Below are 56979 nucleotides of genomic sequence, written 5' to 3'. Positions count from 1 at the left end.
TATCGCTGTCTTGTTAACCCGTAATACAGTCGCTGCATTATTTTGTTTCAGTAACACATTGACCATTAGGTTAGGGCGTAATTCTTTTGAAGGTGTCAGTACCTTGGCACGAACCTGTAAACGACCAGTTTGAGTATCTGCTTCTGAAGTTAGGCTTTGTACCTGCGCTTTGAAAATATTGTTCGTTTGCAACGATTTAAATTCAATTTCCTGATTAGGCTGAATATTAGTATTTGCACTTGGTAGCACAAATTCGACCCATAACTGATCTAGGCGATCAATAACAAATAATTGTTTTTCAGGACCAATTTGCTCACCAATGACAATATCTTTATTACTGATTACACCACTTAAAGGTGCAGTTAAAACATATCGGCCTTTACTTGAGCGATTCGCTCCCAAAGCAGATAAACGGCTATTTGCGGCCTGCACCTGAATCTGTGCCTGACGATATGCATTGTAAGCGCGCTGGTAATCTTGACGTGCTGAAACACCCTGTTCCCACAATTGTTTTTCACGTTGATAATCTTGCTGCGCTAATGTCAGTGCTTCTTGTGCCATGCTTAAGTTAGCTTGTTGATCAACCAAATCCGGCACAAATAAAGTCGCAAGTGCCTGACCCTTTTCAACTTGCTGTCCCAGTGCAACATTTACGCTGTCTACTCGTGCAGAAAACGTAGAAGAGACATGTGCTTGCTGGTCTGTATTTACAACAAGTTTGGCAGGATAAGAGAGGCTCTGTTCAACTTCTCCACGTCCTACTTGCTCTAACTTCACTCCATATTCAACCAGTTGCTTAGAAGTGAGGTTTAAACTTCCTTCCTCTTTTTCAGATTCCTCATGACCAGCTTCACCCTCTGCATGCTCTTCTTCACCTTCATCAGTATTAGGCTGCTTTTTTCCAGAGAAAAATAACCAAGCACTTAAAACAAGGCAGACGATCAGCAATAAAAGAGCAATAAGCCATTGGTTTTTCATTTTTTTAACTGACATTACTCTGCCCCTCCAACTGTCGGCAACTTATAGGTGTCTTGCCATAAATTTTGATTAATTTGATTTAATGCATCTCCAGACATCACCATATTTGGATCGATCCCGAGAGCTAAACTTTCTGCCTCAATTGCTTTTTGCCAAGCAGATTTAAGGAGTTGAACTTTTTTCAAGCGTTGTTCTTGTAATTGAAGGGTAGATTGCTGAACATCGGTAATTGCAAATTTACCGACTTTAAAGCCAAGCAACATTTTCTCTTGTACCGTCTCTGATAAAGGGATTTGCTGCTCATTCATTAAATTATATTGCTGCTTTAAACCCGCTAACTCGTACTGTAGAGTACGAATAGAATTCTCACTTTGCTTTTTATAAAAGCTTTGCTGCTGGTCAATTAAATCGAGTTTGCTTTGAGCAACTTTTAGTGCATATTGCTGGCGATTAAAAATGTTTAAAGGAACTGCTATACCTACTCGGATCTGATTTTCGGTACTGCTCGTTTCTGAGGTTTTACTACGAACCACGCCCATATTTACAGTAGGCGTAGGCCGATTTTTTGCCTTTAAATAATTAATTTCAGAATTTTGTTGTATTGCTTGAAGCCGCAGGGACTGTTCTAACAAATTCTGTTTTAGATATTGATCGATATCACCTTCATTTTTTAAAGGCCACACACTTTTTATATCTGGACGTAACGTGAAGTTATCTTCTGTCTCACCCCATAAGTTAGCCAATTTTCTTTTAGCACTACTCAGTGATAATTCAACTTCCTGATATAAACGCTGATTTTCAACATGCGTCATGAGAGTTCGATCTAAATCAACCTGAGCAATACTGCCTGCCTGAAAGCGTAAGCGGGTAGCATCAAGAAGATTTTTACTCGTTCTTAATTGGGCTTTAGCAACTTCATGTTCAAGCTCTAAAATAGATACTTGTGACCATAAATATTTTACCGCTAGCTTCAGTTGAGCCTCATATAAAACTTGATTTAACTCAACTTGATTTTGCTGAACACTTGCCAGTTTTTTTGCTGCAGAACGTACACCAAAAATATCTAGCTTTTGCGAGATCCCAAGTTCTAATTCCTGATCTTTTCCAGATTTAAAACCCGTTTGCTGTACAGAAACCGTCGGATTTTCCCATAGCTGGCTCTGTTTGATATTGCTCTCGGCGATATCTTGTTGAGTTTGCCAAATTCCTGTTTGAGTCTGAAACTGCTTAACCTGATCGAGCACCTGTTCAAACGTTAAAACATTCTGTACCTGCTGCGATTGAGTATTCTCAGCAAGATTCTGATTTGAACTAGCAGCAGTTGTTACAACGCTAGTTGAAAGCGCAACTGCAACAACTAATGATTTAAGTACACAAGACGTACTCAGACTAACGAAACTTTTTTCGTATAAAAAAATAGACATAAAATAACCCTATGAAATAAATAATATTTCTGGTGGGCTAATTTTCGGCTACCCCACCTATAGCAGGGTTAAAACAGGAGGCGGGTCTTGTTTAGAGATATGAGGGGACTTATAAGAATTGGACCAATAATATTGTTGTTTTGGCTCAGATGACTGTATTAACGGTGAAACAAGTTTTTCTTGTGCTTCTACAATCACAACATGAAAACATGAAGGTAAATGATCATGATGATCGGACAAGTTTAAGGGAGCTTTATGAGTCCCCGCGATATCTGTCTTTTCCGTATGGCTATGCTGTGAAGCTTCATAACTCAACGCTGCATGATGACCAAAATGATGTAATGCCTTTTCCTGATTTTCATGGGCGCAAAATGCCGCTGCCACATTCCATAAACTTTGGAATATAAGCAAACAGAATAAGACGGACATGAAAAGTGCAGAACGTGGCAACAGCACACCATTAAACTAAGAAGTTGAACAAAGCCACTATAGCAGGCAGTGGGCATGTAATAAAATTACATCTAATAAGTAGCAGTATAGAAGCGATTCTAATCTCGCTTGAGTAAAGATAAGAATAAATCATTAAGAATCTCTATCTTTACTCATAGGAAACTAATTATTAAGTAATTAGTTTCCTACAAAATAAAAATTATTTACGCTTACAAGTTAAATGAGGGTTCTTACTTTCTTCAGCTTTAGCTTTTGTTTCTTGCTGAGACTTAATATTCTTTTCGAGAAATATTAACCCTCCATCAGCATGAGCCAAACTTGTTGAAAGAAGTAAAAGCATCAAAACCGATTTTGTATTTAGTTTAATAGACATAATAATCACCAGATCTAAATATTCCGAATTTATTTAAGGACTTAACCCAGAAATAGAATTAATTTTTCGCATGCCTGAGTTAATCAATTTAGGACAAATCTTCTGAGTCACTAAGAAGCATGCGGATATACTTTCATTTCATTTTTAGAACCAACTAAACAATGAAGGGAGGACACCGTGTAGACGCAACTCATCAAAAAGTTGGACTAAGGCCGCAACCCAGATAAACCACACCACCTGCGTCAAAAAAATACGGAAATGCTTCGGCGAAACCTGATAGAACTCAGGCTCTTTAAAATTTTTGAAACTTGGTAAAAAGCGTGGAATTGTCTTTATATAATCTGAATATGCAGTTCCATATTTTTCACTTAGGAATGCTTCTTCTTGGCGTATAACAAAATGGTAGTAACAGAGAAAATAAAGCGTGAATACTATTGGAAAGATAAACGTCTCTGTAATCAACATGATCCCGACTCCACCCAGATAACTAAACAGATAGAGTGGATTTCTACATAAAGAATAGGGACCGTCTGTCACCAACTTGGCATTCTTAAATCCGGAAATGTAAAGACTGCACCATATTCTTCCCATTACTCCGCTGCCCACAAAAAACCATCCAAAGAACCATAAAATATGTTCTATAAATGCCGCTTGGAAATGCCATTTACTAAAACTTAAAGCAAGAATAATAGCTAAAATCAGCCCAATCACTCGGGAGCTCACAGTTCTAACACGGGGGGTAAATAAAATATTCATTTCCATAAACCTCCATCACTGTGAATCATCAGAGATGAGATAACCGATTCATTAAAATGATATTTTTGTTTTCCCGAAAGATTTGACAGAACCTTATATCCCGCCTTGTCATTAACATAAAGACGTGAATGTTTAAGCGAGTAATCTACATAGAAGATTGCTGCGCTTTGTTTGCACATATAATTAAGCATAAAATAACCCTTTGAAATAAATAAATTTCTGGTGGGTTATTTTTCGGCTACCCCACCTATAGCAGGGTTAAGACAGGAGGGGGATTTAAAGAGCCAAGATACGGAGACTGATAAGAATTAGACCAGTAATAGATTTGTGAAAGCTCATGTACACGCACAAAAGGTTCTTGAGCTTGTTGTGCATTTTCAGTCATCACTACATGAAAACATGAAGGTAAATGATCGTGATGATCTTGCCAGCTTAATGGAGCATTATCAGAATTTTCTACAATACCCACATGTTCAGTCTGCATATGGTCTGAAGATTGATATACATTTAAATCTGCATGATGACCGAAATGTTGTAATGCCTTTTCCTGATTTTTATGCACGCAAAATGCCGCTGCCACATTCCATAAGCTTTGGAATATAAGCAAACTAAACAAGACGGACATAAAAACTGTAGAACGTGGCAACGGTACACCATGACAGTAAATTGCACAAAGTCACTATAGCAAGCGATACCAATGTAATAAAATTACAAAATGATTTTTGGTTAATTTATCGCTGTTTTAAAAAAGTTTTTTCTTTAGAAAAATTAATTTCCTGTTTGAGTTCCTGTAATGTATAAACTATTTTCTACCCTACTCGTTGTCGTCTGTTTAAATTTGAGTGCTTGTGCCACGACATTACTTTCAGAAGCTTTACCTAACGAAACCACAAAAACCGAGAAAATCATTTTAGCAAAAGATCAAATCATTGCTTTAGGACAAGCTGTTCAAAACCAGCAAGAACAAGGGATCGTCTTTGTAGGCAAAGACTATAATTATTTAATGACCGAGGGAAGCGCTGAGCTATCAAAACTTCTTCATGCAATCCCAGCTGATCAGCGAAGTCTGACCAATCCATCCCCACTGGTACTGACCATGGATGACCCAAATCATTTTCATGGTGTTTTACAAATACGCTATAACACGCGTATGGTTGATTTAAATGACTCGCAAAAAGACTTATTAAAATCCCTCGGCTTTAGACAAAATTTCGATATTATTCAAAATCAGCAAAAGGCACCTTATCCCTATATCAATATTTTTTTTAAAGGCCAGCTCTATCAATCACAGGGAGCTAAAAAAGTCGAAAAAACCTTAGCGCAACCTTATCCAATTATCCTGCAACAGGAAAATAAAATTACCAAAAAACATCCTTTGAAAAAGGTGACCCGTATGGTGCTCTATCCATTTGCCATGACCTTCGACGTGATTACGGTCGTTCCGTCACTGATGTGGTCTGATTTACGTGGCGAATTTAATAATTAATATTTCCAAATGCTTAAATAAAAAAACCAGCCCTTAGGCTGGTTTTTTAAATTAACAGAGATTATCCGCTAATTTTTTTGTATTTAGTACGTTTTTGAACAGCGTCTTCACCTAAACGTGACTGACGGTATGCTTCATATTCTGCATAGTTACCTGTGTAGAATTCTGGCTGTTCATTTTCGAATGACAAGATGTGTGTCGCGATACGATCAAGGAACCAACGGTCATGCGATACCACCATTACCGTACCTGGGAATACAAGAATTGCATCCTCAAGCGCACGTAAAGTTTCAATATCCAAGTCGTTTGATGGCTCATCCAGTAAGATAACGTTTGCACCTTGCTGTAAAATTTTCGCAAGTTGTAAACGGTTACGCTCACCACCAGACAATTCGCCTACGCGTTTTTGCTGATCTTGACCTTTGAAGTTAAAGCGGCCGATATAAGCACGTGAAGCAATTTCATAATCGCCCACTTTCAAGATATCTAAACCACCAGACACTTCTTCCCAAACAGTTTTGTTATTGTCTAAAGTGTCGCGAATCTGACCCACGTAAGCCACTTTAACTGACTCACCTAAAGTCACAGTACCTGTATCAGGTTGTTGTTCGCCAGTCATCATACGGAATAAAGTCGTTTTACCCGCGCCGTTTGGACCAACGATACCCACAATTGCTGTTGGAGGTACAGTAAACGATAAGTTTTCGTACAATACGCGGCCGTCAAATGATTTGCTGATACCTTCCACTTCCACAACTTTATTACCCAAACGAGGGCCAGGTGGAATGTAGATTTCAGACGTTTCATTACGTTGCTGGAATTCTTTAGAGTTAAGCTCTTCAAAACGCTCCATACGCGCTTTGTTTTTCTTTTGCTGACCTTTCGCATTTGAACGAACCCATTCAAGTTCTTTTTTCAAAGCTTTAGCAAAAGATTCTTCTTGTTTCTGCTCTTGTTCTAAACGAGCATTTTTTTGCTCTAACCAAGAAGAATAGTTACCTTGGTAAGGAATACCATGTCCACGGTCAAGCTCCAAGATCCACTCGGCAACGTTATCTAAGAAATAACGGTCATGCGTAATCGCAACGATTGTGCCAGGGAAATCTTTCAAGAAGCGCTCTAACCAAGAAACAGATTCTGCATCCAAATGGTTCGTCGGTTCGTCAAGAAGCAACATGTCTGGCTTCGAAAGCAATAAACGACAAAGTGCTACACGACGGCGTTCACCACCTGAAAGCTTAGTTACGTCCGCATCCCAAGCTGGAAGGTTCAAGGCATCTGCCGCGATTTCAAGCTGGTTGTTTAGGTTGTGCGCATCCCAAGCATGGATAATTGATTCTAATTTTTCCTGCTCTTTTGCAAGTGCATCAAAATCAGCATCCGGGTCTGCATATTCTGCAAATACCTGATCAAGACGTTCTAAAGCATCTAAAGCTTCACGTACGCCATCTTCAACGTTACCACGAACGTCTTTAGTCGGATCAAGAGGTGGCTCTTGCTCTAAATAGCCGATTTTAATTCCAGGTTGTGCACGAGCTTCACCAGAGAAATCTTTATCTACGCCAGCCATAATACGAAGCAAGGTAGATTTACCTGCACCGTTCAAACCGAGTACACCAATTTTGGCACCCGGGAAAAATGATAAAGAGATGTCTTTCAAGATTTCGCGCTTTGGCGGAACCATCTTAGACACTCGGTTCATCGTATAAATATATTGGGCCACGCAGGACTCCTCAATTGAAAAACCAATACATCGCATAAGCGATAAATAATCGCGCGTATTATACGCTGAAAACCTCGATGACTTGAAGTTATGATTTCCATCGTACGGATTTATCAAACAATTTTCTTTTTCAATAAGTTGCAAAATGTTTATGGATAAGATTTGTACAGCGTTTCAGCGTATATTTTTCTATCTATATTCCTAAAATTAGAAAACAAACCAGAATTTGTGCAATTTTCTATTTAACTTTTAAGCTAGACTCGCTCAATATTTAACTCACGAAGATGAAGTAATCATGACTTATAAAGATGAAACCTTAGCAATTCACGCTGGCTATTCACCCGAAGCAACAACAAAAGCGGTTGCGGTCCCTATTTATCAAACCACTTCATATGCATTTGATAATACACAGCACGGTGCCGACCTTTTCGATTTAAAAGTTCAGGGCAATATTTATACTCGCATTATGAACCCGACCACTGCTGTGCTTGAGCAACGCCTTGCTGCACTCGAAGGCGGAATTGGTGCTTTAGCCTTGGCTTCTGGAATGGCAGCGATTACCTATGCTGTCCAAACGATTACAGAAGCGGGAGACAACATTGCCTCCGTCTCAACTTTATATGGCGGAACTTATAATTTATTTGCCCACACCTTACCAAAACAAGGCATTGAAGTTCGCTTTTTTGATTATCAGCAGCCTGAAAGCTTACGTAACTTAATTGATGATAAGACTAAACTTGTTTTTGTTGAATCAATTGGGAACCCACTCGGAAATATTATCGATTTAGAAGCAATTTCAAAAATTGCACATGAATATGGCGTACCTGTCATCGTTGATAATACCGTTGCTACCCCTGCCTTATTAAAACCATTTCAATATGGCGCCGATATCGTTATCCATTCGCTTACGAAATATATTGGTGGTCATGGCAATAGTATTGGTGGTGCAATTATCGATAGCGGTAAATTCCCTTGGGGTAAATATCCAGAGCGTTTTAAAGTTTTGAATACACCAGACCCAAGCTATCACGGCGTTAATTATGTTGAGGCATTAGGTGAGGCTGCCTATATAGCACGAGCTCGCGTTGTACCATTGCGTAATACAGGTGCTGCAATTAGCCCGCTCAGTGTCTTCTTGATTTTACAAGGCCTCGAAACTCTAAATCTCCGCATGGAGCGTCATACTGAAAATGCGCAAAAAATTGCAGAGTATTTACAGACCCATCCAAAAGTAAAATGGGTGAATTACGCAGGTTTAAAAGATCATCCGCAGCACCAGCTTGCTCAAAAATATGTAAAAGGTAAACCTTCTGCAATTTTATCTTTCGGTGTACAAGATGGGCGTGAAGGAGGTACTCGATTCATCGATTCACTTCAGCTATTTACTCGTCTTGTAAACATTGGTGATGCGAAAAGTTTGGCTTGCCACCCTGCAACTACGACTCACCGCCAGCTCAATGAACAAGAGCTTAAATCTGCTGGTGTAAGTGAAGATATGGTTCGTCTTTCCATTGGAATTGAGCATATTGATGACTTAATTGCCGATTTAGACCAAGCACTTTCAGCTGTATAAATTTTAAACCATTCAACAAGCCTCTGGAAATAGAGGCTTTTTTCATTTTTTTGTTCATTATATAACTAAAATAATTAATGGATTAAGATACTATTTTAGAGTTTTTACTCTAAATAAATTGTTAAATTTCATATATTTACAGACTAGACAATTTTTAAACATCTATTAAGATAAAGACAATATTTATGAGTTCATCTGGATGAACCTACGGTTGTAAAAAATAAAAATTACATACCGGAATAAATAGTCCCTGCCCCTACTTAGGTAAAATGCTGTGAATAAAAAATTAGAAGCTCTGTTCCAGGAAAAGGTACAAGATAAAGTCATTTTAGTGACAGGCGCCTCGAGTGGAATCGGATTAACGATTTCAAACAAACTTGCTGATGCTGGAGCCCATGTTTTACTGGTTGCCCGTACTCAAGAAACTTTGGAAGAAGTAAAAGCAGATATCGAAAAACGTGGCGGTAAGGCATCAATTTTCCCATGTGATCTCAACGATATGGAAATGATTGACCAAGTTTCTAAAGAAATTTTAGCGACTGTGGATCACATTGATATTTTAATTAATAACGCAGGTCGCTCTATTCGCCGTGCTGTACATGAGTCTTATGATCGTTTTCATGACTTTGAACGCACCATGCAATTAAATTATTTTGGCGCGGTTCGCCTAGTTCTCAATATATTGCCGCATATGATTCAGCGTAAAGATGGACAAATCATTAACATTAGCTCGATTGGTGTTTTAGCAAACGCTACTCGCTTCTCTGCATATGTCGCATCTAAAGCAGCGCTTGATGCATTTAGCCGCTGTCTATCTGCCGAAGTTCATGCACACAAAATCGCGATTACTTCAATTTATATGCCATTGGTTCGTACCCCAATGATTGCACCAACTAAAATTTATAAATATGTTCCAACCCTTTCACCTGAGCAGGCTGCTGACTTAATTGCTTATGCAATTGTAAAACGTCCAAAACGTATGGCAACCAACTTAGGTCGCTTAGCTTCAATGACTTATTCTGTAGCGCCAGGCATCAATAATATGTTTATGTCGATTGGTTTCCGTTTATTCCCAAGTTCAGATGCAGCGAAGGGACAAAAAACCGAGAAATTAAACTGGGCACAAAAAGCTTATGCACGTATTTTCCCGGGTGAACACTGGTAATTTTGAGTTAAACGCATAACGAATAAAAAGCGCCTTAAATAAGGCGCTTTTTTTAACTAAAGAACTGATCAATCAAGAAACTGAACGTGCCCTGTTTTTACATCGTAAATCGCACCCACAACTACGATCTCACCTCGATCAACCATATCTTTAAGTACACTGCTGTTATTAATAATGTACTGGATGTTGTAATGAACGTTCATTGCTGTGACTTGGCTAATAAAAGCATTACCTAATTCACGTGGCTGCATAATGTCATATACGCTATCAACCGAATGCATTAATGGTCCAAGCACATATTGAATGTGTGGCATTTCTTTCACATCAGACACTTGCTTTTGCTCTAAACGCAATTGACATGCACTCGTCACCGCACCGCAATCAGTATGTCCTAAAACCACAATCACTTTAGAGCCTTTAGCCTGACAAGCAAACTCAAGTGAACCCAATACTTTTTGCCCAGCAATATTACCTGCAATTCGTAAGCTAAACAGATCACCAATACCGACATCAAAAATCATTTCGGTAGGGGCACGTGAGTCCATACACCCAAGGACTGCTGCAATCGGATGTTGCCCTTCATCTGCAGTCACACGAATTTGTCGGTAAATATCTCGTTGTAGACGTTCATTTTTTACAAAACGTTCGTTCCCTTCTTTAAGTAGGTTAACGACCTGTTGTGGACTCAGCTTTTGTTGCAAATCATGCGTACTAATATCAATATCAAGTACCGCATCATCAACATCTTGATAGTGCTGTTTGAACCCGACCAATTTAAGGTTTACCTGACGTTTAATAGCCGTTTCACTTTGATAATCTTGAATAACTTGATAGATATCAGGATCAATCGAATCACACTGAGTTGCATCAATAATAAGTTGCTGATGTTTATGTACATGTTCCAATGCCGAAATAAGCGCAGAACGATTAAGAAAGGTAACTTGAGAAGGAAGCTCAATACGAGTCACTACGCCATGCAAACGCTTCTCTCTATAAACACGAATACCTTTATTAAAATTACCATAGAGAATAAAAGCACTACTGGTGAACAGACCAATTAAAATTCCCATTAAAAGATCGGTCAGTAAAATTGCAACTAAGGTAATAATAAAAGGTAAAAACTGTTTCCAACCTTTTTGATAAAGCTGTTTGAATAGTTTTGGATGGGTAAGTTTAAAGCCTGTCACGATGAGGATCGCAGCCAATGCAGACAAAGGAATCATGTTCATTAATGGCACGAAGAATAAAACCGCTAACAGCAACAATACCCCATGAATAATGGTAGAGCACTTACTACGCGCGCCTGTATTCGCATTCACCGAACTTCGCACAATCACTGAAGTCACGGGCATGCCACCTATTAAGCCCGAAACGATATTCCCTGTACCTTGTGCCCAAAGTTCACGATTCGGCGGAGAAGAGCGTTTTTGAGGATCGATTTTATCTGCAGCTTCTAAATTCAATAAGGTTTCTAAAGAGGCCACAACAGCCAGAGTAATTGCCCCTGTGTAAATCATAGGTTCCGCTAAATAGCTAAAATCAGGGAAAATTAATACTTCTTCGGGAGCTTTTAATATATTCGGCAATTGAATGAGGTTATCAATTTGCACTGCCCATGCAGAGCCGATACTCACTAAAACAAAATTTAAAACTGCTGCTAGCACAACTGCAATCAAAGCCGAAGGTAAAGCTAGTTTTTTAAGCGGACTGCTATCCCACGCTAAAATTAAGAATAGACTGAGCAAACCAATAAGCGCAGCGCCTCCATCAAAATGTTGAAGGAATGCATCTGGTGTTGAAGTCCAAACCTGTTTCCATGAAAAATCAGAAAGTCCAAACAGATAAGGCAATTGCGTGGCAATCAGGATCACGCCAATAGCGGCTAATAACCCTAAAATGACATTATTTGGGATAAAGTTCGCAAAGAACCCTAACTTAAATAATCCAAATAGAATTTGTAGAACACCGGCAAAAATAATACATAATAAAAAGGCGGCATAATTGCCGCCTAATTGTTCTAACTGTACAAGGATGACAGCAGTCAGCCCTGCCGCTGGGCCTGCAACGCTAATGTGAGAACCACTCAGTAAACCCACAATAATGCCGCCCACAATACCTGCAATAATACCAGAGATGATGGGAGCACCTGAGGCTAAAGCAATACCCAAACACAGCGGTAATGCCACGAGGAATACGACAACTCCGGACAAGAGGTCTTTTAAATGAAATCTATTTTTCAGGTTTAAAACCGACATAAAACAACCATTTATAATATAAAGAAATAAGCAAAGTTGTACTATTACAGCCTGAAAGTGAGTAAATGCTTCAAGGCTGGGTTGATGATGTCGAACAACTGAATATCATTAAAGTTTAGTTATGCTATAACGTTGTGTATTTAATTGTGTATTTAACAACGATTTGTTGATCTTAAGATTCACCTCATCTTTACGACTGTTTTTTTCTTATTTCGCTTTTATATAATTATTAAAAAAGTAATATTTTAACCCATAAAAAAAGCCTCCAATTGGAGGCCTTTTTATCAATTAAAGACTCTTATTTAGAACCTTTAATTCCTGCTTGTAATAACAATGCACCTAAACCACCAATCTTTTGTTCTTGTGGTTTCTCTTGCTTGCTACGCTGAGGGCGTTCAGCTTGATCTTTACGTGGTTGAGGACGTTTACCTTGAGGCTTACGTTCAAAACGCTGTTCTGTATTTTGTTCACGGCGTGGTGGACGCTGTGCTTTTACAGGTGCAGAACCTTCAGCACGCATACTTAAGTTCACGCGGTTACGTTCAACATCAACCTGCATAACACGCACTTGTACGATCTGGCCTGGTTTTACAACCTTATGCGGGTCAGAAACGAACTCGTTCGCTAATTCAGAAATATGAACTAAACCATCTTGATGTACACCAATATCAACGAAAGCACCAAAGTTTGTGACATTAGTGATCACACCCTCAAGTTGCATACCTTCAGTTAATTGGCCCACTTCAGTGATATCTTCGCGGAATTTAGCAGTACGGAACTCTGGGCGCGGGTCACGACCTGGTTTTTCAAGTTCAGCTAATACGTCTTGTACTGTTGGCAAACCAAATTTGTCATCAACAAATTCATCAGCTTTTACTTGGCGAATGATTTCGGTATTACCAATGATGTCTTTCACAGTTGTCGCTTTTGCTGCAACAATTTTCTCAACAAGACCATAACTCTCAGGGTGAACAGCAGAAGCATCTAAAGGTTCAGAACCATTTTGGATACGTAAGAAACCAGCCGCTTGTTCAAAAGTACGTTCGCCTAAACGTGGTACGCTTTTCAAAGCTTGACGGTTATCAAAACGACCATGCTCTTTGCGGTATTCAACAATTTGCTGAGCAATGGCTTTATTCAAACCTGCAATGTAAGCCAAGATTGCTGGTGAAGCGGTATTTACATCAACACCAACAGCGTTCACACAGTCTTCAACTACTGCGTCAAGAGTTTTTGCTAAACCAGTTTGATTTACGTCGTGTTGATATTGACCTACACCAATTGATTTCGGATCAATCTTAACAAGTTCAGCAAGTGGATCTTGTAAACGGCGAGCAATCGACACTGCTCCACGAATTGAAACATCAAGCTCTGGAAGTTCAGCCGCTGCAAGCTCACTTGCAGAGTAAACAGATGCACCCGCTTCACTTACAGTCACACGTGTTAATTTGAGGTCGGTGTTTGCAGCCATCATTTCAGCCACTACAGCTTCTGTTTCACGGCTAGCTGTACCATTACCAATAGCAATAAGCTCTACATTATATTCACGGCATAGACGTGCAAGCTCAGCAATAGAACCTTCTTTGTCTTCTTTAGGCGCGAATGGATAAATCGTGCTATGAGCAAGTACATCACCTGCATCACTTACTACTGCCAGTTTCACACCTGTACGAATACCAGGGTCAACACCTAAAGTAGTACGACCACCTGCTGGCGCTGATAATAATAAATGACGAAGATTTTCAGCAAATACCTGCATTGCTTCTGCTTCGGCAGTAAGTCGTTTCTCTGTTAGCAATGAATGCTCGATTTGAGGACGAACTTTACCCAACCAGAATAATTTTGCAGTTTGTTTCAAGAAGTCCTGACGTGCTTGAGGTTGAATTTGCTCAAGGTTGTATTCAGTTTCAATACGCGCTAATGGTGCATCATCTTCACCATCAACTTTTAAACCTAATACGTTTTCTTGACGACCACGCAACATCGCCAATAAACGGTGTGAAGGTAATTTGTTTAAACCTTCAGAAAATTCAAAGTAATCACGGAATTTTTTACCGACTTCTTTCTTTTCTTCAGAAGCAACTGTACTTTTTAAAACCGCAGTTTTTGCAAAAGTTGCTTTTAATTCTGTAGTAAGCGCAATATTTTGTGCCCAGTCATCAATCAGAATATGTTGGATCGCATCTAACTGACTTTCAACATCTGGATAGTCTTCATGACTAAAACCAGCCAATGCTTCTGTCGGGTCAACTTGTTCTGCAATAATTTTTTCAGCAATCGGTTCTAAACCTGCTTCTTTTGCTTTAAAAGACTTACTTGTACGCTTAGGACGATACGGTGCATAAATTTCTTCTAAAGCATTTTTTGTTTCGGCTGCATTCACCCGCGCCAACAAGTCATCATTCAATTTATTCTGTTCTTGCAATGACTGAATGACCTTTTCACGGCGCTCATATAAATCACGTAAATACGCTAAACGAGTATCTAATTGGCGTAACTGCGTATCATCTAAACCTTGTGTTACTTCTTTACGGTAACGGGCAATGAATGGAACACTGGCACCTTCGTCAATTAAGCGGATGGCAGCTTCTACTTGGTTTGGACGTACGGCAAGCTCACTTGCCAACTGCTGAACTAAGTCAGTCATCGTGTTTGATCCCACAAGGATAAAGTTTAAAAGCACTGATTATAAAGACCAAGCCCATAAAATCCACACTTGTTTGCGTATTCAAAACGTTTTTTTGTATTGACTCTGAATATTTATACTTTTTACGACTACTAGAGCACGCAAAAACAGTGATTTAAGTATGAAAAAGTTAAAACTGAACCCTACCTTTTAATCTTTAAAAAATATAAACGTACGACTTATGTCATGAACATGACAAAAAATTAATATAATTTATGAGAAAATGATCATATTGATACATAGCCCAGAAGATAAAATCATTGAGATTCAACAAGGTTTTATTCGTCTAACTTTTTATCGAACCCAGCTATTTGCTTATTTCAACAATTAAAAAATTAAAAGAAACAAGTCAGCTAATCTAAAATAACTGATTTGAAACAATTAGTTATCACTATAGAGTTATTATAAATTTATTGAAAATTTAACCATTTGTTGTTTTAGGTCGGTCTTTGCTAAATTATGGGCTTAAGATGTTGTTTTTTGGTTTCAAACCACCTTGAAAATTGTAATTTTGAGCAAATTGATACATAGTCTAAACAAGAACATCAGCATTATACTGAGGGCTTGTTGGCAATAAGCCTATCCGACCCAATAATATATAAATTATGACTTTAAAAGGGAGTACATCATGAGTTTAGTTGTACCTGCTGAACATCCTGAAACCGTACACAACGAAACGGATCGTGTCGAACGTATTTTAGTGGTCGATGACGATGTGCGTTTACGTACCCTCTTGCAACGTTTTTTGGAAGATAAAGGCTTTGTTGTAAAAACTGCCCACGATGCTTCGCAAATGGACCGTTTATTACAACGTGAGTTGTTTTCACTTATCGTACTCGACTTTATGTTACCGGTTGAAGATGGTTTAAGTATTTGCCGTCGTTTACGCCAATCAAATATTGATACGCCAATCATCATGTTAACAGCACGCGGTAGCGATTCAGACCGTATTGCCGGTCTTGAAGCTGGTGCAGATGACTACTTGCCAAAACCATTTAACCCAAATGAGCTTTTAGCACGTATCCGCGCAGTATTACGTCGCCAAGTTCGCGAAGTTCCGGGTGCACCAAGCCAACAAGTTGAAGTGGTTAGCTTTGGCCCATGGTCTTTAGACTTGTCTACCCGCACACTGACACGCGAAGGACAAATCGTTACCTTAACAACTGGCGAATTTGCTGTATTAAAAGCATTGGTACAACACCCACGTGAACCATTAACACGCGATAAATTGATGAACTTAGCGCGTGGCCGTGAATGGGGTGCAATGGAACGTTCAATTGACGTTCAAGTTTCTCGTTTACGTCGTTTAATTGAAGATAACCCTGCACGTGCACGTTACATCCAAACTGTATGGGGTGTCGGCTATGTGTTCGTTCCAGATGGTGCTGAATAAGCTTGAGATAAGATAGAGTGAGTTTAGAACCAATCGCCCCACAGAACTTTACCGATTACGTGACCTACTCAGAACGTAAACGGACTCGATGGGAACGTTTTCTCGACAAAATAAAGCCACGTTCTGCTGCCATGCGTACCACTATTCTGGTACTGCTGGTGGTGTTCTTTAGCTTATTTATGTCGTTATGGTTCTTTTGGCGCACTCTTTATTTACCTGAAATTCAACAGCACGCCCGTTATCTTGCGGTCGAGCTTGAGCTCGTCAATAATCCTGATATACGAATTTTTCATCGTGAAAATGAAGTAGATATTGATGCGTGGTTGCGTAATCGAGTCGGTATTGAATACGTTACCAACCCCAAAGAATATCCAAGTGTCCGAGAAAAGGTCATTGCCGAGTTTTTTACCAATCACGTCGAAAAAAAGCTGGCAAATGAAATTGGGACTAAAGACGTTACCGTTTACTTTCAGTTTAAACCGAGCCCACGCATTTGGATTCAAACTCCTGAAATGCATGGCAACTGGGTTCGCGAGCCTTTAAAAACCTATGCCAACTACAGTCCTGAGCTTTTAGTGGGTTGGGTCGTGGGTGTTCCATTACTGTCGGCTATCATTATTTTAATTTTGGTTCGACAGATGAACCGCCCCCTGCGTCGTTTGCAGAATGCAGCCAATGAATACAGTAAATCCGGAACAGCGCCGTATCTTGATACCAACCACGGTCCATTAGAAATTCGCCAAGTAAATCAAGCATTTAATCGCATGGTCTACACACTCGATCAGACTGAGCGTGAAAGACGCATTATGTTGGCGGGTATTTCACATGATTTACGCACTCCTCTTACACGCATACGCTTAACAGCAGAGATGCTGCCTGATGAGTTTTTACGTGAAGGCTTGGTTTATGACGTAGATGATATGGATGCAATTCTTAATCAGTTCATTTCGTACATGCGCGATGGCTCAGATGAGGAGTTGAAAGACACCAATATCAACATGCTTTTGCAAGAACTTGTTGTGCAATTTAAACCTCTCGATATTCAATTCGAGATGCAGGATGTACCCATTATTCCAGCACGTAGTCTTTCTTTAAAAAGATTGATTGCCAACTTAATTAATAATGCGAAACGCTATGGTGCTGAACCAATAGAGCTCAGTGCAAAAGTTGAAAATGAATCTATTTTAATTACCGTTGCTGATCATGGTGAAGGCATTCCGGCAGATCAAATTGAAGAGTTAATGCAACCTTTTGTCCGCGGAGACTCAGCAAGAACCATCCAAGGCAGTGGTCTTGGGCTGGCTATTGTTAAACGTATTGTCGATATTCATCATGGTGAGATTCAAATTCATAATCGTGAACAAGGTGGTCTAGAAGTTATTATTTCTTTACCAATCCCAAAACCGAGTACCGAAGAAAATACCACGACGAATCCTTTGGAAAAAATAAAACAAACATTAAGTGAGCGCTTTTAATTTGATCAATCAGCAATTAAAAGCCTTGTTTTAATGATAAATAAAAGCAATAAAAATCAATTAAATAAAAACCATAAATATAATTTATACCGCCATTTATTTACAAAATTAGACCTTAGCCTAACACCTATGCACTTTTCAATTTTTCATAGCTAAAATCCCGTATGTTTTGACAATATTGAGGATGTCCAATGTCTTTAAGTCGTATTCGCCTAGCTTCTCTTCATGACAAGGTCATCAGTGCTGAACAAGCTGCGCAATTCATCGAAAATGGAATGACCGTTGGTATGAGTGGTTTTACTCGTGCCGGTGAAGCTAAAGCTGTTCCACAAGCACTTGTAGAACATGCAAAGAAAAATCCGTTAAAAATCACGTTAATTACGGGTGCTAGCTTAGGTAATGACTTAGACAAACAACTCACGGAAGCAGGTGTTTTATCTCGTCGTATGCCATTTCAGGTAGACAACACTTTACGTCGTGCGATTAACAACGGCGAAGTTATGTTTATTGATCAACATTTATCAGAAACTGTTGAGCAAATGCGTAACCAGCAACTTAAACGTCCAGACGTTGCGGTGATTGAAGCAATTGCGATTACTGAAGATGGCGGTATTATTCCAACAACTTCTGTAGGTAACTCTGCAAGCTTTGCTATTTTTGCCGAAAAAGTTATTGTTGAAATCAACACATCTTTAAGCGAAAGCTTTGAAGGTTTGCATGACATCTATATTCCGACTTATCGCCCAACACGTACTCCAATTCCATTGACAAAAGTGGATGAGCGTATTGGTACAACGGCAATCCAAATCGATCCTGCAAAAATTGTAGGTATTGTATTTAACGATACACATGACTCACCATCAACAGTAACTCCTCCAGATGATGAGACTCAAGGCATTGCAAACCACTTAATTGCTTTCTTTAATAAAGAAGTTGCAGAAGGTCGTTTACCGAAAAACCTTGGTCCATTACAAGCAGGGATTGGTTCTATTGCCAATGCTGTATTAACAGGTTTAAAAGATTCTGATTTTGAAGACCTCATCATGTACTCAGAAGTACTACAAGACTGTACTTTTGAACTCATTGATGCAGGCAAAATGAAATTTGCTTCTGGTAGCTCAATTACCCTTTCTGCAAAATGTGGTGAAAAAGTTTTTGGCAATATCGAAGCTTACAAAGACAAATTAGTGCTTCGTCCACAAGAAATTTCTAACCATCCTGAATTGGTTCGTCGTTTAGGGATTATCGGCATTAACACTGCGCTTGAGTTTGATATTTACGGTAACGTGAACTCAACTCACGTGTGTGGTACTAAAATGATGAACGGTATTGGTGGTTCAGGTGACTTCGCTCGTAACGCTCACTTGGCGATCTTTGTAACCAAATCAATTGCTAAAGGCGGCGATATCTCTTCTATCGTGCCAATGGTAAGCCACGTTGATCACAGTGAACACGACGTTGATATTTTAGTGACAGAGCAAGGTTTAGCAGACTTACGCGGTTTAGCGCCTCGTGAACGCGCTCGCGCTATTATTGATAATTGTGTACACCCACTTTATCGTGACGCATTAAATGACTACTTTGACCGTGCATGTGCTAAAGGTGGACATACTCCTCACTTACTTCGTGAAGCATTGTCTTGGCATGCAAACTTCGAAGAAACAGGTCAAATGCTTCAAGCAGCACCAGTTGCAAAATCAGCTTAAATCACTGGTTTAATTCAAGCACTCCTTCGGGGGTGCTTTTTTATTTGTTTAAATTATTAATAAAAAACTGCTCAAGCCCGAATTTTTATTTTATCTTTTCAGCACATCAAAACAAAAAGTAGAAATCCATATGTTTATTATTCGTCAATTTACAAATGCAGATCTGGATGATGTCGTTATTTTATGGGAAAGCTGTGGTCTGACTCGTCCTTGGAATAATCCTGAAACCGATATTTTCAGAAAAGTCTCACAACAGGATGATTTGTTTTTGGTTGCTATTAAAGATGAGCAACTTATTGGCACGCTTATGGGCGGCTACGACGGCCATAGAGGCTGGATTAACTATCTGGCTGTTCACCCCCACCAACAACGCTTAGGAATCGCTACAGCGCTCGTTCAGCAGCTTGAGAAGCGTCTCATCGCTCGTGGCTGCCCAAAACTGCAATTATTAGTTCGTAAAGACAATTTGAATGTATTGAATTTTTACGAACAGCTTGGCTATGACGAGGTAGAAGCAGTGTGTTTAGGAAAACGACTTATTCGTGATAGTTCTCACGATTAGAGACAAGTTTTCAGTTGAGCCATTTTTAGAAAGTTAAGGCAATATTGGGGATAACCCTCTTTGCTTGTGGATAAAATGAGATTTATACACAGGTAAGGTCTTAATATTTTTATTAAATAAACAGGCATGAAAAAAGCCCCATACATTATGTATGGGGCTTTTTCGAATATGGTGGCGAGACCCAGGATCGAACTGGGGACACACGGATTTTCAATCCGTTGCTCTACCTACTGAGCTATCACGCCGATGGCCTGTATTAAGCCGTATCTCAGAACAATAGTCAACTATTATCCTGAGTTTCTGATTTAAATGAGTATTTTTTATACTTAAAAAAAATCCCTGATGGGATCAGGGATTGAAAACACACATAATGGTGGCGAGACCCAGGATCGAACTGGGGACACACGGATTTTCAATCCGTTGCTCTACCTACTGAGCTATCACGCCGAAGTGGGCGTATTAAACAATGTTTATAAGAAGACGTCAAGCAACTTCCGTGTTTTTTGTAACAAGTGATTATTTTTAAATCACAACCACAAAATAATAGAAGCTTTTAGTGATGTAGTTTACCAATGTGAGCCAAACAGCGATGAATCGCGCCACAGCCTGGTTCAAAAGTTTTAACGCCTTTTGACTCTTCTATACGGCAAGCTTCTTCAACTAAGCGCTCAGCTACCCCACGACCACGGTTAGCAGGGTGCACAACAATATATTCAAGAACCTTGCTTTCGCCTTGTCCTGAAGACCAAATTGCACCTATAATTTTGGTGTTAAATTCGGCAGTGTATAGCGTGGTATACTGTTGTAAATCTTGTTCAAGTTGTTCAATCGCATCGTGCCCGTCACCAAACTCCGGACTTGTATCATACAGTCGCTCAAGCTGATCGCGGATCTCTGAATTATCTAGAGAACTATAAGCATGTACGGTAATAGGCATTGATTAACCCTCCTGAGCAAACTATGATGCTGTCACGAATTCGTCACAGCGAAATTGTCGTTAACATCCAATCATTTTTGACGTTTTTTGAGGAACGTGTCCATGACGCAACGTATCAGTGAAGTGGTTAGAAATACCAATGAAACCAAAATTCGAGTTCGTTTAAATCTCGACGGTACTGGTCAAGGCACACTAAACACTGGAGTTCCATTTTTAGACCATATGATTGATCAAATCAAGCGACATGGCTTATTTGATATCGATATTCATTGTGACGGAGACCTCGAGATTGATGATCACCACACCGTAGAAGACTGTGGTATCACGCTTGGACAAGCTTTTGCACAAGCTTTAGGCGATAAAAAAGGTTTAAAACGCTATGGTCATTTTTATGCACCATTAGACGAAGCTTTATCTCGCGTTGTTGTCGATTTATCTGGTCGTCCGGGTTTATTCATGGATATTCCATTTACTCGTGCGCGCATCGGTACATTTGATGTCGATTTATTTTCTGAGTTTTTCCAAGGCTTCGTAAACCATGCGCTTATGACCTTACACATCGATAATTTGAAAGGTAAAAATAGCCACCATCAAATTGAAAGTGTGTTCAAAGCACTTGCTCGTGCTTTACGTATGGCATGTGAAGTTGATCCACGTGCAGAAAATACGATTGCATCGACAAAAGGTAGCCTCTAATGACACGTATCGCGTTACTTGATTATGGCATGGGCAATCTACACTCAGCGGCTAAAGCACTTGAGCATGTGGGCGCTACAGTGGATGTGACCAATGATCCAAAGTTAATTGCACAAGCCGACAAAATTGTTTTTCCAGGCGTTGGTGCAATGCGTGACTGCATGCAAGGCATGCGTGAAGCAGGTATTGATGAAGTTGTACGTAAAGCTGCTTTTAATAAACCTGTTCTTGCGATTTGTGTAGGTATGCAAGCATTGCTACAAAGTTCTGAAGAAAATGGCGGTGTAGACGCATTAGGTATTTTTGACGGCGTAGTAAAACATTTCCCTCAAATGGAAGGTTTGAAAGTACCACACATGGGCTGGAACCAAGTTCACCAAATGGACCCAAGCCATCCAATGTGGAACAACATCGAACAAGATGCTCGCTTCTACTTTGTACATAGTTACTATGTCGAACCAAAAGATGAAAGCGTTGTGGCTGCGACTTGCGAGTATGGTGTGAACTTCTGCACAGCCATTCACAAAGATAATTTGTTCGCGACTCAATTCCATCCAGAGAAAAGTCATACTGCTGGTTTGCAGTTACTTAAAAACTTTGTGGAATGGAATATTTAATCTGATTTAAAACTGAAAAAGATCAGGTCTAGATGGCCTGATCTTTTTTTTATTTACAATAATAACTAATCATTTATAGAATGATATTTTATTCAACAAAATATTGAATATTTATACTTTTAAATAAAACCAAATGATCAGGAAAACAAAATGAATTCACCTTTTGAAAATCAGCCACTTCAACAAGATTCACCCTTTAAAGCTAGTGGTCGTTTTGGGCGACTCTCTTATGCTGCTTGGACATTCTTATTTTCACTCGTCATCGGTATCGCTGTTGTCATCATCGCTTTTACTTTTGGGTTTACATCTAGTCAGGAACTAACTGGCCTTTCTACGGCAGGCATGATTGTTATCGCCATTCTTTATATTGTTTGCCTCTATGTAAGTTTTGTATTTACCATCCGCCGCTTGCATGACCGCAATAATACAGGATGGCTATCGTTACTCATGCTGATCCCTGCCGTAAACCTGATTTTTATGATCTATCTCTTTGCGGCAAAAGGTACAGAAGGCAATAATGATTACGGCCCACAGCGCCCTACTCCTGGTTGGGAACGTGTTTTAGGTTGGATTTATATTGTCCTAATTCCACTTGCTTTGGTTTTTGCTGTCGTTGCCACAATCATGTCTCCGACCTATGAAGGCTATGTCGAGAAAAGTGAAAGTGTGGTCATTGGTACACCTTCTCAGTCTCAGTAATTTTTAAAGACATTCATAAAGCCTAGTCCTCTAGGCTTTATTCATATATAAAGTGAATAGCCCAATTCATTTGTACGCTGTTAAATATGTCCGAAGCCGTTGCCCTCCTTGATAAAGCCTCTATTCAGCAGCTTCCTCCTTTTGAAAATCTTAACCACCATAATATTGTGGTGATTGAAAATATTGAGCAATGCAAAAGTATTGAAGAAGAATTAAAAAACGCTGCAATTTTGGGATTTGATTCTGAATCTAAACCTACATTTAAAGTGGGTGAAATCTCAACTGGTCCACACTTAATTCAACTTGCTACAACACAAAGAGCCTATTTATTTCATGTCAATTCATCGACTTTAAAATTCTTACAGCCCATTTTATCTAACCAGAAGCAAATTAAAGTCGGTTTTGGCCTTAAAAATGATAAGCATATTTTTCATAAAAAAGGCATAGAGCTAGAAAGTTGTGTCGACCTTGCCAAAGGGTTTAGTCACTTTGGTTTTAAACAGCAAATGGGCTTACAAAAAGCGGTGGCACTGTTGTTTGGACAATATCTGGCAAAGTCGAAAAAAGTCGGAACTTCAAACTGGGCACGAAAGCCACTTACATCTCAGCAAATAAATTATGCCGCTGCGGATGCTTATGCGGCATTACTCGTATTTGAAGAGCTCAGAAACCAAAAACTATTACCCGCTCACATTTCACAAACTATTCAAACCGCACTTCAAGCGTAAAGTAATAAAAGTCTTTTCTAAGGCTTAGCGATTGATCAATACTTTGCTAAGATGTGCACAATTTCATAAACATGATGAAGCAAGGAGCGAAAGCATGCTAATCATTCCAGCAATTGACCTGAAAGATGGTAAATGTGTGCGTTTAAAACAAGGGCGTATGGAAGACGATACCGTTTTCTCTGACGATCCGGTTGCAACTGCCCAGCATTGGGTAAATGAAGGTGCGCGCCGTTTGCATTTGGTTGATTTGAATGGCGCTTTCGCAGGTACTCCAATTCATAAACCTGTTGTTGAAGCGATTGCTAAAGCTCAGCCAGAATTACCAATTCAAATTGGTGGTGGTATTCGCTCATTAGAAACCATTGAACACTATTTAGAAGCTGGCGTGACTTTTGTCATTATCGGCACCAAAGCTGTTCAAGAACCTGAATTTGTAGAAGAAGCTTGTAAACGTTTTGCAGGCCACATCATTGTTGGTATTGATGCCATGAATGGTATGGTTGCAACTGACGGCTGGGCAAACGTTACTGATGTGAAAGCAACTGATTTAGCGAAACGCTTTGCAGATGCAGGCGTGTCTAGCATTGTTTATACGGACATTGCTCGTGATGGCATGATGCAAGGTGTAAACGTTGAGCAAACTGTAAACTTGGCTCAATACTCAGGCTTACCAGTAATTGCTTCTGGTGGTGTAACCAACCTTGATGACGTTCGTAACTTAAAAGGTCAACCGGGTATTTTAGGTGCGATTACAGGCCGCGCAATTTATGAAGGTACTTTAAACCTTCGTGAAGCTCAGCTTTTGTTAGATGAAAACCGTCTTTAATTTTTAAGATGTAAAAAAGAGCCTGATTAGGCTCTTTTTTATTTTTGATTATCTTTAGTTTAATAACTTTTCTAAATCGATAACTTCATCCGCAATTTCCATCGCATAGGGCGAATGTGTAATCATGATTACAGATGGAACAACCTGCTGAATATATTCAAGTATATTTTTTGCAGTATCTACATCCAAGGCGGCAGTCGGTTCGTCTAGGATGATGAGCTGCGGGCGAGCTAAAAGACCTCGAAGAATGCAAATTCTTTGTTTCTCTCCTCCTGAAAAATTCTTATAAATTTCAGTTAAATCATCATCGAGCGTTAGTTGATGCTTTTTCAAAATATGTAATAGATTAAATTGATCAAGCATCTGAAGTAAGTAAGAATCCTCATATATGTGCGAGGAGTTATAAACTAAATTATCTCTAAGGGAATAAGGGAAAATAACTGGTTGCTGTGCAACGTAAGTAACCTCATCAAAAATATGCTTAGAGAAATTTTGGCTAATATCAATATTCTTATAGCAAAGCTGCCCTGATTGAATCTGGTACACGCCCATTAAATAATTCATCAGAGAAGTTTTGCCTAGACCTGTTTGACCAATCACGACATACGTTTTATTGGCTAATATTGTTAAATTAAAATGATCTACAGCTCTTTTCCCAAGTAAAAATTTAGCATTTATAAATTGAAAAAGAACGTTGGAGTCTTGAACGATAGAATGCGTATAATTTTCTTTATTGAGATCAAAGTATTTTCGATATTTTGCTAAGGCGACAAAGTTACCATTTAAACGCATCAAGCTTTGAGAAACCGCTAAAAATGGATTGGTGAGTTGAATAATATAAGTACTTATCAACACGAAAGCACCCGGTGTAAGCTGCTTTTCAGTTGAAAGAAATACGGTAAATAACATAAAAAAGAGTAAAAACAAAAAGATCAGGAACAATTGAGAAATCATCAATAGCCCTATTTTTTTATTCCTATCTTTAGCTGTTTTGATGAATGAGTCTAATGTGGTATTAAATTTTGACAATTGAAACGGTACTGAATTTTTTACTTTAATTTCATATGAATTTGAGATCTGATGTATCAAATGGCTATTTACCTGATTATCTTGTTGATACATCGAATCGAATAAAAAACTGCTTGTTTTATTTATATGAAAGGAAACTAAAAAAATAACGATAGCTACCAATAAAAAACTGATACTAAAAAGTAAGCTAATGGTTGTAAATAAAACGGCAAAAATCATAACCAATTGGAAAATGATTGGCCCCAAATGAAGCAATAACGTTAAATTAATCTCACCAAAAGCAGAACTTCCTCTCGCAAGATCACTGATGACTGTTCCAGCTTCAATTTGATCTTGTTCATCTTTTTTAAGATTTAAATAATTTTTTAACCCCGCAAAAATTAATGCTCCTTTGAAATCAACCATCAAATAAGCACTAAAAATATTTTTCGTCCAATTACATAACTCATTCGCTAACCATGCTGCAGCATAAGCGAGTACGATTAGATATAAGAAATTAAATGGAAGTCGAATATCTAGTGGAAAGTTATATGCCTGTGCAGAGTAATCAATAATAATTTTTAATAGGTATGGCAATAATGTCGTAAAGAATGCTGTAAACATTACTAATAAAAACATGAGAAACATACTACCTTTTTGCTTCTTATAATTTTCTTTAGAAACCTGCCATAAAAATTTATAGTTTTGAATATCTTGTGAACTTAATAAGAACTTCATTTCTGTATCTTTTTTCTATTAAAACGAGTTAAAAATAATTTCATTACACAAGAAATATCATAACTTGCCTTATTTATTCTTATTCATATTTTTTGTTTAAATTGAATTCACAGGTTTTTAAGATAGGTCATATGCATCATATATGTCTTCAATGAACTGCATAAATTTTAAAAACATACATTTTATTAAAAAGCTTAAATTCCAAATCAATACACCACATTACGAGTAAATTTAAGCACTTGGTTACCACTATTGATATAGGTATAAGTAACAGAACTTTCAAAAATAAAAGATGAACCAGCAGGAATTATTTTTTTGCTGTCTGTAAATTGTATGGTCAACTCACCTTCTAATACGTAAATAATTTCTTGCCATCCGTCTGCATCTGCTTCCGCAACGTAAGACTCTCCCACTGCCAAAGACCATATCCAAAGCTCAACTTGGGAACGAGATGGAACTGAAGCGAGCAAGGTTGCTTTACTTTCTTCATCTTCACCCTGCCAAGCGAGTGCATTTACTACAGTATGTTCTTTATGCTCAGGTGCACTCACAATCGTTTTAAAATCCACACCCAACACTGCTGCAATCGAATCGAGTTTGGCCAAACTAATATTGACCTGCCCTGTTTCCAAAGCAGCAATGGTTCGTCTACTCACACCTGCCTGATCTGCCAAATCTTGTTGACTCAAATCTCGCTCATCTCTTAATGAACGAATATTTGTGCCTACGTGCTGTAAAACGGTACTCGACTGGCTCATAGAATGGATTAGTAAGAAAATTTGAGCAATATATTGCACAAAATACAAGAATAGCGCAATATGTGCAGTATATTGCACAATTTAATTTAACTTGAGTATGTCACCAATTTCTCTGAGTTCAAGCAAAGCCCCACAGTTAGCCCTCATTTTGATTACGATCATTTGGGGAGGAACATTCCTTACTGTGCAGTATGCGCTGAATTTTGCATCACCTATGTTTTTTGTAGGCTGTCGTTTTGCTGTAGCAGCTCTTACTTTGCTTCTTATCTCATTAAAAAGTATGAAAGGTGTTACTTTAAAAGATTTAGGCGCTGGTAGCGCGATTGGTCTTGTGATTGCGGCAGGCTACGGCACCCAGACCATTGGCCTACAAACCATTCCGAGTAGTGAATCCGCTTTTTTAACGGCGCTATACGTTCCGCTTGTTCCTATTTTAATGTGGCTCATCTTTAGAAAAACTCCCCATATCATGACTTGGGTGGGAGCCGCTCTTGCCTTTGCTGGCCTTGTTTTATTGACGGGCAATGGTTTTGAACAAATTTCCTTAAGTTTTGGGCAGCTTTTAACAATCCTGAGTGCCTTTGCGATTGCTTTAGAAATTATTTTTATTAGCTACTTTGCTGGAAAGGTAAATTTACGCCGCGTCACAATCATTCAACTTGGTGTCGCTTCTCTACTTTCTTTCGCCATCATGCCTGTGGTGGGTGAACATACGATTCCAGCATTTTCATGGCCCCTAGTACTTATTGCTGTTGCATTAGGTTTAGCGAGTGCGCTCATTCAATTTGTAATGAACTGGGCTCAACGTGTGGTTGATCCTTCACGTGCTGCAATTATTTATGCAGGCGAACCTGTTTGGGCAGGAATTATTGGCCGAATTGCAGGTGAGCGTTTGCCAATGATTGCCCTTTTTGGCGGTGCTTTAGTAGTCTTAGGCGTTTTAGTCAGTGAGTTAAAAATTAAGTTACCAATTAAAAAAGCTAAAAGAATTCGAGAATAAAAAAAGAGAGCTTAACGCTCTCTTTTTTACTATCTATCATTTTTTCTTCAATAACCTACACGGTTGGTAGTACTCAACCGTCGGCATTGGGTCATAAAATGGATGGAGCAAAGTTTTCCATTCTTGATAAGCCTCAGACTTTCTAAACCCTTCTGTATGGTTTTCAATTTCATCCCAGAAAATCATTAAAATATAATGATGTGGGTCAGTTGCATGCTTAATCAGTTGGACCGCATTAAAGCCTTCCATTGGATAAACAATATGTTTAGCCTGCTCGAATGCTTCAAGAAATGCTTCACTTTGCCCAGACTTTATACTCAAATGTACATGTTCAATAATCATAATTTATTGATACATCGGACGGTTATCATTTAGCGCAATCAAACCACGAATTGCACGATATACAATCCAGATCCACGCAGCACCAATTACGCCCACACAGAATACGGTCGATGAGATTGCAACTCCTGCAAACAAGTCGGTATTTTCACCTGTAAAGAACAAGAAAATAAACGGCAAAAAGGCAATAATATTCCAAGCGAGATACCACCAGAATGTTCTGATTTGCCATGTAAAGTGGCTCGCGAAAATCGAGCCTTGTACATCAGAACGTTTTACGTAGTTAATAATTAAAGCAATAACCGCAAGTAAGCCGCCTGTAAAAATGGCAACAATATAAAGTACATATAAAATAAGTGTTAAAGTACGATTTGGATCTTGGTCGATAGAACTATTCATTTTTATACCTCTCAAGTTTATTAAAACGATTTACTTTTATGAGCCCCGCAATACGTTTAAGGGAGAAATTAGCCACAAAATCAAAAGTAAATGAAAGAATATGGTACAAAAATAAATCTTACGAAAGGGTTGTTTTTGTGTTTTATGTCTCAGTTTTTGTTGTGCCCACCATGCAGCTGGCCAACCTCCTAAAAAGCTAACAATGTGCAATGTTTGTTCAGGTACACGGCGATTACCCAATTGTGCGGCTTCTTTGTCTTGTGAATAGAGCCAATAACTTAAGGCATTCATCATTAAAACAAATAACAAGGTGTAGGCGGGCAAGATATGAATAAAGCTCATAATTCCCATTAAAACGAAATAAAACACGATCCCCATTTGCATTGCAGACCATGGACTGGCTTGAAAAGAAGATTCTGCTTTTACGGGCTTTGACGCTTTTCGGGTTTGAGATGCTTTTAAATAGGTGACCTGCTGAGCACGAAAACGGCCTCGTTCATCGAGAATCACCCGATATTCCAGTGCACATCCAATAATTGGCCGAGGTCCGGGGCGTGCAAAATCTTTGATATGCAAAAAGACTCGCTCTTTTTCAGCATCATCCGGCTGAATAAAGCCATAACCTTTTTCGTCGAACCATTCGACTAAACGCCCCTGATCTCGCATCTTTATTCCCTTTTATGCTTTTACATGACTTAAACGGTCTTGCATCATTGCTCGCATTTCTTGCGGGTCTTTTTGCAAAATGTCATCGCCGGTACGTCCTTCTTCTTTATTTTTTTGAGCAACTTGCAAACGCATTGACCAAAAACGGCACGCTGCCATTGCCAAGAATACATCTAAACATGCAAGTTCATCTGAAGTCAGCGCACGAACTTTTTGGTATGCCGCTAAGTAAGCTGCGACTTTGTCTGAGTTTAAATGCGCTGCTGGATATTCGGTACAAAAATCATTGATGGTAATCGCAATATCAAATAGCAATTCATCTTGATTTAACTCATAAAAATCTAGAATACCTTGTAATTGCTCACCTTCAAACAAAGTATTGTCGCGGAACAAATCAGAGTGAATAAAACCTGTTGGTCGATTTGAATACTGCGCTGTTTTCGCATTAAAAGCTTGATAGACCTGCTCAAGTAAAGTTTGGTCATCTTGAGTCATGCTTGGTTTCAGCTGCTCTGCAACACCTGTCCAGTATTGATGATCACGTCGATATTCACGCTCAAGTGGAAAATCTTGTAAAGCCACATGCAGTTTCGCCTGTGCATCTGCAATTGCTGCAACTTGCGCTACTGTCGTTTGCATGGGATGGTGACCCATTAAACGTGGTGCAATTTGTGCAGGCTTGTCTGCAATCACATGAACCGCTTGTCCGCTGTGTTTTAACGGCACGGCAACGGGTACATCATGAGTTCCCAATTGTTCAAGAACAGGAATGAGTTCGCCCGCCCCTTGTGCATCTAACTCTTCAAACACGGTAAGTACATACTGTTTGCGGTTTACATCAACCAAAAAATAATTGGTGTTTTGAATACCTCCCTGAATTGGGTTCAGCTCCAACACCTCTAATCCATAAGGTGCAGCAAAGGCGCGAACTTCATCTAAACTCAACGGGGTATAAACCGACATGGAAAACCTGCAAAAAACATCTGTGAAGTTTGATAGAATACCTCTTCCCTCCATGAAGGTGTAGCGCCTGTGTAGGAACTTTCACCAACGGCGATTATTTTTGGAAAAAGCTATGCTTGCTAAACGTATTATTCCTTGCCTAGACGTTGATAACGGACGCGTAGTTAAAGGCGTTCAATTCCTCGATATTCGTGATGCTGGCGACCCTGTTGAAGTGGCACGTCGCTATAACGAACAAGGTGCAGACGAAATTACTTTCTTAGACATTACCGCTACACATCATGGACGCGATACCACTTACCGTACTGTTGAACGTATGGCCGAGACTGTATTTGTGCCATTAACTGTCGGTGGTGGTGTACGTAAGGTTGAAGATATTCGTGCGTTATTAAATGCAGGTGCAGACAAAGTGAGTATTAACTCGGCTGCCGTATTTAACCCTGAATTTGTTCAAGAAGCTTCTCAGCACTTTGGCGCACAATGTATTGTGGTTGCGATTGATGCCAAAAAAACTGGCGACAACAAATGGGAAATCTTTACTCACGGTGGCCGTAAACCAACTGGTATTGATGCCATTGAATGGGCTGTAAAAATGGCTGACTACGGTGCGGGTGAGTTGCTGATTACCAGTATGGACGCCGATGGTACTAAAGCGGGTTATGATATTGCTTTAATGCGTGCCATTAATGACCGCGTGACTATTCCAACGATTGCCTCAGGCGGTGTAGGTAACTTACAACACCTTGCAGATGGTATTTTACAAGGTGGTGCCGATGCAGTATTGGCGGCAAGTATTTTCCACTTTGGTCAATATACGATTCCGGAAGCTAAACAATATTTGGCTGAACAAGGCATCGAAATGCGCTTGTAAGCTTAATCATAATTAAAGGGGCGACATGCCCCTTTATTTTTTATGCCGCACCATCTATTTCTTTCACTTCACTAAGAAGTTCTAGTTTTTCTTTTTTCTCGACCCATTTTGCTGGAAAGATTTTTTCTACAGCTTGAGTTAACGGTTTAGCAAATAAAGTAGGCAACCGAATACCCGAAGGGTTTTGTTCTTTTAAATCTGCTGAAGACACCACACGTGTTCCCATTACATAGTCAAACCAAGGTTTGGTCACACACCAATTGGCGTCTTGATTAGAGTTCATGTGGTGGTCGTAATGCCATGGAATTTTACGCTTTGCCCATTCAGGCTCTAAATGTGCACGGCGATGAATATAATAATAATTTCCAGCACTGTACCAAGCTGCGAGTGCCATGCCTTTTGAAAATGGATAGAAAATTGCGCTTGAAACGGTTGCCACCACAGCAAGCGAAATTAACTCATTTTTTGTTCGCCAGTTACCAACGCCCTCAACATAGCAATCATCATGAAATTGTTGTTTGCGGACTTCACGATGGTGTGCCCAATGAGATTCCATGCTTTTTGGTACTGGGCTATAGCGCGGTTTTCCGGCACGGTGTACACCATGCAATATATATTTATGCGCCACCCATTCAAATGCATTTGCAACCGCAATTCCTGCAATGAACCCTTTTAACATCACCTAACTCCTTTTTCTTTTTATTCAGAATATAAAATTCGTTATGCTAGGTATTGACCAGAATTTATGGTTTCATTGACAAATCACGACAAGAAAGAGGTGGTTAGGGATGCCACAACTAAAGAATTATACAGGCTCAGTGTATGGAGGGCTGGGACATCTATTAAAAGCTTATTGCGAAGCCAATCATTTAGCTATTCCAGAACAATTAGAACAAATTCAAAATCTGGAACGCTTTGACTACGTCGTTTGGCGTGATCTATTAGAAGTGATTTATAAACTAGACCCGAAGCCAGGTTTAGGGCTAGAAATTGCCAAATATGTGCAACCCAAACACTTAGGGATTATTGCTTACCTCGCGCTCTCTTGCGACAACTTAGGTGAAGCCTTAATTCGCTATCATGATTTTCACCGTCTGATTTATGACGGGAGCCCATTAGTGGTTGAGCTACAAGGGAGATATGGTTCTATTCGCTGGGAAGCGACTGAGCTACACCCTACCCAGCTTACCGATGAAATCGCGATTGCGTTGGTGATTCAGTTCTTACGTCTTTTTATGTCTCATGAAGACGTGCATTTACATGAAGTACGTTTCTTAAATGCTACCCCTAAAAATATCAGGGTCTATGAACAATACTTTCAATGTCCCGTTCGTTTTAGCCAGCCACGTACAGAGTTACTCATTCCAATTACAGAAATTAATAAGCCACTCAGCAGTGCCGACCACACTCTACAGCAGCTATTGGTTCAGCAAGCACAAGCGCTGTTAGAGCAATTACCAAATTCAACCCAACTTGATCAGCGTTTACAGCATTCAATTTTGACTGGGCTGCAAAAGAATCAATATCAAATTGAACATATTGCTGCTCAATTAGGCCTATCAGTTCGACAACTCCAACGACACTTACAACAACAAAACACCACCTTTCAGGAACGTGTTCAGCAAGTACGATTTATGCTCGCAACCGAGTATCTAAAAGACCCGCATTTAAGCTTACAAGAGATCGCACTTTTACTTTGTTATTCAGAACAAAGTGCCTTTCAAAGAGCATTTAAACATTGGACCAATCAAACACCCCAGCAATGGAGGGATCAATTTTTAGACAAAGAATAACCAACCAAAACTTACAAATCTTTTCTTGATTAAAACAACACTGAAAACAAAAATTTCATATAGTCACATGCTTAATTTTTTGTGACATATTTCACACTAATTAAAAAATACATCAATAGATGAGTAATCACAATGAATAAATATTTTGCTGAATTCTTAGGTACGTTTTGGCTAGTCTTTGGTGGTTGTGGTAGCGCAGTTTTAGCCGCAGCTTTCCCTGAACTTGGTATTGGCTTTGCAGGTGTAGCCCTTGCCTTTGGTTTAACCGTACTCACAGGTGCTTATGCTCTAGGGCATATCTCAGGTGGACATTTTAATCCCGCGGTAAGTGTTGGCCTTTGGGTCGGTGGCCGCTTCGATGTTAAAGATTTAATTCCCTATATCGTTGCTCAAGTGGTCGGTGCGACTGCTGCTGCATTTGTTCTCTATATTATTGCTCAAGGCCAAGCAGGCTTTAGCGGTGTTGGTGGTTTTGCTACCAACGGTTTTGGTGACTTATCACCAAACAAGTTTGGCTTAGGTTCTGCTTTCATTATTGAAGTGGTTCTTACAGCTTTCTTCTTAATCATTATTTTAGGTGCAACTGATCGCCGTGCACCTGCTGGCTTCGCTCCTATTGCGATTGGTTTGGGCTTAACACTCATTCACTTAATCAGTATTCCGGTGACGAACACTTCGGTAAACCCAGCACGTAGTACAGGTGTTGCATTCTTTGCTGAAACGGCTGCTTTAAGCCAGTTGTGGTTGTTCTGGGTGGCACCGATTTTAGGGGCTGTGATTGGTGCGATTATTTATAAGGTAGTAGCTGGAGATAAAGACTAACTTTACCTAGATGTAATCTACTATCGCGGAAGGTGACATGGATGTCACCTGTTGAGCAGGGGTACATGGATGTACCCTTTGATCAACAAAGCCTTTTGTTTACTTTTGGGCTTTCAAAAGTAAAAAATGTCTATACACATTCAATAAAATCTAACGTGGTATTAAAGACTGTATTACAACATGACCATATTAAATATTACGCATAACATGCATAAATTATAAAAACGGATTATTAATTTCTTGTTCAGCTGGACATTCAATTTTCTCAGGCAATTCTTCTTTTTCCAAAGCCGCAACCACTTCGTTTAAAAAGCTCTGTAAGGCTTTTGCTTGTTCTAACCCGACTTTGTCTTTGGTAATTTGCAAATTGCCGTAAATACTGATGCAATCGACATCATTTTCTAATGTTAAATCTTCAATTGATGAAGACTCTGTACCCTTTTCAAATGGTTTAAACATAGGTCTTATCTCGTTGTTATATCTTCACAGTGTAATACGATCAATTTAAAAAAAATCGATCAAAATTAAAAGAGCCGATAAAATTAAAAAAGCGCCCATCAAGATATTAAAATATTTCAAACGGTTGCCCTGATTGAGCACCACTGAAAATTTATCACCACAGAACCCCCAAAAGAACAAACACGCGTAGCAAGTGAAAAAATAAATAACGATAAAGATCGGCAACGACTGCGGGTTTTCAATGCTAGTAAACATGGTAATGCCTGACACACAAGCCAACCACGCTTTGGGATTCAGCCACTGTAATAAGAACCCATCTTTAAAATTAGGAATAATCATTTGCTCTACAGGAACACTGGAAATAGAAATATTTGCAGCAGAAAGAATAATTTTAATCCCGATATAACAAACAAATAGCGTTCCACAAACTGCGAGAACTTTTAGTACAACAGGAAACTGAATTAATAAACTCTGAAGACCAAATGCCATAAAAATTAAAAGCAAGGTAAAACCAATTGTGGCACCGGAGATATAGGGAAGCGATCTTTTTAAACCGTGATTTAAACTGGTCGATAAAATGACAGTATTTACTGGCCCTGGGGTTATAGACATTGCAAACGAAAAAAGAAACATCGAGGCAAACATTGTTATTGTCCTTATTAAAATAGAATCCATAGACAGATCTGTCTATGGATTCTATTTTAATCAATTACAGTGTTGCAATAACAATCAAAAAAAGCTGCTTATTTCATTATTTGCAAGAAATAGTTCACTAAGGCTTCTACCAATTGTTTCACAATCGCCTTTCTCGTTTCTTCGTCAATTGTTGGAACTTTTGCTTCCATTGGCTCCGAAGAACCAGTTTTTTGCTTTTTGAATTGGTCTTGTAGCGCTTGAATTTGGTCAGCGTTTAAGTCTTGCTCACACTGACTTTCACCATCCCAGTGTAAATAGTCTAGCTTTTGATTTGGCTTAACTTGGCTCGCTGTTAAAGGTAGACGATAGACATTACGCTTTTGTTGCTCGGTTAACTGCGGAAACAGGTTGACGCCTAAACGCTCCTCAAGGTAGCAAACACTCACAACCTTCACTTGTAGAGAGTTATTGTTAGGTGCGTAATAAGCACCGATTGCGCCAGTTTTTGGCATATACACCGCTTTATAAACTGCGGTTGGAACAATGACACCCTGCCCAATCGTCTTAAGACGTTTGCCTTCAAAAACAGGACCGGTCACCACATAAACATCTTGTTTTTGTTTAGTGGCAATAGCACGGGTCGCTTCTTCGAGCTTACGCCAGACTTCTTGGTTATTTTTAGGCGCTTGCGGCACCATGTTACTGAGCGAGAAACTATCAGATTGGGATTCTTTATTTGGCATATCACCATTTGGCGCCATATGCCCACGGTCATAGCCTGAACCGCGATAGTCACTTAACAGTGCCCGATGTCTTTGAGCAACACGGGTTTCTTCATGAAAATTATCTTCACGCTTAATTTTGGTACTCAAACGTTCTGCATTTAAATGCTCAGCCGACCACAACGGCGTTTTAGAAATGCCTGAATACAAAACGTTAAAGCCATTAAAGCATAGCGGATAGCTATCTTTTTTTAAGCTTTCTTTATTTAAAGCAGGTGGAACTTCACGATAGAACTGATTAAGACAAGTCGAGTTAGTCGTTAAAGGCGAAAACCACTGCGAAATCTTTTCACTACCAAAAGCAATCGCAAAACTTCCAGCCGCAATACAAGCAAGAATAATCTTGCCAAAATGCTGACTTATAGAGAATGAGTTTGTACCTTTACTACGTTTTTTACTTGCCATGTTTCTATCAATACCACTGTCCACACGCAGCTTAACAATCCTGCTTTTTTAAGTATATCTCTTATCTTTCAAATGGTTAAAACATGGTCATCTTTTTTGTAACTCCACTACCTATTACGTAACAATCTGTTGGAATTATGAGAGCCTTTGGCTATTGAATTGCGCCAATTGCGTATCTTTCGTTGAAAAACACTGATTGCTTATGACATGGTTAGCTCCACAAATTTGGATAAAAATATAATCGGAGTCCACTTAATGATCCATTCAAAGATTATTGGTATTGGCGTAATCACGGGATTATGTAGTATGGCCGCTTTGGCTGAGCCAGCAGTCCAGCCAGGAGATACTTTAGAAAGTTTGTCTAAAGTAAAAGTAACCACAACCGTAAATGGCCAACCAGGCTCTATTAGCGATTTAGTCAATAGCGGACAAGTACAGCAAGTTTCTGCTGCACCAACAAATGCAGCGCCTACAGGTGCTCCTATTCCGGCAGACGTTCCACCAGCACCTCCAGCAGGTGGTGAAATGGCGCCACCAGCAGCACCAACTGATGCAGTACCACCTGCACCGAACCAAGCGCCTCCAGCGCCACAAGATCCGAACACTCCACCGCCTCCGGCAGATCCAAGTCAGTCGGCAGACCCGATGGCAAAAGACGGTGCTTTACCAGCAGATGCACCTATGCAACAAGCTCAATAATCAGAGCCATAAAAAAAACCAAGACTTATGTCTTGGTTTTTTTATTACATCAATTTTTATATTTCGATTTGACTACCTAACTCAACCACACGGTTGGTTGGAATCTGGTAGAAGTCACTCACCGGACTGGTATTACGCTGCATAGAGATAAACAGTTTTTCTCTCCATGGAGACATACCATCGCCCACCGAATGAACAATACGATCACGGGAAATGAAGAAGCTGATGTGCATCAAGTCATATTCAAGACCGAGCTGTTCATAGGCTTGCATCAATGCTTTTGGTACATTCATTTCATCTTTAAAACCGTAGAAGATTTTAATACGGAAGAAATGTTCAGCTAAAGTTTCTGTCGTAATACGTTCTTCTGGCGCAACGAACGGTACATCTTCAATCACTACCGTCACCAAGATATTACGCTGATGCAGCACTTTGTTGTGCTTAATGTTATGCAGCATGGCATGTGGCACAACGTTCGGTGTACCTGTCATAAAGACTGCATCACCCGGCACCCAGTGCACGCTATTACCAATACTTTTCACAAACAGATCTAGAGCCAAAGTGTCATGTTCAAGCTTAGCAAAAGTAAGCTCACGACCACGTTTCCATGTCATTAAAATGGTCACGGCAATCGCACCAATGAGTAATGGCACCCAACCACCTGACAAGATTTTAAGTGAAGTGGCACCGACTAATACCGACTCTAAAACAAAGAATGGAATAATCAGAAGAAGCACTTTTGGCAAGCTCCACTTCCAAGCCGAGTAAATAAATACCGCAACCAAAATCGTGTCACAGAGCATGGTCAAGGTCACAGCTAAGCCATACGCACTTGCCAAGTTTGAACTGCTTTTGAAGATCAAGATTAGGATAATAATTGCGATTAAAAGTAACCAGTTTAAGAAAGGAATATAAATCTGGCCTTCTTCAGACTCAGAAGTATGTTTAATACTTAAACGTGGTAAATAACCCAATTGAATCGCTTGGCGTGCAAGAGAAAACACCCCAGAAATTACAGCTTGAGAGGCAATTACCGTTGCCATGGTCGCCATAATAATCATTGGGTAAAGTGCCCATTGCGGAACCAATAAATAGAACGGGTTTTCAATTGCCGCTGGGTCTCTAAGCAATAATGCGCCCTGTCCTGCGTAGTTTAAAACCAAACACGGCAACACTACAAAGAACCATGCCATACGAATTGGCACTGGTCCGAAATGTCCCATATCGGCATAAAGTGCTTCACCACCAGTTACCGTTAACACTACAGCACCCATCACAAAGAATGTCATGATTGGGTGGTGATAGATAAACTGAATGGCCCAGTGCGGACTAAACATGCCTAACACCACAGGGGTCTGAATGACGCTATGAAGACCTAATAATCCTAAAGATAAGAACCATACCATCGTGATTGGGCCAAAAAACTTACCGACAAAGGCCGTACCGTGTTTTTGTACTAAAAACAAAGAAATGATAATGGTAATCGCAATCGGCATGATGAACGGGTCAAACACATCGGTGGCAATAGACAGGCCTTCGACAGCCGACAATACCGAAATGGCTGGGGTAATAATACCATCACCAAAAAACAGCGATGCACCGATAAAACCAATGGCAATCATGTAGATTTTTTTGTTGTCGGCAATTTTGGCTTTACGTAAGTTCAATGCGAGTAAGGCCATGATCCCGCCTTCGCCGTTGTTGTCTGCACGCATGACAATCGCGACATACTTGATGCTGATGATCAGCATTAAGCACCAAAAAATAATAGATAAAATTCCTAATACGTTTTCAGGCTGAATTCCCAACCCATGCGCTGCATGGAAGGACTCTTTCAAGGCATAGAGCGGACTTGTTCCGATGTCTCCAAAGACCACTCCAAGAGCTGCCAAAGCCGTGGCAGGCAAGGTCGCTTTTTTGGCCGTATTTTGCATTGTGTAATTAAACCAATATGATTTTTAGCGCAATCTTATCACCTCTATTATTTTTTTTCTGTAATGCTCGTCTTAAATCTTGGCAGGACTCGTTTTTTTAGTTACTATCGCACGCCTTGGTGAGGTGTCCGAGTGGCTTAAGGAGCACGCCTGGAAAGTGTGTATACGTTTGCGCGTATCGAGGGTTCGAATCCCTCTCTCACCGCCAGAATTCAAAAAAGACCTAAATCGTTTTGATTTAGGTCTTTTTTATTGGCTAATTGTTTTATTATCCCAATTAAGCCCCACTACCTAACTCAGTAACGAGCCAATTAGATTTTGGATCTTTTTTTACAACAGTTACAAACACGATATAGGTTCCCGCAGGGTTACCAGCAAGATCTGCATGTACTGTTTTTATCTTTATGGTAAGTGAAATCATTTTATAAAATTGTTGATAGTAATCAGGTCTATTTTTTGCCGAGTCGTAACGAACTTTTAGCACTTCTAAAACTTTTGAGTCTTTATAAATTTGGGATATTTCAGCATTTCGAATATTTAAGTTCTCGCCTGACCAAACATATTTGTATGCTGTAGCTGAGTCTTCATTAGAAAGTGAATTAAAAAAGGAAATAGCAACTCGACTTGCCTGTTCTTTTTCAACATTAGTCTTTTTCTCGTATGCCTCAAGGACTGCAAATAAACATAATCCAGCAAGAAGTAATCCGATAGTTATAAAGATTCTAGGCTTTAGCATTTGGTTTCCTTGGGAGAATACGTTTGGACTTCACATTCCACCCGTTTCCATACCGCTCCATCTTTTAAATCCGCTTTTTGAAATTCATATAAGCCCATAAAACGGTACATAGCCCGACTACTCAAATTATCTTTAACTCTTGCAAAGACAATTCTTTTCTGTGGACCATTTTTCCACTCTTCTAATTTTTTAAGTGTAATAGTTTCATCTGTCGACTTTTCAGTAATCGTTAAGCCATCAGGCGATATAGTATTAATCCAATCCTTATTTTCATAAAGTCTAGGAAACCAAATTAAGGTATCTTTTTTATATGGATGAAGTGCTCCACCTCTCTGATAATTTTTATAGTTATAACCAAAGCAATTACAGACATCTTTTGTTGTTTTTAATACTACATTGTCAGCTAGGCTGATGCGTCCTAAATTAATATAAGTTTGAGGGTTATATTCTGTTTCTATATTCCATTCTTTAAAAGTAGAAGCCTCTATTAGCTTATTCTTTGCAGTCTTTATTTCTTCTATAATTTTATCAATTTGTTGATGGATGCTCTCTAAATTTTGAGGTTGACCTTCCTGATTTTTAAAAACATTTACCCTAAAAATTTTATGTCCAGTAATACTAATAATATCTTCTTCTCTCATAGCGTCACTTTCTGTTTGAGAGATACTATAAAGAGGCTCATCTATTTGGTTGAGTGAATACTCCATTTTATTATTTTTTAAAAAGTGATGCCCCTCATCAACTTCGACATGAATACCAAGTTGAGGAAAATATAAATCAGTTAAAGCAATTTTCTTATTTGATAATCTAACAAACTGTTGAGTGACAAATTTTAAAGTAAAGTCGTTGAGTAAATGAATAATTCGACTAACTACATATGCTTCATAACGTTTATTTTTAGTCCGCCCTAATTGCCGAATGACGTAATCTGTTAAATCTGAACTAAACATAATTGAATTTTTAATAATCTATAAGTGAAGCTGTAATTTTACTCCTCTAAATTTTTCTTGTCGCTTAATTGAAAAAATAATTATTATTTAAATCATAATGATACCTTACATTAAAACTATCTATTTGTAAGGAAAGGCCCAAATCCTCACTTTTAGGCCTCCTCCTCTTAAAACTTACTTAGACAACGCGAATAACTTCTGAACATACTGAACCGCATTATTTTCTATATCTTGGTGCGTCGGAATATCATCATCTTCTGAAGGGTTTGTGTCTAAACCATAAAATGCATGAAGTGGTTGATAGTCCGCTCCAATATATAAAGCTGTTAGCTTAAATGGAGTAAAAATCTGCTCTAAAGAAAGCTTGTATTCACCATACTCTGAATAAACTTTTTCTTTTACACCAGCAGACACAGCCAACATAAACTTCTTATTTTTAAGCTTGTCACCTGTTGAACCGTACGCCCAACCATAGGTCAAAACCTCATCAAGCCATTGTTTCAGAAGCGGTGGGCAGTTAAACCAATACACTGGAAATTGAAAAACTAAATTTTCGTGTTCTTCTACCAATGCTTGCTCTTTGGCAACATCAATTACGCCATCTGGATAGGCTTGATAAATTTGATGAACCGTAAATTGGTCTGGGTGTTTTTCTAATTCCTCTACCCATCTTTTATTTACAACAGACTGGTCTATGTGAGGGTGAGTAACAATGACTAATGTCTTTTTCATTATGAAAACACTCTTATCGGAAAGTAGATAAATCGATTATAGAAGTGTGCTTTCCTAAATATAAGTACGGTAATTTATGTTATATACTATACTAAAAGATAGTATAGATTTTAAAAATGACTGAATGCGTTCCATCACATACGCCATTAGAAGAGACAGGTTTCGGCTACACCCTTTCTTTAATTAATGGCAAATATAAAATGATTATTATGTATTGGCTGTATGAAAAAAATGTCATGCGTTTTAACGAGATGCAACGCTGCATTGGTAATATTTCGTTTAGAACACTCAGTAATACTCTTAAAGAATTGGAAAGAGATGGGCTGATTACTCGCAAGGAATATCCTCAAATTCCGCCAAAAGTTGAGTATCGACTTTCAGAAAGAGGACAGTCTTTAATTCCGTTGTTAGATATGATGTGCCAATGGGGCGAGCGGAATATGAATTCTTAGTTTTATAGAGTTGAAGTGATACTCAATATGAGAAATGAATTAAAAGAAATTTTTATTAAGGGATGCGACGATAAAATTGAAAAGAAAGGAGACAATGTCGGTCTGTCTTTTTACGCTTTTTTTAAAAATAAGAATGATAACCCTGAGCTACTAATGGAAGCAGCGCATTGGTGGATTATGGAGCATAAGCTAGATCACTTTGAGAAGGCGGTTAAGATTAAAGAATTGGTTTTGAGTGAACAATAAAAGTTAGAGGAAAAGACTATCCAGAAAGAGGATAGTCTTTGATTTCTTATAAATCATCTTAGTTTCGATAAAAATAGAATATCTGAATTAATAACTTAAATATAAAATAATTCAATTATCTCTGATAAACTATAAAATATTAACTTTATGATATTAATAAATATGAAATTTTCAACCTGTATATTTTTAATAGTTTTACTTTGTGGGTGTGGTTTTAAGCCTCAGTTTAGACCAACTAAGATGTATTCAGGAAATGAAAATAAAAATGAATCTGATTTTTCACTAATTTATATAGATTGGATGGAAACAGCACAAACATATAAAAAAGTAGGACAAACCGAGATTACTGAAATAAACAATATAAAAGTAGTTGAAAGAGTACCAACCTTCGGTAGTAAATATATGCTTCAAGTATTACCAGGAGAACAAAATATCACTACTTCTATATTAATTATTAAAGGTTATGTACCAAATATGAATCTCCTTAGAGTAGAAGAGATAACCTTTAAATTACCTCAGTTTAATACTGAGCCGAATAAAATTTATGTCCTATGTCCTCTAAAAGGTAAAGATATAGGGTTTAACGTAAAAATATATCCATATACTCGTCAAGAAATCTTAAAGAATAAAGGGATGACTGATTTCTTAATACGTCCATGTAGAACAATGGATAAGCTTTCCCTTCAATAATCATTTAGTTTCAATTTTAAGATGAATCTTTTACTAAAAGGAGGCCCAACTCCCGTCGGGCCTTTCCCCCATCAAACTCGATTTAAAAAATACTCAAGCAAAGCATCTCTTTCATCGGTGTTATTGGTTCCCGAAAGCTGAACCATGGCTCCATCAATCACAAATAAAAACATGTGTGCATCTTCAACTGTAGCAGTCGCTTTTACAGTTAAAAGAAATTTATGAATTTCTTTAATGAACCAGTTCCGATAGTCAATCACGAGTTTATAAGCTGTTGGATAGATCTTTTCAATTTCAAAAATGGCTTTAAATGGCAACCTATAAAAGCCATCTAAGTTCGCATGTAAGAGGTAAATTTTCTTTAGTTTATCGAATGCCATGAGTTCGCGGTACGAATGAATAATTGAAAACACCTCATGTTTCAATGCATCTATTTGAAAAGTTAAGCTCATCTGAATGAGCCTTTCTTTGGAGTGAAAATAGTTATAAAAAGTGGCTTTGGGGATTTTGGCTTCCTCAATAATTCGATCGATCCCGATGTAAAACCCATGTTGATTAAATAAATCTTTTGCCGCGTGAAGCACGCGTAATGCTCTAAATGATGCTTCTAAATTTGGCATTTTTATACCGTTTAAAATAATTTTTTGTTGTATGTAAAAGAGATAGAAATGCCGTCGCTCTTAAATTGAGCGTTAAATACAGGCATGCAAAAGCCGCACAAAAATGGTGTGCTCGCCTATCTCAGGTTTTATTGTTGCTATGATTTTTTAGTCGTAATGACCTATGGCTTAAAACCTAGAGTCGATTAAACCGTTTTAAAGACCAGTTGGGTATGGACGTAAAGACTTTGGCAAAGGTTGCCAATGAGATAGATAAAATAGTACGCATATGACGGATTCCTGTACAAATAAGAATTCTGCCAATCTCTGCTAAAAGATGGTGGCAGAACGAAGGGGGGTTAGCAGACTGGGTACAGAACCAGCACACCCGAAGGTGTCCCCCCTCCGCCCTACCATAACGTAACGTCAGGGAGACGAGTGGAATACAAGCAGATTCCATCCTCAGAAGGATTAAATCTGATGCACTGTACCGCGGTCTGCTAAAACCGGCTGGCAATGTGGCCAGCAGGCAAAGGATAATCCGCGAGTTTTTGAGTGTCAATGTAAGGTTGAATAGAAATTGGTTAAATAATTATTGTTGTTTATTCAATTAGATATTTAAGCTAAAAAGACCTTCAACTTAAATTTAACGATGTCATGATAATAAAAATATAGGATAGTGAATTATGATTGAGTTCATGATTTGAATAGGTAATTAATAATGATAATAAAGGGACCTCCCACCAGTTCAGAAGAATACCAACTTATCTTTCAATGGCTTGATGAACGGTCCAATTATTCTATTGGGGCGATGGCCTTTCTTGCTCAAACACAAGCTACCAATGCAGAGTGGCAACTCTTGCGGTTGTATAACTCACAAAACGCCGAGCAACTGCTAGGAGTCGCGGTCATCGTTGCTGGTGGCACCTGTTTCTGGGTTCCGTCAGAGACCTCTTCATCTGGGGCATTACTCTGTACATCAATTTTAGAGCTTCAGCCGCGTCGGATTGTAACCACCGCCATCGGGCGAGACTTATTACATGTCGAGATAAAACAAAAAGGACGTATTTTACGAGAGTATGATCAATGGATCATGATTTGCTCACACCAATTTTCTGAAGCTCAAGGGCGCTTGGCTGAACTTTCGGATATTGCCCGTCTTAATGAATATCAACATCTATACAATAAAGAGCGATCCGTAAATGAAACACCTGATTGGGCATCTCTAATTCAACAAGAAAAAATTATTGTGCTTGAATTAGACGAACAAATCGTTTCAATTGTGCGTTTAGGCATAGAAACTGATCGTCTGGTTTCTATTGGCGGCACATATACTTTCCCTACTTATCGCCGAAAAGGTTTTGCCGAACGCATCTTAAAATTTGCAGTTAATCGGATTGTTGCAAATGGACGGATTGCCCACTTAATTGTTGACGTTGATAACACCCCAGCGGTTACGCTTTACCGCCAAATGGGCTTCGAATGTGTAGAGTCTTCTTACATTGCTTACCCAGAGTATTTATAAAAAATTATTCATTTTCAAAACTGCTTAAATGTACTGATTGATCACGCTATAAATAAAAGCTACAGTAAATAAAGTTTGAATTTTATAACTTTAAATAAATTGATAACGCATGCAGGCAAAGACATGGAAACCATACATGATTTTTATCGCCGCTTTTCTTTAACCAGAGATAGCGATTACTCGGTTCCATCGACGTCGTTTGGACATTTTAACGTGTTCCAACGCGATGCCTGCTCGTTTCTCACGCCTTATAGCCGCCGTGATTATTATAAAATTTCACTGGTTTTAGGCACAGGCGAACTTCACTACGCTAACCGCTGGATACGAGTCGACCGCCCTGCTTTACTGTTTTCAAACCCGATGGTGCCCTATGCATGGGAAATTAATTCGCCTGAACAGGCAGGCTGGTTTTGTCTATTTACCGAAGAGTTTGTAAACCAAGAGTCGCGACAAAGCTTTTTAAAAGACTCACCGCTGTTTAAAGTCGACGGCGACCCGCTGTATTTTTTAAATGACCAACAAGTTGAAGAAATTTCATTTATTTTCAAAAAGATGATGACTGAAATAAATTCAGACTATATTCATAAATACAACGTTTTAAGAAACTATTTGCACCTACTTGTGCATGAAGCCATGAAAATGCAACCGACCCAACAGTTTGAAAAACATAGCAATGCTGCGGTGCGCATTTGCCATTTATTCTTTGAGTTGTTAGAGCGTCAGTTCCCCATCGACTCGCCCCATTTTCAGCTGAAACTCAAAACTGCGAATGACTTTGCCTATGGCTTGTCTGTGCATGTGAACCATTTAAACCGAGCTGTAAAAGAAGCCACAGGTAAAACCACGTCTGAGCATATTAGCTCGCGTATTACGCAAGAAGCCAAAGCGCTGCTACAGCACACCAGTTGGAATATTTCCGAAATTGCTTATAGTTTAGGCTTTGAATATTCAGCATATTTCACCAACTTCTTTAAGAAAAATACCGGATTTTCACCTAAAAAATTCCGCGAAGACTGTGTGGCCTAAAAACAGATTGTTTGAATTTTATAATTATTGGTTTGAATGTTATACGTCAGTTTGAGCCAAAGCATTTTATAGTTTTTCTACTCAAGTGATTTTGCAAAAAGAGTGTGAAAAATGAAATATAGAGCTTTAGGACAAACAGGCGAAAAAGTATCAGCACTTGGTTTAGGTTGCATGGGAATGAGCTTTGCCTATGGTGCCTCAGACGACACACAAAGCATTGCAACTTTAGAAAAGGCATTAGACCTCGGCATTAACTTTTGGGACACCGCCGACATGTACGGCAACGGCGCAAACGAAGTTTTGCTCTCAAAAGTTTTAGAAAAACATCGCGGCAAAGTGTTCTTGGCGACCAAATTTGGCTTCCGCTATAAAGAAGATAACCTCAACCCCCAAAACTCTTTAGAGTCTTATATCGACGGTTCTCCAGAGTGGATTAAAGTTGCGGTCGAAAACAGTTTAAGACGCTTAAATACAGACGTGATTGATTTGTATTATGCGCACCGCATTGACCCGAATGTTCCAGTTGAAGACACGATTGGTGCAATGGCGGACTTGGTCAAACAAGGTAAAGTTCGTTATTTAGGACTCAGTGAAGCATCGGCTGAAACCATTCGTAAAGCGCATGCGATTCATCCGATTGCAGCGGTTCAACATGAATATTCGTTGCTTACCCGTGAGTTTGAGCAAACCCATTTGCAAACCATTCGCGAGTTAGGCATTAGCCTTGTGCCGTATTCACCGCTGTCACGTGGTTTAATCACCAATACGCTTGATGTGGGTAGCCTAGACGAAAACGATTTCCGTCGTCAGTTGCCACGCTATCAAGGCGATAACTGGAAAAATAACCAAAGTTTAGCGCAGGCATTTAGCGAATTTGCCCAAAGCAAAAACGCGACAGCGGCTCAACTGGCTTTGGCTTGGATTTTGGCGCAAGGTGATGACATTATGCCAATTCCGGGTACGCGTAAAATTGAGCGACTTGTGGAAAATGCCGGTGCTGTAGACCTTCATTTAACAGCGGCAGACTTGGCGGAAATTGAAGCGATTATCGCGAGATATCCAAACATGGGCGCACGCTATAACGCTCAGCAACTTGCTGCGGTCAATCATTAAAATATAAGCCATAAAAAAGTCCGACTTAGTGTCGGACTTTTTAGTTTAGTCTTTGCTATATGTGCCTTGCTGGCGTCCACCTTCCCAGATCGCATCTAAGGATTTATCCGAAATCGTTAAGCTCTCAGGGAAAATACTTAAATCCTTTTTAAATTTGGCTTCGGGTTTTAAGCCAATACAGTCACCGTTTTTCCACCATGTGCCTTCAGCATATTGATCTAAAGCACCAACAGCGAGCATCCATTGAAACTTGCCGTTTGGTTGAAGTAAAAGTTCCGAACCAACTTCCATCACGCCATTTAAATAATAGTGCCCACTCCAAGCCTCGTCAGCTTTTTGGAATTTCACTTCTTTGCATGTGCTAGTTGGCTCTGCATAAATGTGAGCAGAAAAAATAACCGTTGAAAGAAGTAGTAGAGGCACAAATATATTTTTCATTATTTAGTTCCTAAAAAATTAATCTTATGATTTTTCGCTACTCATATTTTTTAATTTATTGCAGTATGGGCTATACAGCTATCCTATATATGAATAAAGCAAACCAGCTATACCAATACATAAAAGAATGATAAAGGCTATATTCTGTGTCTCAGACTTGTTTTTACGTTTTTTACCGTATAGCCCAACAATTACTGCAATTATAATTATTAAGATACTAGCGAGCATTACAAAGCCCATCATAATGCCATGGCCGATATTTGCCGAACTTAACATGTAAGTTTCCTTTTTTAAATCTGAGAAAAGAACAGTAGGGAATTTACTATTTTCCAGACTCAACTTTTAAATACGTTCCATCGGCATAAACGTTATGTCCAAAGCCACAGCCCGACTCGCCTTCGCTTTGTTTAACTTGAATATAATTTCCTAATTTTGCGTTAGATTTAAAATCGAGCTGAATACGACAGTCTTCATTTTTATAAACCGTTTGCTTCTTATTAGTCGGCATTTTAGTGTCAAACTCACCCATATTTGGGCCATAAATTAAGCTTCTAAGTCCCATATATAAACCGGCATAGCTGATTGCATATTGGCCCTGCTTACGACTTACCGTGATGTGATCCCACTCACCAAAACCTGAGTAGCGCACATATTCGCCTGACAAATCATTTGATGCTTTAGGTTGAGGTAACTGCTTAAGATTAAACTGGCTCGATTTTGATTTTTCATCGAGCATAAACCATGATCTTGCCCAAAGTGGCTGACCCAATTTTGCGTAGGCTAAGCCCACGTTATTGTTGGCAACTTCAATATCACGGTCAGTAAATTTAACTGTGTTTTCATCTTCATTGGCTTTACAAAATGCAGTCCAAGAGGCTTGATTCTGGAAATTTTCGAGCGCTTTTTTATATTGTTTTTGGTCGTAGAATTTCTTACCTAAACTCGCGTATTGCTTCACTTTATTACAGCTTTGTTGTAGCTCTTGTTCATAAGAAAACTCTGCATGCGTGACCGCCAAAGCTGAAAGTGTAAGAACCGCGCAGCCTGTAATAATTGATTTAATCATTTTTAAAATTCTTTAATAATTAACTAATTATATAATATGAGCTGGCGCTCTAAATCACAATTATTTGAAACAAAAGTCTATAGAATGCCTTTAGTCTTAAATAAAAATTTATTAAATCAATTCAAAATAAATCATTGAAAATATTAGGCGTTAATTGGTTATTTTTGTTGAATATTCATCCAAAAAATATTGTAGACTGCATGCGTAAAACTTAGGAAGAATTATAAGAGTGAATAATCTAATTATTGGAAGCCTATTTGCGCTTTGTGCAGCTGCACTCAATGCCTCTATTGGTGTAATTAGTAAATTACTCATGCATAGTGGTTTAAACCCACAAGACATTGCCTTTTTAAAAACCATTATCGCCTTTTTCTTTTTAAGTGTATTTTTATTTAAAGTGCCTGTTAGCCAAAAGATTGCTTTTATTAGCAGCACGCCAAGTAAAATCAGCATTTTTGCTCAAATTGCCATATGTGCTTTTTTAGGGATTTTCTCTTTATTCTTTTTCGAAACCATTGCCTATAACCACGGTGCTGCGGCTAATGTGGTAGTGGTACTCATGGCTTCGGCTGCCATCTCTGCCCTATTTTTTGGTCGATTCATTTTAAAAGAAAGCATCTACATTCATTCTCTTATTGGAACATTATTGGCGGTTGCGGGGATTAGTATTATTTCATGGAAAGGTGAAAATAGCCTTTTAATGCTGATCAATGCTTCTATTGCAGGCACGGGTTATGGCTTATTTTCGGTTTTAGTAAAAAAGTTCAAATTAAACGGCGGGCTGTTTCTCACTAAATACTTACTGCTGTTTGGTAGCGTTTATCTTGCAGTTCCATTTTTAATTAATTTTCACAGCATTAATTTTAATAGTGACATTGTTTTAGGCTTAGTTGGTTTAGCTGTGCTGCCGACCATACTCGGCTTTTTCTGCACCACCAAAGCATTGTCTTATATGAGTGCGGCCAAGGTACAGGTGACCGAGCTTTCTGAACCGATTTTCGCAGCGCTTATGGCTTGGGTTTTCATTCATGAACAGCCGACTTTATCGTTTTTATATGGCGCGATTTTTATTATTTTAGGCATCTTTTTAATGAACAGAACGCCAAAATCAAACTAGCCGATTTCATCTATTTCGTTGGCATGGTGACAAGCCACTTGCACCACACTGGCAAAATTAATTGCCATTTGCGAAGGGTTATGTTTTTTATAAGCAAGCCCTAAACCCACCATAGGTACAGGTGCTTTTAAAGACCGATAAGCCACACCCTGTATTTGCAATTGTTTAGTCGACTCAGGAACCAAAGACACCCCTAAATTTGCAGACACCAACGATAAAATGGACACAATTTGCGGGGCATTTTGTCCAATTTTCGGTTCAAAACCACGCTCATGACAGGCTTGTTTAATCGCATCAAAAAGCCCTGCACTAATGGATGGTGGCGAGACAATAAAATCAAGCTCTCGGAGTGCCGTTAAATCAATTTCTGGTGATGCATCGTCGAGTTGAAAAGACTCTGAAGGTAAAGCCGCAATGAGTGGTTCTGCTAATAATTCTTGAAGAATGAGACTATCTGGAATGTTGCGTGGTGAGCGAATAATCGCGACATCTAAGCGGTCTTCAAGCAATAAATCGATGAGTAGTAAGGTGTTGGCTTCTTCAAGTTTTAAATTCACTTTCGGGTATTGCTGCTGGAAATAGCGAACACATTTAGGAATGAGAGGGTTCAGCATTGAAGTGCCAGTAAAACCTAATCGTAGTTGACCCACTTCGCCATTTGCCACTTGTTTAACTAAGCTCGCTGCATCTTCTACACGCTGCTGTACTGGCTGAATTGCATTTAAAAAGGCAAGCCCCGCTTCGGTCAGCTCTACCCCATGAGGTGATCGAATAAATAAATCTGCACCTAGCTCTTCTTCTAAGTCTCGTATTTGCATGCTTAAAGGCGGCTGGCTCATGTTTAAGCGTTGCGCAGCTTTGGTAAAGTTTTTTTCTTCTGCTACCGCTAAAAAGTAGCGTATATGTCTGAGTTCCATCGCTATATACAAAACATATCATGACCCATTGTTAAATATATTAGAAAAATACCACTCAAATTGCTAATTTTAATTTATCGAATTTTCTCGATGCAGTATGCCCCCAAAGCACTGCACTTTCTTTCTGTCATGGTCATGATATGAGTTCTTCATCTACACCCAGTACCTTAAGTACTGAGGCAACTTCTGTTCTTTCCCGTGAGTGGATTCACAAAGGGACTAAAGCCTATAAACACGCAGGATTTGCTTTATTCCTCGTAGGTTTTGCCAGTTTCTCACTGATTTATTGTGTACAGCCACTCCTGCCCGCATTTAGCCAAAGCTTCCGGATTAGCCCTGCGAGTAGCTCTTTAGCACTGTCATTAACGACTGCTTTTTTAGCAATTTCGATTGTACTATCAAGTGCCTTTTCACAAGCTCTTGGCCGTCGCGGTGTAATTTTTACATCAATGCTGTGTGCAGCAATTTTAAATATTATTTCAATGTTTACCCCTAACTGGCACAGTTTACTGATGGCACGTGCATTAGAAGGTTTGCTGCTCGGTGGTGTTCCCGCAGTGACAATGGCATGGATTGCCGAAGAAATTGCACCTGAACACCTAGGTAAAACCATGGGTTTATATATTGCAGGTACGGCTTTTGGTGGCATGATGGGCCGTGTCGGTATGGGTATTTTGGTTGAATATTTTTCGTGGCGAGCTGCTTTAGGCTTACTTGGAGCAATCTGTTTTATTTGCTCAATTGCCTTTTTAAAACTACTGCCTGTTTCACGTAATTTTGTACAGAAAAAAGGGCTAAATTTAGATTTTCACATGCAAATGTGGCGCGCCCATTTAAGCAATACAAAATTATTACGCCTGTTTGCCATTGGGTTCTTGCTCACTAGTGTGTTTGTGACCTTGTTTAACTATGCCACTTTCCGTTTAAGCGGCGCACCTTATTCACTCAGTCAGACGCAAATTAGCCTTATTTTCTTGTCGTATAGCTTTGGCATGGTGTCTTCATCGTTGGCAGGTAGCTTAGCCGATCGCTTGGGTAAAAAAACCATGATGATGAGTGGTTTTGCACTCATGATTGTGGGTAGTCTTATGACCCTGCTCACTTCTCTTTTCGGCATTATTATTGGTATTGCATTTATTACTACGGGTTTCTTTATTACCCACTCACTTACAAGTAGTTCTGTGGGAGCCGAAAGCAAACAAGCTAAAGCACATGCTAGTTCACTGTACTTACTGTTTTACTATATGGGTTCAAGTATTGTTGGTTCGGCAGGCGGTTGGTTCTGGCTGCACGGTGGTTGGAGTGCCATTGTAGGCTTAACTGTTGTACTGTCATTACTTGGAATATTTTTAGTAATTTATACAAAACACGCAAAAGCGCATTAATGTGTTGAAACCCTAACTTTTTCAGGCTAAACCCTATGAGAATTTAAAAATGATATGAAAAAATTTAAATGCTCATTTTTTGGCTTGTAATTTTTTTAAGAAACTGTAAAATTCACTCCACGTTGCCGGCATAGCTCAGTTGGTAGAGCAACTGACTTGTAATCAGTAGGTCCACAGTTCGAATCCGTGTGCCGGCACCATCATTAAACCTCATGAATATTTGATTTATGGGGTTTTTTGTTGTCTGTGGTTTTAGGCATAGTATATTCATACTGTTTTGAATGAAGGTATTTACCTAAAATTTTATTATAAACTCGAGCTTCAAAATATTTTTTCTAAAGCCAATTTATTCTTTTAACAGAAAAATATGCGTTCTTAATTTATAAAAAAATATAATTTTAAAATAAGAAATATGAAAAAGATAAGATTATAATGCGCCACCAAATAAGGTCATATAAATAAGACCTATTTTATAAACTTTAATTCATTAAGATACCAATACGGAAAAGTATGAAACTTCGTTTTATTTTACCTGCTTTATTTCTAGCATTCCCTTTAACAACATATGCTCAAGAAACTACATCTCAACCTCAAATTCAAACCACTACAAACCCACCCATTTGCTTAATTGAAGGTACTCCTTCAGCAGAGCACTATAAATCTATTAAACGTATTAAAGCCGCGAAAGGAACCTATGGTGGCTTTGAAGAAGTAAAACCTAAATTAGCTAACGTTGCCCGTAAATATGGTGCAGATGTGGTAATTAATTATCACCAAAGCCAAAGATTTGGCTTCTGGCCTTGGCGTATTGTTCGCCCAGTACTCACAGGTACTGCTGTGAAATGGAATACACCTTTTAACTGTGCTGCCTTAGGCGGTAAAGAAATTCGTTAATAAGAAATGAAAAAAGCCCAACATCCTGTTGGGCTTTTTTCGTATTTCGTTACTAGGTACACTTCCTGTAATACCTCACGTCCTGATGCTTAAACTTATTATTGTTGTTTTACGTTTCGAAACTTCCTGTTCCTGATGAGTTCATCATAGGCAATTCATCACGTCATAAAAAGACGCCAATTTCCCGAATGTATGTACGAAAAAGCGTACATGGTTCTTTTAAATTTAAAACTTGATTTACTATCATTGAAATAAAAATATGAATTTATAAACAAGTTCTGTTCGTCAATTAAATAAGAAGACGATATAATGAGATTATTACTTTATTTCTAAAATAAATTTAAAATAACAAGGAACGAGATGTTTACTTTGCCATCAAATATTTTTCAGCCCTTAGCGCTCATACTCGCCTGCCTTATTTTCATTGTAAGTAAAATGCCGCAGCTAAAATATAGAAAAACTATATTATTTCTAGCTATTGGTAGCCTTACTTTAGTGATTATTTTAGGGATATTTGGCTTTTTTAACTAAGCTTTATTTCTTGCTCTTCTCTATCATTTTTTCAAAATGTCTAAGATTTGGGTTGAGCGTATCCCAAGCATAGGCTTGGCTCACAAACACCTCTGCTCTAGGCTGGTAGAGACTCGGGTCATCTAAAGTACCTGCACGTATTGAAATCATTTCAGGGGCAATTTCAGGTAAGCCAAAAAGCTGAGAACCACACGTCGGACAAAACGCTCTTTTAATAGATCGGCCAGAAGACCCTAAAGTCTCAAAATATTTAAGTTCACCACTTACTTTCAATTCAGATTGGTGAAAAAAAGCAATTGGTGCATATGCTGAACCTGTGGCCTTTTGACAATCTCGACAGTGGCAATTAAAGCTATAACGTGGCTCCGCTTCACTTTGGTAGCTCACAGCTCCACACAAACACGATCCTTGATATTTGGCTGACATGGCTCATCCTATTTTTTTATTGCTGTGATTTGAATATAGCGTACATATCCATTTTGGTAGAGTTGTTGGCATAACTTTGCAGTCATTTGAATTTTAAAATTTGCCAATCCTCGGCTTTGCTTTTGTCCTTGTTGATTTTGAATATATTGCGAAAAACCGAGTAACACATGCTCAGATAAATCTTCAATTTGAATATCGACAAAACCTTGTTGTTCCAAGGTAGTTCTGAGCATTTTTTCATTTGGCACAGCATTCCAAGCAACATTTGCTGCTTTGAATAAATAACGATGCTTTCGTTCTTGTAGAGCGGTCATGTTTTGACATGAATCGGCACGCATTAGATAGTGAAAACCTAATCGTCCTTTTGAATTTAAAACTGGAGCGATGGAATCTAGAAATGAATTTAAATTGCTGTGATAAGCGGCATCGATACACAACACCACATCGAAGCAATGTTTAAATTCAAATTGTTTTAAATTTAAAAATGAACCACAGAAAATCTGGCTTATTTCGGGAATAAGCTTTTGAATTTTATGGACACATTGGGCTTGTAAGTCAACTGCACTGAGGCTTTTAGGCTGATAATGCTGTAACCAGTGCAACAAACTTGCACCCTGTCCGCAGCCTAAATCTAAGAGATGATCTTTTGAATTTAAATTGACAGCCTGTGCCAAATGGTCAGCCAATTGGCAACAAGCTTCACGGTAGTTTTGGGTATTTTTCCAAAAACCCAAATTTGTCCAAGCAAGCTCTTGATCATCCCCTAAGCTTGATGCATCAATTGCATATTTATGAGGAATGAATCGAGAGAGAGCTGCTCGAACTTTTGTTTTCACAATTTTAGTAGCCGAGTTCTGGGGCAACTTCGACCTTAGGTTTTAAGCCTACAAATGGTAAAGGTGCACCTAAAATTTCAGCAATATGCATGGCAGAAGTCACTGCTGACTCTAAAATTGGCAAGCCATCGCATGACCATGAACCACAGTAGAATACTTTACGGTTTGGGTCTAAATGACGTTGTTGCAATTCTTTGTTTAAAGCAACCGTTTGCGAGTCTACAACCGCACGCGTTAAAGTCACTTTTGAAATAACTTTTTTAGGGTCAATATCAACCACTGGACGCCAAGTCTGGAATACAGGATTTTTACCTACGAGTGTTGGTTCAACCGCATTCATCCAAACTGTAAATTGCTGACGCGTAAACTTACGGTCCATCATGTAGCTCAGCACTGACCAGTCTTTACGGCGTGGCGGCATGACTGTCGCATCGGTATGAATCACAAGATCGCCTTGTTCAAAGCGGAATTGCTTAAGCAAGTTCATATCTTCTGCAAACTGTTCAGGATTTAAAAACTCATCGATTTTAGACGTTGGCGTTGCAACAATCACTCGATCAAATAAGTTTTGTTCACCTTGGCTGTTTTCAACCAGTACTTTTTCGCCTTGTTGCTCAACTTTCTTAATTGCCGATCCGCTATGAATATCGATGTCTTTAATCAAGCTATCTACGAATGCTGGTGTGCCACCTTTCATGCGCAACAACATGTCGCCATCAGTTAAGTGACGTAAAAACTCAAGTAAGTTTTTTGCAGGCCAATCGCCAATTGTTTTTGGATTACACGTACAGATTGTATAGAGCACTGGCATAACCACACCATGCCAGAATACTTCTTCAATATCGTTCTGGTTAATAAATTCAGCGAGGGTAATATCTTGATTTTTAGATTTGAAAAACTGGTGAATCGCAGTTTTTAATTGCAACATCCCTTTCACAAGACGCCAGCCATATTGCTGGATGCCTTTACGGTTATTAATAATCGGGAAATTACCAATACGGCTACGAGAAGTCGTTAACCATGTTTCCGTACGATCTTCGAATAACCAGCTACAAGACATATAAGTACGAACTGGGAAAGTTTTAATGCCTAAATGAGCAGCAAGGCTAAGTGTATTTTTCCATAAGTGAGGATTCATCACACGTAGCGGTGCATCAATAATTCCACCATCGAACTCAATGCTATGGCTATCCATTCCCCGGCCAGGAAGTGCTTCAAATATCGTGATCGTATGCCCTGCATCTTTCAGAATTCTTGCTGCCGCAAGCCCTGCCATTCCACTGCCAATAATTGCGATATTCAAAATGATGTCCCATTTTTCGAGAATTTTTTTGATTATCACTCATACCCCAAAAAAACACCGTATTAAAAACTACCAGATTTTTATTTTTTGCATCAATTTATATAGAAAATATTTAGCTGCTAATCAGATCAAGTTTTTATATTTTTTTACAAAATCAGAGAAACCGATAAAACCTTATATTTTTTGAAAATTTAAAAAAAATCTTTTAAATAAAATAAGATAATTTAACTATTTTTATATCATTTGTTTTACAAGAATCTTTTTTTAATATATTATTAACTCATAATAATGAGAAGCAAATCACATAAAACAATGCCGCAACAACAATGAAAACCATCATAAAAACAGAATATTTACAGCGAAAAAGCCCGCTATTCACACTTGATAGCGGGCTTTTTATTACTTTGTTTTTTAGAGGTTATTCAAATGCAATTCGGCAATTTATGCTTCTTGCATGATTGAACCGAATTTTCCACGATTAAAATCATTAATCGCTTCCATAATCTCAGCTTTGGTATTCATGACGAATGGACCATAACCTTCGATTGGTTCATTGAGTGGTTGGCCAGTCAACACTAAAAATTTAGTGTCTTCTTCTGCATTTAAACTAAACTCAACGCCCTCACGAGACAAAATCGCAACGGTTTTACCTTCAAGACGATTTGCATCATTGACCACAACCGCACCATCTAATATCACAACAAGCGTGGTGTGACCTTCAGGTACATAGAGGGTATGTTTTTGGCCTTTAACCAATTTACCGTCCCATACATTTAATGGACTGAATGTAGTTGCAGCACCTTTTGCATCTGCATATTCACCTGCAATCACACGTAAATGACTACCGTGCTCGTCTAGTGCAATGTCTGGAATATCTTTCGATTCAATCGCTTGGTATTTTCCAGGCGTCATTTTTGAATGAGCAGGTAAATTTACCCACAATTGTACCATTTCAAACAGACCACCATGCTCTGCAAATTCAGGAGAATGGAACTCTTCATGCAACACGCCTGCACCCGCAGTCATCCACTGTACATCACCAGTTTTAATGGTTCCGCCGCCGCCACTTGAGTCTTTATGAGTCACTTCACCTTGGTAGGCGATGGTCACTGTTTCAAAGCCACGGTGAGGATGCGAACCTACGCCTTGCTGTTCAGTCGTTGGCGAGAATGTATAAGGCGCTGCATAATCGAGTAGCAAAAATGGGCTTAGGGTTT

62 protein-coding genes, 4 tRNA genes and 1 pseudogene (2 of these 67 only partly in view) are annotated in these 56979 nt (G+C 38.9%); 30 read left to right on the top strand and 37 right to left on the bottom strand.

The window, feature by feature from the left end; translation table 11 throughout:
• From AAC388_RS01365 to AAC388_RS01335, 7 genes are all read right to left on the bottom strand, one after another.
• Positions 1-993, bottom strand: the 5' portion of a protein-coding gene (locus AAC388_RS01365; RefSeq protein ID WP_304594780.1) for an efflux RND transporter periplasmic adaptor subunit. The gene continues 216 nt to the left of window position 1, outside the view; 993 of the gene's 1209 nt are visible here — the first part of the coding sequence; the start codon lies at positions 991-993; its stop codon lies off the left edge, out of view.
• Entirely contained in the window at positions 993-2402 is a 1410-nt protein-coding gene (locus AAC388_RS01360) for a TolC family protein (RefSeq protein WP_304594781.1), read from the bottom strand. The genes AAC388_RS01365 and AAC388_RS01360 overlap by 1 nt, the downstream gene beginning before the upstream one ends.
• A gap of 57 nt (positions 2403-2459) precedes the next feature.
• Positions 2460-2852, bottom strand: a complete 393-nt coding sequence (locus tag AAC388_RS01355; RefSeq protein WP_333725059.1) for a cation efflux protein, CzcI-like — start codon at positions 2850-2852, stop codon at positions 2460-2462.
• A gap of 199 nt (positions 2853-3051) precedes the next feature.
• Entirely contained in the window at positions 3052-3225 is a 174-nt protein-coding gene (locus AAC388_RS01350) for a hypothetical protein (protein WP_342371107.1), read from the bottom strand.
• Between the two features lie 144 nt (positions 3226-3369).
• Complete coding sequence (locus tag AAC388_RS01345) at positions 3370-3987, bottom strand: isoprenylcysteine carboxylmethyltransferase family protein (protein WP_304594782.1); 618 nt, start codon at positions 3985-3987, stop codon at positions 3370-3372.
• Entirely contained in the window at positions 3978-4172 is a 195-nt protein-coding gene (locus tag AAC388_RS01340; protein ID WP_005067033.1) for a hypothetical protein, read from the bottom strand. Before AAC388_RS01340 ends, AAC388_RS01345 begins: the two co-directional genes overlap by 10 nt.
• Before the next feature lie 56 nt (positions 4173-4228).
• Positions 4229-4627, bottom strand: a complete 399-nt coding sequence (locus tag AAC388_RS01335) for a cation efflux protein, CzcI-like (protein ID WP_005804516.1) — start codon at positions 4625-4627, stop codon at positions 4229-4231.
• Between the two features lie 147 nt (positions 4628-4774).
• Here AAC388_RS01335 and AAC388_RS01330 point away from each other — a divergent pair, with 147 nt between their 5' ends.
• The gene (locus AAC388_RS01330; RefSeq protein ID WP_342371106.1) at positions 4775-5467 is read left to right on the top strand and encodes a hypothetical protein; all 693 of its coding nucleotides are present in this window, start codon (positions 4775-4777) and stop codon (positions 5465-5467) included.
• Between the two features lie 61 nt (positions 5468-5528).
• Here the strand turns inward: AAC388_RS01330 and ettA are convergent, their stop codons facing one another.
• Positions 5529-7190: an energy-dependent translational throttle protein EttA gene (gene ettA / locus AAC388_RS01325; protein ID WP_005067029.1), complete on the bottom strand. Its 1662-nt coding sequence runs from the start codon at positions 7188-7190 to the stop codon at positions 5529-5531.
• Positions 7191-7485: 295 nt separating this feature from the next.
• On the opposite strand from ettA, the gene AAC388_RS01320 reads away from it, so the two are divergent.
• A complete protein-coding gene (locus AAC388_RS01320) occupies positions 7486-8763 on the top strand; it encodes an aminotransferase class I/II-fold pyridoxal phosphate-dependent enzyme (RefSeq protein WP_068530757.1) in 1278 nt (425 codons plus the stop codon).
• Between the two features lie 274 nt (positions 8764-9037).
• Positions 9038-9928, top strand: coding sequence for an SDR family NAD(P)-dependent oxidoreductase (locus tag AAC388_RS01315; RefSeq protein WP_002116932.1), 891 nt, complete (start codon positions 9038-9040; stop codon positions 9926-9928).
• A 68-nt stretch (positions 9929-9996) separates the two neighbouring features.
• Here the strand turns inward: AAC388_RS01315 and AAC388_RS01310 are convergent, their stop codons facing one another.
• Entirely contained in the window at positions 9997-12183 is a 2187-nt protein-coding gene (locus AAC388_RS01310; RefSeq protein WP_233733993.1) for a SulP family inorganic anion transporter, read from the bottom strand.
• Positions 12184-12481: 298 nt separating this feature from the next.
• The gene (locus AAC388_RS01305) at positions 12482-14830 is read right to left on the bottom strand and encodes a Tex family protein (protein WP_342371105.1); all 2349 of its coding nucleotides are present in this window, start codon (positions 14828-14830) and stop codon (positions 12482-12484) included.
• 667 nt (positions 14831-15497) lie between these two features.
• Here AAC388_RS01305 and ompR point away from each other — a divergent pair.
• The 5 genes from ompR (at position 15498) to AAC388_RS01280 (ending at position 20005) form a co-directional block, all read left to right on the top strand.
• On the top strand, positions 15498-16262 hold the full coding sequence (gene ompR, locus AAC388_RS01300; protein ID WP_000060753.1) for a two-component system response regulator OmpR: 765 nt from the start codon (positions 15498-15500) through the stop codon (positions 16260-16262).
• Between the two features lie 17 nt (positions 16263-16279).
• Positions 16280-17737 (top strand): ATP-binding protein, encoded by a 1458-nt coding sequence (locus AAC388_RS01295; RefSeq protein WP_002117035.1) that lies wholly within the window; start codon positions 16280-16282, stop codon positions 17735-17737.
• Between the two features lie 33 nt (positions 17738-17770).
• Complete coding sequence (locus AAC388_RS01290; protein ID WP_078210314.1) at positions 17771-17893, top strand: hypothetical protein; 123 nt, start codon at positions 17771-17773, stop codon at positions 17891-17893.
• 35 nt (positions 17894-17928) lie between these two features.
• Entirely contained in the window at positions 17929-19443 is a 1515-nt protein-coding gene (locus AAC388_RS01285; RefSeq protein WP_002116671.1) for an acetyl-CoA hydrolase/transferase family protein, read from the top strand.
• 130 nt (positions 19444-19573) lie between these two features.
• Positions 19574-20005 (top strand): GNAT family acetyltransferase, encoded by a 432-nt coding sequence (locus tag AAC388_RS01280; protein ID WP_002116887.1) that lies wholly within the window; start codon positions 19574-19576, stop codon positions 20003-20005.
• A gap of 169 nt (positions 20006-20174) precedes the next feature.
• Here AAC388_RS01280 and AAC388_RS01275 read toward each other — a convergent pair.
• The 3 genes from AAC388_RS01275 to AAC388_RS01265 all read right to left on the bottom strand — a co-directional run bounded on the left by AAC388_RS01275 (position 20175) and on the right by AAC388_RS01265 (position 20942).
• A tRNA-Phe gene (locus AAC388_RS01275) sits at positions 20175-20250 on the bottom strand.
• Between the two features lie 126 nt (positions 20251-20376).
• Positions 20377-20452: transfer RNA gene (locus tag AAC388_RS01270), tRNA-Phe, on the bottom strand.
• Positions 20453-20558: 106 nt separating this feature from the next.
• A complete protein-coding gene (locus tag AAC388_RS01265; RefSeq protein WP_002116928.1) occupies positions 20559-20942 on the bottom strand; it encodes a GNAT family N-acetyltransferase in 384 nt (127 codons plus the stop codon).
• Between the two features lie 102 nt (positions 20943-21044).
• Here AAC388_RS01265 and hisB point away from each other — a divergent pair, with 102 nt between their 5' ends.
• From hisB to hisA, 5 genes are all read left to right on the top strand, one after another.
• Positions 21045-21638 (top strand): imidazoleglycerol-phosphate dehydratase HisB, encoded by a 594-nt coding sequence (hisB, locus tag AAC388_RS01260; RefSeq protein ID WP_002116767.1) that lies wholly within the window; start codon positions 21045-21047, stop codon positions 21636-21638.
• Complete coding sequence (gene hisH / locus AAC388_RS01255) at positions 21638-22255, top strand: imidazole glycerol phosphate synthase subunit HisH (RefSeq protein ID WP_002116911.1); 618 nt, start codon at positions 21638-21640, stop codon at positions 22253-22255. The genes hisB and hisH overlap by 1 nt, the downstream gene beginning before the upstream one ends.
• A 150-nt stretch (positions 22256-22405) precedes the next feature.
• The gene (locus tag AAC388_RS01250) at positions 22406-22954 is read left to right on the top strand and encodes a DUF805 domain-containing protein (RefSeq protein ID WP_039765118.1); all 549 of its coding nucleotides are present in this window, start codon (positions 22406-22408) and stop codon (positions 22952-22954) included.
• Between the two features lie 86 nt (positions 22955-23040).
• Entirely contained in the window at positions 23041-23682 is a 642-nt protein-coding gene (locus AAC388_RS01245; RefSeq protein WP_119684513.1) for a 3'-5' exonuclease, read from the top strand.
• A gap of 94 nt (positions 23683-23776) precedes the next feature.
• The gene (hisA, locus tag AAC388_RS01240) at positions 23777-24508 is read left to right on the top strand and encodes a 1-(5-phosphoribosyl)-5-[(5-phosphoribosylamino)methylideneamino]imidazole-4-carboxamide isomerase (RefSeq protein WP_000905538.1); all 732 of its coding nucleotides are present in this window, start codon (positions 23777-23779) and stop codon (positions 24506-24508) included.
• A 54-nt stretch (positions 24509-24562) separates the two neighbouring features.
• Here hisA and AAC388_RS01235 read toward each other — a convergent pair whose 3' ends face one another.
• Both AAC388_RS01235 and AAC388_RS01230 read right to left on the bottom strand, forming a co-directional pair.
• Positions 24563-26254 (bottom strand): ABC transporter ATP-binding protein, encoded by a 1692-nt coding sequence (locus AAC388_RS01235; protein ID WP_342371104.1) that lies wholly within the window; start codon positions 26252-26254, stop codon positions 24563-24565.
• Between the two features lie 206 nt (positions 26255-26460).
• Positions 26461-27012, bottom strand: a complete 552-nt coding sequence (locus AAC388_RS01230; RefSeq protein WP_342371551.1) for an XRE family transcriptional regulator — start codon at positions 27010-27012, stop codon at positions 26461-26463.
• 97 nt (positions 27013-27109) lie between these two features.
• On the opposite strand from AAC388_RS01230, the gene AAC388_RS01225 reads away from it, so the two are divergent.
• On the top strand, positions 27110-28012 hold the full coding sequence (locus tag AAC388_RS01225; RefSeq protein WP_342371103.1) for a DMT family transporter: 903 nt from the start codon (positions 27110-27112) through the stop codon (positions 28010-28012).
• Between the two features lie 36 nt (positions 28013-28048).
• Here AAC388_RS01225 and AAC388_RS01220 read toward each other — a convergent pair whose 3' ends face one another.
• Genes AAC388_RS01220 through AAC388_RS01205 form a run of 4 tightly spaced genes read right to left on the bottom strand, consistent with a single transcriptional unit; the run spans position 28049 to position 30379 of the window.
• Positions 28049-28354 (bottom strand): antibiotic biosynthesis monooxygenase, encoded by a 306-nt coding sequence (locus AAC388_RS01220; protein WP_005078526.1) that lies wholly within the window; start codon positions 28352-28354, stop codon positions 28049-28051.
• Positions 28355-28357: 3 nt separating this feature from the next.
• A complete protein-coding gene (locus AAC388_RS01215) occupies positions 28358-28750 on the bottom strand; it encodes a membrane protein (RefSeq protein ID WP_005300857.1) in 393 nt (130 codons plus the stop codon).
• A gap of 36 nt (positions 28751-28786) precedes the next feature.
• Complete coding sequence (locus tag AAC388_RS01210) at positions 28787-29416, bottom strand: DUF1294 domain-containing protein (protein ID WP_014207865.1); 630 nt, start codon at positions 29414-29416, stop codon at positions 28787-28789.
• A gap of 12 nt (positions 29417-29428) precedes the next feature.
• A complete protein-coding gene (locus AAC388_RS01205; RefSeq protein WP_342371102.1) occupies positions 29429-30379 on the bottom strand; it encodes a homoserine kinase in 951 nt (316 codons plus the stop codon).
• Between the two features lie 112 nt (positions 30380-30491).
• Between AAC388_RS01205 and hisF the strand changes: the two genes are divergently transcribed.
• On the top strand, positions 30492-31250 hold the full coding sequence (hisF, locus tag AAC388_RS01200; protein ID WP_000880078.1) for an imidazole glycerol phosphate synthase subunit HisF: 759 nt from the start codon (positions 30492-30494) through the stop codon (positions 31248-31250).
• A gap of 40 nt (positions 31251-31290) precedes the next feature.
• Here the strand turns inward: hisF and AAC388_RS01195 are convergent, their stop codons facing one another.
• On the bottom strand, positions 31291-31929 hold the full coding sequence (locus tag AAC388_RS01195) for a hypothetical protein (RefSeq protein WP_126645679.1): 639 nt from the start codon (positions 31927-31929) through the stop codon (positions 31291-31293).
• Between the two features lie 109 nt (positions 31930-32038).
• Here AAC388_RS01195 and AAC388_RS01190 point away from each other — a divergent pair, with 109 nt between their 5' ends.
• The 3 genes from AAC388_RS01190 to AAC388_RS01180 all read left to right on the top strand — a co-directional run bounded on the left by AAC388_RS01190 (position 32039) and on the right by AAC388_RS01180 (position 34071).
• A complete protein-coding gene (locus AAC388_RS01190) occupies positions 32039-33043 on the top strand; it encodes an AraC family transcriptional regulator ligand-binding domain-containing protein (RefSeq protein ID WP_342371101.1) in 1005 nt (334 codons plus the stop codon).
• 132 nt (positions 33044-33175) lie between these two features.
• A complete protein-coding gene (aqpZ, locus tag AAC388_RS01185) occupies positions 33176-33865 on the top strand; it encodes an aquaporin Z (protein WP_001045987.1) in 690 nt (229 codons plus the stop codon).
• A gap of 41 nt (positions 33866-33906) precedes the next feature.
• Complete coding sequence (locus AAC388_RS01180; protein WP_206260548.1) at positions 33907-34071, top strand: hypothetical protein; 165 nt, start codon at positions 33907-33909, stop codon at positions 34069-34071.
• Positions 34072-34081: 10 nt separating this feature from the next.
• Here AAC388_RS01180 and AAC388_RS01175 read toward each other — a convergent pair whose 3' ends face one another.
• From AAC388_RS01175 to AAC388_RS01165, 3 genes are all read right to left on the bottom strand, one after another.
• Positions 34082-34324 (bottom strand): hypothetical protein, encoded by a 243-nt coding sequence (locus tag AAC388_RS01175; RefSeq protein ID WP_342371100.1) that lies wholly within the window; start codon positions 34322-34324, stop codon positions 34082-34084.
• Positions 34325-34369: 45 nt separating this feature from the next.
• Complete coding sequence (locus AAC388_RS01170; RefSeq protein WP_342371550.1) at positions 34370-34969, bottom strand: LysE family translocator; 600 nt, start codon at positions 34967-34969, stop codon at positions 34370-34372.
• A 98-nt stretch (positions 34970-35067) separates the two neighbouring features.
• Entirely contained in the window at positions 35068-36147 is a 1080-nt protein-coding gene (locus AAC388_RS01165; protein WP_005804493.1) for a DNA/RNA non-specific endonuclease, read from the bottom strand.
• Between the two features lie 255 nt (positions 36148-36402).
• On the opposite strand from AAC388_RS01165, the gene AAC388_RS01160 reads away from it, so the two are divergent.
• Positions 36403-36846 carry a hypothetical protein gene (locus AAC388_RS01160; RefSeq protein ID WP_005066985.1) on the top strand — a complete coding sequence of 148 codons (444 nt, stop codon included), beginning with the start codon at positions 36403-36405 and terminating at the stop codon, positions 36844-36846.
• 56 nt (positions 36847-36902) lie between these two features.
• Here the strand turns inward: AAC388_RS01160 and AAC388_RS01155 are convergent, their stop codons facing one another.
• Positions 36903-38780 carry a potassium transporter Kup gene (locus tag AAC388_RS01155; RefSeq protein ID WP_002117080.1) on the bottom strand — a complete coding sequence of 626 codons (1878 nt, stop codon included), beginning with the start codon at positions 38778-38780 and terminating at the stop codon, positions 36903-36905.
• Positions 38781-38898: 118 nt separating this feature from the next.
• Between AAC388_RS01155 and AAC388_RS01150 the strand changes: the two genes are divergently transcribed.
• Positions 38899-38988: transfer RNA gene (locus AAC388_RS01150), tRNA-Ser, on the top strand.
• Positions 38989-39057: 69 nt separating this feature from the next.
• Here the strand turns inward: AAC388_RS01150 and AAC388_RS01145 are convergent.
• The 3 genes from AAC388_RS01145 to AAC388_RS01135 all read right to left on the bottom strand — a co-directional run bounded on the left by AAC388_RS01145 (position 39058) and on the right by AAC388_RS01135 (position 41198).
• Positions 39058-39516 carry a hypothetical protein gene (locus AAC388_RS01145; protein WP_342371099.1) on the bottom strand — a complete coding sequence of 153 codons (459 nt, stop codon included), beginning with the start codon at positions 39514-39516 and terminating at the stop codon, positions 39058-39060.
• A complete protein-coding gene (locus tag AAC388_RS01140) occupies positions 39510-40466 on the bottom strand; it encodes an AbaSI family restriction endonuclease (RefSeq protein WP_342371098.1) in 957 nt (318 codons plus the stop codon). The genes AAC388_RS01145 and AAC388_RS01140 overlap by 7 nt, the downstream gene beginning before the upstream one ends.
• 174 nt (positions 40467-40640) lie before the next feature.
• Entirely contained in the window at positions 40641-41198 is a 558-nt protein-coding gene (locus tag AAC388_RS01135) for an NAD(P)H-dependent oxidoreductase (protein WP_342371097.1), read from the bottom strand.
• A 116-nt stretch (positions 41199-41314) separates the two neighbouring features.
• On the opposite strand from AAC388_RS01135, the gene AAC388_RS01130 reads away from it, so the two are divergent.
• The 3 genes from AAC388_RS01130 (at position 41315) to AAC388_RS01120 (ending at position 42586) form a co-directional block, all read left to right on the top strand.
• Positions 41315-41650, top strand: coding sequence for a helix-turn-helix domain-containing protein (locus tag AAC388_RS01130; protein WP_174725879.1), 336 nt, complete (start codon positions 41315-41317; stop codon positions 41648-41650).
• Positions 41651-41677: 27 nt separating this feature from the next.
• Positions 41678-41896, top strand: coding sequence for a DUF6500 family protein (locus AAC388_RS01125; RefSeq protein ID WP_276124404.1), 219 nt, complete (start codon positions 41678-41680; stop codon positions 41894-41896).
• 162 nt (positions 41897-42058) lie between these two features.
• Positions 42059-42586: a hypothetical protein gene (locus AAC388_RS01120; protein ID WP_206258592.1), complete on the top strand. Its 528-nt coding sequence runs from the start codon at positions 42059-42061 to the stop codon at positions 42584-42586.
• A 71-nt stretch (positions 42587-42657) separates the two neighbouring features.
• On the opposite strand, the gene AAC388_RS01115 is transcribed toward AAC388_RS01120, so the two are convergent.
• A complete protein-coding gene (locus AAC388_RS01115; protein ID WP_342371096.1) occupies positions 42658-43206 on the bottom strand; it encodes a TetR/AcrR family transcriptional regulator in 549 nt (182 codons plus the stop codon).
• A gap of 700 nt (positions 43207-43906) precedes the next feature.
• On the opposite strand from AAC388_RS01115, the gene AAC388_RS01110 reads away from it, so the two are divergent.
• From AAC388_RS01110 to AAC388_RS01100, 3 genes are all read left to right on the top strand, one after another.
• Positions 43907-44710 (top strand): GNAT family N-acetyltransferase, encoded by an 804-nt coding sequence (locus AAC388_RS01110; protein WP_342371095.1) that lies wholly within the window; start codon positions 43907-43909, stop codon positions 44708-44710.
• Positions 44711-44833: 123 nt separating this feature from the next.
• The gene (locus AAC388_RS01105; RefSeq protein WP_342371094.1) at positions 44834-45736 is read left to right on the top strand and encodes a helix-turn-helix transcriptional regulator; all 903 of its coding nucleotides are present in this window, start codon (positions 44834-44836) and stop codon (positions 45734-45736) included.
• Positions 45737-45847: 111 nt separating this feature from the next.
• Positions 45848-46849 (top strand): aldo/keto reductase, encoded by a 1002-nt coding sequence (locus tag AAC388_RS01100; protein ID WP_342371093.1) that lies wholly within the window; start codon positions 45848-45850, stop codon positions 46847-46849.
• A gap of 45 nt (positions 46850-46894) precedes the next feature.
• Here the strand turns inward: AAC388_RS01100 and AAC388_RS01095 are convergent, their stop codons facing one another.
• The 3 genes from AAC388_RS01095 to AAC388_RS01085 form a co-directional block, all read right to left on the bottom strand.
• Positions 46895-47287, bottom strand: coding sequence for a hypothetical protein (locus AAC388_RS01095; protein ID WP_342371092.1), 393 nt, complete (start codon positions 47285-47287; stop codon positions 46895-46897).
• A 78-nt stretch (positions 47288-47365) separates the two neighbouring features.
• Entirely contained in the window at positions 47366-47563 is a 198-nt protein-coding gene (locus AAC388_RS01090; protein WP_017481779.1) for a hypothetical protein, read from the bottom strand.
• 46 nt (positions 47564-47609) lie between these two features.
• Positions 47610-48353 carry a hypothetical protein gene (locus tag AAC388_RS01085; RefSeq protein ID WP_167562919.1) on the bottom strand — a complete coding sequence of 248 codons (744 nt, stop codon included), beginning with the start codon at positions 48351-48353 and terminating at the stop codon, positions 47610-47612.
• Between the two features lie 229 nt (positions 48354-48582).
• Between AAC388_RS01085 and AAC388_RS01080 the strand changes: the two genes are divergently transcribed.
• Complete coding sequence (locus AAC388_RS01080; protein WP_342371091.1) at positions 48583-49470, top strand: DMT family transporter; 888 nt, start codon at positions 48583-48585, stop codon at positions 49468-49470.
• Here the strand turns inward: AAC388_RS01080 and AAC388_RS01075 are convergent.
• Positions 49467-50387 carry a LysR family transcriptional regulator gene (locus tag AAC388_RS01075; RefSeq protein ID WP_329760139.1) on the bottom strand — a complete coding sequence of 307 codons (921 nt, stop codon included), beginning with the start codon at positions 50385-50387 and terminating at the stop codon, positions 49467-49469. The two genes, AAC388_RS01080 and AAC388_RS01075, sit on opposite strands and share 4 nt — an antisense overlap.
• A 140-nt stretch (positions 50388-50527) precedes the next feature.
• On the opposite strand from AAC388_RS01075, the gene AAC388_RS01070 reads away from it, so the two are divergent.
• Both AAC388_RS01070 and AAC388_RS01065 read left to right on the top strand, forming a co-directional pair.
• Positions 50528-51772: an MFS transporter gene (locus AAC388_RS01070; RefSeq protein WP_342371090.1), complete on the top strand. Its 1245-nt coding sequence runs from the start codon at positions 50528-50530 to the stop codon at positions 51770-51772.
• Positions 51773-51896: 124 nt separating this feature from the next.
• A tRNA-Thr gene (locus AAC388_RS01065) sits at positions 51897-51972 on the top strand.
• 3 nt (positions 51973-51975) lie between these two features.
• Here the strand turns inward: AAC388_RS01065 and AAC388_RS01060 are convergent.
• A pseudogene (locus tag AAC388_RS01060) lies at positions 51976-52122 on the bottom strand (hypothetical protein).
• Between the two features lie 160 nt (positions 52123-52282).
• Between AAC388_RS01060 and AAC388_RS01055 the strand changes: the two are divergent.
• Complete coding sequence (locus AAC388_RS01055; RefSeq protein WP_202744883.1) at positions 52283-52666, top strand: hypothetical protein; 384 nt, start codon at positions 52283-52285, stop codon at positions 52664-52666.
• A 534-nt stretch (positions 52667-53200) separates the two neighbouring features.
• Here AAC388_RS01055 and AAC388_RS01050 read toward each other — a convergent pair.
• From AAC388_RS01050 to AAC388_RS01035, 4 genes are all read right to left on the bottom strand, one after another.
• Positions 53201-53623, bottom strand: a complete 423-nt coding sequence (locus tag AAC388_RS01050) for a GFA family protein (RefSeq protein ID WP_233733919.1) — start codon at positions 53621-53623, stop codon at positions 53201-53203.
• 8 nt (positions 53624-53631) lie between these two features.
• The gene (locus AAC388_RS01045; RefSeq protein ID WP_342371089.1) at positions 53632-54459 is read right to left on the bottom strand and encodes a methyltransferase domain-containing protein; all 828 of its coding nucleotides are present in this window, start codon (positions 54457-54459) and stop codon (positions 53632-53634) included.
• Positions 54460-54463: 4 nt separating this feature from the next.
• Positions 54464-55762, bottom strand: coding sequence for an FAD-dependent oxidoreductase (locus tag AAC388_RS01040; RefSeq protein ID WP_197738960.1), 1299 nt, complete (start codon positions 55760-55762; stop codon positions 54464-54466).
• A gap of 441 nt (positions 55763-56203) precedes the next feature.
• A protein-coding gene (locus tag AAC388_RS01035; protein WP_342371088.1) for a pirin family protein crosses the window boundary here: on the bottom strand, positions 56204-56979 show its 3' portion. Its footprint extends 97 nt past the window's final position; only the last 776 of its 873 coding nucleotides appear in the window; its start codon lies off the right edge, out of view — the gene reads right to left on this strand; the stop codon is at positions 56204-56206.

This window comes from Acinetobacter sp. D009, assembly GCF_038562025.1.
Taxonomy (GTDB): Bacteria; Pseudomonadota; Gammaproteobacteria; order Pseudomonadales; family Moraxellaceae; genus Acinetobacter; species Acinetobacter pittii.
The sequence above is the reverse complement of the archived record's forward strand: the minus strand, read 5'-3'. Positions and strand labels throughout refer to the sequence as shown.

Bases quoted from the DNA above. Each gene is read 5' to 3' on its own strand.
- AAC388_RS01360 (WP_304594781.1), bottom strand. From the start codon at position 2,402: ATGTCTATTTTTTTATACGAAAAAAGTTTCGTTAGTCTGAGTACGTCT.
- AAC388_RS01350 (WP_342371107.1), bottom strand. From the start codon at position 3,225: ATGTCTATTAAACTAAATACAAAATCGGTTTTGATGCTTTTACTTCTT.
- AAC388_RS01345 (WP_304594782.1), bottom strand. From the start codon at position 3,987: ATGGAAATGAATATTTTATTTACCCCCCGTGTTAGAACTGTGAGCTCC.
- AAC388_RS01340 (WP_005067033.1), bottom strand. From the start codon at position 4,172: ATGCTTAATTATATGTGCAAACAAAGCGCAGCAATCTTCTATGTAGAT.
- AAC388_RS01330 (WP_342371106.1), top strand. From the start codon at position 4,775: ATGTATAAACTATTTTCTACCCTACTCGTTGTCGTCTGTTTAAATTTG.
- AAC388_RS01320 (WP_068530757.1), top strand. From the start codon at position 7,486: ATGACTTATAAAGATGAAACCTTAGCAATTCACGCTGGCTATTCACCC.
- AAC388_RS01310 (WP_233733993.1), bottom strand. From the start codon at position 12,183: ATGTCGGTTTTAAACCTGAAAAATAGATTTCATTTAAAAGACCTCTTG.
- AAC388_RS01305 (WP_342371105.1), bottom strand. From the start codon at position 14,830: ATGACTGACTTAGTTCAGCAGTTGGCAAGTGAGCTTGCCGTACGTCCA.
- ompR (WP_000060753.1), top strand. From the start codon at position 15,498: ATGAGTTTAGTTGTACCTGCTGAACATCCTGAAACCGTACACAACGAA.
- AAC388_RS01290 (WP_078210314.1), top strand. From the start codon at position 17,771: ATGATAAATAAAAGCAATAAAAATCAATTAAATAAAAACCATAAATAT.
- AAC388_RS01285 (WP_002116671.1), top strand. From the start codon at position 17,929: ATGTCTTTAAGTCGTATTCGCCTAGCTTCTCTTCATGACAAGGTCATC.
- AAC388_RS01280 (WP_002116887.1), top strand. From the start codon at position 19,574: ATGTTTATTATTCGTCAATTTACAAATGCAGATCTGGATGATGTCGTT.
- AAC388_RS01265 (WP_002116928.1), bottom strand. From the start codon at position 20,942: ATGCCTATTACCGTACATGCTTATAGTTCTCTAGATAATTCAGAGATC.
- hisB (WP_002116767.1), top strand. From the start codon at position 21,045: ATGACGCAACGTATCAGTGAAGTGGTTAGAAATACCAATGAAACCAAA.
- hisH (WP_002116911.1), top strand. From the start codon at position 21,638: ATGACACGTATCGCGTTACTTGATTATGGCATGGGCAATCTACACTCA.
- AAC388_RS01250 (WP_039765118.1), top strand. From the start codon at position 22,406: ATGAATTCACCTTTTGAAAATCAGCCACTTCAACAAGATTCACCCTTT.
- AAC388_RS01245 (WP_119684513.1), top strand. From the start codon at position 23,041: ATGTCCGAAGCCGTTGCCCTCCTTGATAAAGCCTCTATTCAGCAGCTT.
- hisA (WP_000905538.1), top strand. From the start codon at position 23,777: ATGCTAATCATTCCAGCAATTGACCTGAAAGATGGTAAATGTGTGCGT.
- AAC388_RS01235 (WP_342371104.1), bottom strand. From the start codon at position 26,254: ATGAAGTTCTTATTAAGTTCACAAGATATTCAAAACTATAAATTTTTA.
- AAC388_RS01230 (WP_342371551.1), bottom strand. From the start codon at position 27,012: ATGAGCCAGTCGAGTACCGTTTTACAGCACGTAGGCACAAATATTCGT.
- AAC388_RS01225 (WP_342371103.1), top strand. From the start codon at position 27,110: ATGTCACCAATTTCTCTGAGTTCAAGCAAAGCCCCACAGTTAGCCCTC.
- AAC388_RS01220 (WP_005078526.1), bottom strand. From the start codon at position 28,354: ATGATTATTGAACATGTACATTTGAGTATAAAGTCTGGGCAAAGTGAA.
- AAC388_RS01215 (WP_005300857.1), bottom strand. From the start codon at position 28,750: ATGAATAGTTCTATCGACCAAGATCCAAATCGTACTTTAACACTTATT.
- AAC388_RS01210 (WP_014207865.1), bottom strand. From the start codon at position 29,416: ATGCGAGATCAGGGGCGTTTAGTCGAATGGTTCGACGAAAAAGGTTAT.
- AAC388_RS01205 (WP_342371102.1), bottom strand. From the start codon at position 30,379: ATGTCGGTTTATACCCCGTTGAGTTTAGATGAAGTTCGCGCCTTTGCT.
- hisF (WP_000880078.1), top strand. From the start codon at position 30,492: ATGCTTGCTAAACGTATTATTCCTTGCCTAGACGTTGATAACGGACGC.
- AAC388_RS01195 (WP_126645679.1), bottom strand. From the start codon at position 31,929: ATGTTAAAAGGGTTCATTGCAGGAATTGCGGTTGCAAATGCATTTGAA.
- AAC388_RS01190 (WP_342371101.1), top strand. From the start codon at position 32,039: ATGCCACAACTAAAGAATTATACAGGCTCAGTGTATGGAGGGCTGGGA.
- aqpZ (WP_001045987.1), top strand. From the start codon at position 33,176: ATGAATAAATATTTTGCTGAATTCTTAGGTACGTTTTGGCTAGTCTTT.
- AAC388_RS01180 (WP_206260548.1), top strand. From the start codon at position 33,907: ATGTCACCTGTTGAGCAGGGGTACATGGATGTACCCTTTGATCAACAA.
- AAC388_RS01175 (WP_342371100.1), bottom strand. From the start codon at position 34,324: ATGTTTAAACCATTTGAAAAGGGTACAGAGTCTTCATCAATTGAAGAT.
- AAC388_RS01170 (WP_342371550.1), bottom strand. From the start codon at position 34,969: ATGTTTGCCTCGATGTTTCTTTTTTCGTTTGCAATGTCTATAACCCCA.
- AAC388_RS01165 (WP_005804493.1), bottom strand. From the start codon at position 36,147: ATGGCAAGTAAAAAACGTAGTAAAGGTACAAACTCATTCTCTATAAGT.
- AAC388_RS01160 (WP_005066985.1), top strand. From the start codon at position 36,403: ATGATCCATTCAAAGATTATTGGTATTGGCGTAATCACGGGATTATGT.
- AAC388_RS01155 (WP_002117080.1), bottom strand. From the start codon at position 38,780: ATGCAAAATACGGCCAAAAAAGCGACCTTGCCTGCCACGGCTTTGGCA.
- AAC388_RS01145 (WP_342371099.1), bottom strand. From the start codon at position 39,516: ATGCTAAAGCCTAGAATCTTTATAACTATCGGATTACTTCTTGCTGGA.
- AAC388_RS01140 (WP_342371098.1), bottom strand. From the start codon at position 40,466: ATGTTTAGTTCAGATTTAACAGATTACGTCATTCGGCAATTAGGGCGG.
- AAC388_RS01135 (WP_342371097.1), bottom strand. From the start codon at position 41,198: ATGAAAAAGACATTAGTCATTGTTACTCACCCTCACATAGACCAGTCT.
- AAC388_RS01130 (WP_174725879.1), top strand. From the start codon at position 41,315: ATGACTGAATGCGTTCCATCACATACGCCATTAGAAGAGACAGGTTTC.
- AAC388_RS01125 (WP_276124404.1), top strand. From the start codon at position 41,678: ATGAGAAATGAATTAAAAGAAATTTTTATTAAGGGATGCGACGATAAA.
- AAC388_RS01120 (WP_206258592.1), top strand. From the start codon at position 42,059: ATGAAATTTTCAACCTGTATATTTTTAATAGTTTTACTTTGTGGGTGT.
- AAC388_RS01115 (WP_342371096.1), bottom strand. From the start codon at position 43,206: ATGCCAAATTTAGAAGCATCATTTAGAGCATTACGCGTGCTTCACGCG.
- AAC388_RS01110 (WP_342371095.1), top strand. From the start codon at position 43,907: ATGATAATAAAGGGACCTCCCACCAGTTCAGAAGAATACCAACTTATC.
- AAC388_RS01105 (WP_342371094.1), top strand. From the start codon at position 44,834: ATGGAAACCATACATGATTTTTATCGCCGCTTTTCTTTAACCAGAGAT.
- AAC388_RS01100 (WP_342371093.1), top strand. From the start codon at position 45,848: ATGAAATATAGAGCTTTAGGACAAACAGGCGAAAAAGTATCAGCACTT.
- AAC388_RS01095 (WP_342371092.1), bottom strand. From the start codon at position 47,287: ATGAAAAATATATTTGTGCCTCTACTACTTCTTTCAACGGTTATTTTT.
- AAC388_RS01090 (WP_017481779.1), bottom strand. From the start codon at position 47,563: ATGTTAAGTTCGGCAAATATCGGCCATGGCATTATGATGGGCTTTGTA.
- AAC388_RS01085 (WP_167562919.1), bottom strand. From the start codon at position 48,353: ATGATTAAATCAATTATTACAGGCTGCGCGGTTCTTACACTTTCAGCT.
- AAC388_RS01075 (WP_329760139.1), bottom strand. From the start codon at position 50,387: ATGGAACTCAGACATATACGCTACTTTTTAGCGGTAGCAGAAGAAAAA.
- AAC388_RS01070 (WP_342371090.1), top strand. From the start codon at position 50,528: ATGAGTTCTTCATCTACACCCAGTACCTTAAGTACTGAGGCAACTTCT.
- AAC388_RS01055 (WP_202744883.1), top strand. From the start codon at position 52,283: ATGAAACTTCGTTTTATTTTACCTGCTTTATTTCTAGCATTCCCTTTA.
- AAC388_RS01050 (WP_233733919.1), bottom strand. From the start codon at position 53,623: ATGTCAGCCAAATATCAAGGATCGTGTTTGTGTGGAGCTGTGAGCTAC.